General features: G+C 71.6%; 44 protein-coding genes and 4 pseudogenes (1 of these 48 running past the window's edge). 18 read left to right on the top strand and 30 right to left on the bottom strand.

Features of this window, described 5'->3' with window-relative positions; all coding sequences use genetic code 11:
• The coding region (pulA, locus tag ACFYZ3_RS28325; protein WP_388523306.1) for a pullulanase-type alpha-1,6-glucosidase at window positions 1-3,534 on the top strand (3,534 nt) is incomplete at its 5' end.
• A gap of 656 nt (window positions 3,535-4,190) precedes the next feature.
• On the opposite strand, the gene ACFYZ3_RS28330 is transcribed toward pulA, so the two are convergent.
• A complete protein-coding gene (locus tag ACFYZ3_RS28330; protein ID WP_228956016.1) occupies window positions 4,191-4,784 on the bottom strand; it encodes a DUF1349 domain-containing protein in 594 nt (197 codons plus the stop codon).
• Window positions 4,785-5,279: 495 nt separating this feature from the next.
• Between ACFYZ3_RS28330 and ACFYZ3_RS28335 the strand changes: the two genes are divergently transcribed.
• Window positions 5,280-5,372 (top strand): hypothetical protein, encoded by a 93-nt coding sequence (locus ACFYZ3_RS28335; RefSeq protein WP_228956015.1) that lies wholly within the window; start codon window positions 5,280-5,282, stop codon window positions 5,370-5,372.
• A 290-nt stretch (window positions 5,373-5,662) separates the two neighbouring features.
• A complete protein-coding gene (locus ACFYZ3_RS28340) occupies window positions 5,663-7,375 on the top strand; it encodes a SpoIIE family protein phosphatase (protein WP_388523309.1) in 1,713 nt (570 codons plus the stop codon).
• An 85-nt stretch (window positions 7,376-7,460) separates the two neighbouring features.
• On the opposite strand, the gene ACFYZ3_RS28345 is transcribed toward ACFYZ3_RS28340, so the two are convergent.
• From ACFYZ3_RS28345 to ACFYZ3_RS28380, 8 genes are all read right to left on the bottom strand, one after another.
• Window positions 7,461-8,261, bottom strand: a complete 801-nt coding sequence (locus tag ACFYZ3_RS28345) for a class I SAM-dependent methyltransferase (RefSeq protein ID WP_356204581.1) — start codon at window positions 8,259-8,261, stop codon at window positions 7,461-7,463.
• Window positions 8,262-8,317: 56 nt separating this feature from the next.
• Window positions 8,318-9,274 (bottom strand): transporter, encoded by a 957-nt coding sequence (locus ACFYZ3_RS28350; protein ID WP_388523312.1) that lies wholly within the window; start codon window positions 9,272-9,274, stop codon window positions 8,318-8,320.
• Complete coding sequence (locus ACFYZ3_RS28355; protein ID WP_388523315.1) at window positions 9,271-10,155, bottom strand: ATP-binding cassette domain-containing protein; 885 nt, start codon at window positions 10,153-10,155, stop codon at window positions 9,271-9,273. The genes ACFYZ3_RS28350 and ACFYZ3_RS28355 overlap by 4 nt, the downstream gene beginning before the upstream one ends.
• Window positions 10,152-10,592 (bottom strand): GntR family transcriptional regulator, encoded by a 441-nt coding sequence (locus tag ACFYZ3_RS28360; RefSeq protein ID WP_054100195.1) that lies wholly within the window; start codon window positions 10,590-10,592, stop codon window positions 10,152-10,154. Before ACFYZ3_RS28360 ends, ACFYZ3_RS28355 begins: the two co-directional genes overlap by 4 nt.
• A 280-nt stretch (window positions 10,593-10,872) precedes the next feature.
• Window positions 10,873-11,994 (bottom strand): NAD(P)/FAD-dependent oxidoreductase, encoded by a 1,122-nt coding sequence (locus ACFYZ3_RS28365; protein ID WP_164413936.1) that lies wholly within the window; start codon window positions 11,992-11,994, stop codon window positions 10,873-10,875.
• A gap of 556 nt (window positions 11,995-12,550) precedes the next feature.
• Window positions 12,551-13,279 carry a response regulator gene (locus ACFYZ3_RS28370; RefSeq protein ID WP_388523319.1) on the bottom strand — a complete coding sequence of 243 codons (729 nt, stop codon included), beginning with the start codon at window positions 13,277-13,279 and terminating at the stop codon, window positions 12,551-12,553.
• The gene (locus tag ACFYZ3_RS28375) at window positions 13,276-14,523 is read right to left on the bottom strand and encodes a sensor histidine kinase (RefSeq protein WP_388523322.1); all 1,248 of its coding nucleotides are present in this window, start codon (window positions 14,521-14,523) and stop codon (window positions 13,276-13,278) included. Before ACFYZ3_RS28375 ends, ACFYZ3_RS28370 begins: the two co-directional genes overlap by 4 nt.
• A 96-nt stretch (window positions 14,524-14,619) precedes the next feature.
• Complete coding sequence (locus ACFYZ3_RS28380; protein ID WP_388523325.1) at window positions 14,620-16,860, bottom strand: MMPL family transporter; 2,241 nt, start codon at window positions 16,858-16,860, stop codon at window positions 14,620-14,622.
• Between the two features lie 346 nt (window positions 16,861-17,206).
• Between ACFYZ3_RS28380 and ACFYZ3_RS28385 the strand changes: the two are divergent.
• Window positions 17,207-18,058, top strand: a pseudogene (locus tag ACFYZ3_RS28385) (FAD-dependent oxidoreductase); the annotation flags it as partial.
• Here the strand turns inward: ACFYZ3_RS28385 and ACFYZ3_RS28390 are convergent.
• Together ACFYZ3_RS28390 and ACFYZ3_RS28395 are read right to left on the bottom strand one after the other, a co-directional pair.
• Window positions 18,011-20,101, bottom strand: a pseudogene (locus ACFYZ3_RS28390) (discoidin domain-containing protein); the annotation flags it as partial. The pseudogenes ACFYZ3_RS28385 and ACFYZ3_RS28390 overlap by 48 nt on opposite strands.
• 79 nt (window positions 20,102-20,180) lie before the next feature.
• Window positions 20,181-20,361, bottom strand: a pseudogene (locus tag ACFYZ3_RS28395) (RICIN domain-containing protein); the annotation flags it as partial.
• Between the two features lie 193 nt (window positions 20,362-20,554).
• Between ACFYZ3_RS28395 and ACFYZ3_RS28400 the strand changes: the two are divergent.
• Window positions 20,555-22,066, top strand: coding sequence for a carotenoid oxygenase family protein (locus ACFYZ3_RS28400; protein WP_381994337.1), 1,512 nt, complete (start codon window positions 20,555-20,557; stop codon window positions 22,064-22,066).
• 93 nt (window positions 22,067-22,159) lie between these two features.
• Here the strand turns inward: ACFYZ3_RS28400 and ACFYZ3_RS28405 are convergent, their stop codons facing one another.
• Together ACFYZ3_RS28405 and ACFYZ3_RS28410 are read right to left on the bottom strand one after the other, a co-directional pair.
• Window positions 22,160-23,131, bottom strand: coding sequence for a DUF3500 domain-containing protein (locus ACFYZ3_RS28405; RefSeq protein ID WP_381994261.1), 972 nt, complete (start codon window positions 23,129-23,131; stop codon window positions 22,160-22,162).
• A gap of 68 nt (window positions 23,132-23,199) precedes the next feature.
• On the bottom strand, window positions 23,200-23,934 hold the full coding sequence (locus ACFYZ3_RS28410) for a translation initiation factor IF-2 (protein WP_381994263.1): 735 nt from the start codon (window positions 23,932-23,934) through the stop codon (window positions 23,200-23,202).
• Window positions 23,935-24,259: 325 nt separating this feature from the next.
• Between ACFYZ3_RS28410 and ACFYZ3_RS28415 the strand changes: the two genes are divergently transcribed.
• Window positions 24,260-26,629 (top strand): esterase-like activity of phytase family protein, encoded by a 2,370-nt coding sequence (locus tag ACFYZ3_RS28415; RefSeq protein ID WP_388523329.1) that lies wholly within the window; start codon window positions 24,260-24,262, stop codon window positions 26,627-26,629.
• 57 nt (window positions 26,630-26,686) lie between these two features.
• Here the strand turns inward: ACFYZ3_RS28415 and ACFYZ3_RS28420 are convergent, their stop codons facing one another.
• Window positions 26,687-26,974 carry a DUF6355 family natural product biosynthesis protein gene (locus tag ACFYZ3_RS28420; protein WP_003978542.1) on the bottom strand — a complete coding sequence of 96 codons (288 nt, stop codon included), beginning with the start codon at window positions 26,972-26,974 and terminating at the stop codon, window positions 26,687-26,689.
• A 391-nt stretch (window positions 26,975-27,365) separates the two neighbouring features.
• Here ACFYZ3_RS28420 and ACFYZ3_RS28425 point away from each other — a divergent pair, with 391 nt between their 5' ends.
• Window positions 27,366-29,060 carry a TlrC/CarA/OleB/SrmB family ABC-F type ribosomal protection protein gene (locus tag ACFYZ3_RS28425; RefSeq protein WP_388523332.1) on the top strand — a complete coding sequence of 565 codons (1,695 nt, stop codon included), beginning with the start codon at window positions 27,366-27,368 and terminating at the stop codon, window positions 29,058-29,060.
• On the opposite strand, the gene ACFYZ3_RS28430 is transcribed toward ACFYZ3_RS28425, so the two are convergent.
• From ACFYZ3_RS28430 to ACFYZ3_RS28455, 6 genes are all read right to left on the bottom strand, one after another.
• On the bottom strand, window positions 29,049-30,578 hold the full coding sequence (locus ACFYZ3_RS28430) for a carboxylesterase/lipase family protein (protein ID WP_381994268.1): 1,530 nt from the start codon (window positions 30,576-30,578) through the stop codon (window positions 29,049-29,051). The genes ACFYZ3_RS28425 and ACFYZ3_RS28430 overlap by 12 nt on opposite strands.
• Before the next feature lie 118 nt (window positions 30,579-30,696).
• On the bottom strand, window positions 30,697-31,680 hold the full coding sequence (locus tag ACFYZ3_RS28435) for a zinc-binding dehydrogenase (RefSeq protein WP_381994270.1): 984 nt from the start codon (window positions 31,678-31,680) through the stop codon (window positions 30,697-30,699).
• Between the two features lie 302 nt (window positions 31,681-31,982).
• Window positions 31,983-33,851, bottom strand: coding sequence for an ABC transporter ATP-binding protein (locus ACFYZ3_RS28440; protein WP_388523337.1), 1,869 nt, complete (start codon window positions 33,849-33,851; stop codon window positions 31,983-31,985).
• A complete protein-coding gene (locus ACFYZ3_RS28445; protein ID WP_381994274.1) occupies window positions 33,848-34,420 on the bottom strand; it encodes a peroxiredoxin family protein in 573 nt (190 codons plus the stop codon). The genes ACFYZ3_RS28440 and ACFYZ3_RS28445 overlap by 4 nt, the downstream gene beginning before the upstream one ends.
• Window positions 34,417-34,938 (bottom strand): MauE/DoxX family redox-associated membrane protein, encoded by a 522-nt coding sequence (locus tag ACFYZ3_RS28450; RefSeq protein ID WP_388523341.1) that lies wholly within the window; start codon window positions 34,936-34,938, stop codon window positions 34,417-34,419. Before ACFYZ3_RS28450 ends, ACFYZ3_RS28445 begins: the two co-directional genes overlap by 4 nt.
• An 86-nt stretch (window positions 34,939-35,024) precedes the next feature.
• Window positions 35,025-35,201 carry a hypothetical protein gene (locus ACFYZ3_RS28455; protein ID WP_381994277.1) on the bottom strand — a complete coding sequence of 59 codons (177 nt, stop codon included), beginning with the start codon at window positions 35,199-35,201 and terminating at the stop codon, window positions 35,025-35,027.
• Between the two features lie 269 nt (window positions 35,202-35,470).
• Between ACFYZ3_RS28455 and ACFYZ3_RS28460 the strand changes: the two genes are divergently transcribed.
• From ACFYZ3_RS28460 to ACFYZ3_RS28480, 5 genes are all read left to right on the top strand, one after another.
• On the top strand, window positions 35,471-36,406 hold the full coding sequence (locus tag ACFYZ3_RS28460; protein WP_388523344.1) for a helix-turn-helix domain-containing protein: 936 nt from the start codon (window positions 35,471-35,473) through the stop codon (window positions 36,404-36,406).
• Window positions 36,407-36,580: 174 nt separating this feature from the next.
• Window positions 36,581-37,540 (top strand): SDR family NAD(P)-dependent oxidoreductase, encoded by a 960-nt coding sequence (locus tag ACFYZ3_RS28465; RefSeq protein ID WP_381994280.1) that lies wholly within the window; start codon window positions 36,581-36,583, stop codon window positions 37,538-37,540.
• Window positions 37,541-37,631: 91 nt separating this feature from the next.
• A complete protein-coding gene (locus tag ACFYZ3_RS28470; protein ID WP_381994282.1) occupies window positions 37,632-38,894 on the top strand; it encodes an MFS transporter in 1,263 nt (420 codons plus the stop codon).
• Between the two features lie 72 nt (window positions 38,895-38,966).
• Window positions 38,967-40,634, top strand: coding sequence for a PucR family transcriptional regulator (locus ACFYZ3_RS28475; protein WP_388523347.1), 1,668 nt, complete (start codon window positions 38,967-38,969; stop codon window positions 40,632-40,634).
• A 199-nt stretch (window positions 40,635-40,833) separates the two neighbouring features.
• Window positions 40,834-42,192 (top strand): diaminopimelate decarboxylase, encoded by a 1,359-nt coding sequence (locus ACFYZ3_RS28480; RefSeq protein WP_388523350.1) that lies wholly within the window; start codon window positions 40,834-40,836, stop codon window positions 42,190-42,192.
• A 29-nt stretch (window positions 42,193-42,221) separates the two neighbouring features.
• Here the strand turns inward: ACFYZ3_RS28480 and ACFYZ3_RS28485 are convergent, their stop codons facing one another.
• The 4 genes from ACFYZ3_RS28485 to ACFYZ3_RS28500 all read right to left on the bottom strand — a co-directional run bounded on the left by ACFYZ3_RS28485 (window position 42,222) and on the right by ACFYZ3_RS28500 (window position 48,327).
• Window positions 42,222-44,177, bottom strand: a complete 1,956-nt coding sequence (locus ACFYZ3_RS28485) for an alkyl/aryl-sulfatase (protein WP_388523353.1) — start codon at window positions 44,175-44,177, stop codon at window positions 42,222-42,224.
• Complete coding sequence (locus tag ACFYZ3_RS28490; protein ID WP_388523356.1) at window positions 44,174-45,523, bottom strand: MFS transporter; 1,350 nt, start codon at window positions 45,521-45,523, stop codon at window positions 44,174-44,176. Before ACFYZ3_RS28490 ends, ACFYZ3_RS28485 begins: the two co-directional genes overlap by 4 nt.
• Before the next feature lie 62 nt (window positions 45,524-45,585).
• Entirely contained in the window at window positions 45,586-46,755 is a 1,170-nt protein-coding gene (locus tag ACFYZ3_RS28495; RefSeq protein WP_388523359.1) for an acyl-CoA dehydrogenase family protein, read from the bottom strand.
• Window positions 46,756-46,770: 15 nt separating this feature from the next.
• A complete protein-coding gene (locus ACFYZ3_RS28500; RefSeq protein ID WP_388523362.1) occupies window positions 46,771-48,327 on the bottom strand; it encodes a long-chain fatty acid--CoA ligase in 1,557 nt (518 codons plus the stop codon).
• A 113-nt stretch (window positions 48,328-48,440) separates the two neighbouring features.
• Between ACFYZ3_RS28500 and ACFYZ3_RS28505 the strand changes: the two genes are divergently transcribed.
• Together ACFYZ3_RS28505 and ACFYZ3_RS28510 are read left to right on the top strand one after the other, a co-directional pair.
• Window positions 48,441-49,085 (top strand): TetR/AcrR family transcriptional regulator, encoded by a 645-nt coding sequence (locus ACFYZ3_RS28505; protein WP_388523365.1) that lies wholly within the window; start codon window positions 48,441-48,443, stop codon window positions 49,083-49,085.
• A 199-nt stretch (window positions 49,086-49,284) separates the two neighbouring features.
• The gene (locus ACFYZ3_RS28510; RefSeq protein ID WP_388523368.1) at window positions 49,285-50,373 is read left to right on the top strand and encodes a serine hydrolase domain-containing protein; all 1,089 of its coding nucleotides are present in this window, start codon (window positions 49,285-49,287) and stop codon (window positions 50,371-50,373) included.
• On the opposite strand, the gene ACFYZ3_RS28515 is transcribed toward ACFYZ3_RS28510, so the two are convergent.
• Window positions 50,363-51,160 carry an SAM-dependent methyltransferase gene (locus ACFYZ3_RS28515; RefSeq protein WP_388523371.1) on the bottom strand — a complete coding sequence of 266 codons (798 nt, stop codon included), beginning with the start codon at window positions 51,158-51,160 and terminating at the stop codon, window positions 50,363-50,365. The two genes, ACFYZ3_RS28510 and ACFYZ3_RS28515, sit on opposite strands and share 11 nt — an antisense overlap.
• Before the next feature lie 122 nt (window positions 51,161-51,282).
• Here ACFYZ3_RS28515 and ACFYZ3_RS28520 point away from each other — a divergent pair, with 122 nt between their 5' ends.
• Both ACFYZ3_RS28520 and ACFYZ3_RS28525 read left to right on the top strand, forming a co-directional pair.
• Window positions 51,283-51,834 (top strand): hypothetical protein, encoded by a 552-nt coding sequence (locus tag ACFYZ3_RS28520; RefSeq protein ID WP_388523374.1) that lies wholly within the window; start codon window positions 51,283-51,285, stop codon window positions 51,832-51,834.
• Window positions 51,835-51,855: 21 nt separating this feature from the next.
• Window positions 51,856-52,617 carry a hypothetical protein gene (locus ACFYZ3_RS28525; RefSeq protein WP_388523377.1) on the top strand — a complete coding sequence of 254 codons (762 nt, stop codon included), beginning with the start codon at window positions 51,856-51,858 and terminating at the stop codon, window positions 52,615-52,617.
• Window positions 52,618-52,634: 17 nt separating this feature from the next.
• On the opposite strand, the gene ACFYZ3_RS28530 is transcribed toward ACFYZ3_RS28525, so the two are convergent.
• The gene (locus tag ACFYZ3_RS28530) at window positions 52,635-53,798 is read right to left on the bottom strand and encodes a cytochrome P450 (RefSeq protein WP_388523380.1); all 1,164 of its coding nucleotides are present in this window, start codon (window positions 53,796-53,798) and stop codon (window positions 52,635-52,637) included.
• A 62-nt stretch (window positions 53,799-53,860) separates the two neighbouring features.
• Complete coding sequence (locus ACFYZ3_RS28535) at window positions 53,861-53,998, bottom strand: tetratricopeptide repeat protein (protein WP_388523753.1); 138 nt, start codon at window positions 53,996-53,998, stop codon at window positions 53,861-53,863.
• Window positions 53,999-54,123: 125 nt separating this feature from the next.
• Here ACFYZ3_RS28535 and ACFYZ3_RS28540 point away from each other — a divergent pair, with 125 nt between their 5' ends.
• Window positions 54,124-54,558, top strand: a complete 435-nt coding sequence (locus ACFYZ3_RS28540; RefSeq protein WP_388523382.1) for a hypothetical protein — start codon at window positions 54,124-54,126, stop codon at window positions 54,556-54,558.
• A gap of 72 nt (window positions 54,559-54,630) precedes the next feature.
• On the opposite strand, the gene ACFYZ3_RS28545 is transcribed toward ACFYZ3_RS28540, so the two are convergent.
• A complete protein-coding gene (locus ACFYZ3_RS28545; protein ID WP_388523385.1) occupies window positions 54,631-56,034 on the bottom strand; it encodes a hypothetical protein in 1,404 nt (467 codons plus the stop codon).
• Between the two features lie 350 nt (window positions 56,035-56,384).
• Complete coding sequence (locus ACFYZ3_RS28550; RefSeq protein WP_388523388.1) at window positions 56,385-56,687, bottom strand: hypothetical protein; 303 nt, start codon at window positions 56,685-56,687, stop codon at window positions 56,385-56,387.
• A gap of 109 nt (window positions 56,688-56,796) precedes the next feature.
• Here ACFYZ3_RS28550 and ACFYZ3_RS28555 point away from each other — a divergent pair.
• Window positions 56,797-57,579: pseudogene (locus ACFYZ3_RS28555) on the top strand (LysR family transcriptional regulator); the annotation flags it as partial.
• A 65-nt stretch (window positions 57,580-57,644) separates the two neighbouring features.
• On the opposite strand, the gene ACFYZ3_RS28560 reads toward ACFYZ3_RS28555, so the two are convergent.
• Window positions 57,645-57,671 carry the 3' portion of a glycoside hydrolase family 38 C-terminal domain-containing protein gene (locus ACFYZ3_RS28560; RefSeq protein WP_388523391.1) on the bottom strand. Its footprint extends 3,153 nt past the window's final position, so 27 of the gene's 3,180 nt are visible here — the last part of the coding sequence; its start codon lies beyond the right edge, outside the window; the stop codon is at window positions 57,645-57,647.

Raw genomic sequence — 57,671 nt, forward strand, 5'->3', positions numbered from 1 at the left:
CGTGCGCAGAACAAGCTGAAGCGGCCGTCGGTGCGGCCGTCGGTGTCGCTGCAGGCGCCGGAGGCGGGTGCCACGGGCACGGTGACGATCACGGCGGATCCGGGGCGGACGGCGGGTGCGCGGGTCGTCCTGGCCGCCCAGGTGGGCAACGGCAGATGGCAGACTCTCGGTTCCGCCGACCACGCTCCGTACAAGTTCACGCAGAAGATCCCCGACTCGGTGGCAGCCGGGACGTCTCTTCGCTACAAGGCCGTGGTGGTCGACCGTGCCGGCCGCACCGCGAGCACACTCGCCGACACCGTGACGGGGCAGGCACCGACGCCGAAGAAGCCGAGCGCCGTGGACCGCGCACACGCAGTCGTGCACTACAAGCGGGCCAACGGCGACTACGACAACGTCCTGCTCAAGTCCGGGGACACGGAAGCACGCTTCGTCGGCCGGGACGCCTACGGTGCCTTCGCCTGGGTGAGGGTTCCGGAGGGATCGGACTCGGTGACGTACACGATCGAGGACTCCGGCACGGCGGAGGGCGGCGAGCGCACCATCGACCTGGCGCAGACCGGTGAGGTCTGGGTCGAGCAGGGCAAGGAGGGCCAGGCGACCACCAAGCCGGACGGGGTGTACCCGTCCCCGGACAAGACGAAGGCGGTCATCCACGTCCACCGCTCCGACGGTGACTACGACGGATGGGGCCTGCACACCTGGACCGGCTCCGCCAAGGAGACGGACTGGACGAAGCCACTGCAGCCCGTCGGCAAGGATGCATACGGGGTCACCTTCGAGGTGCCGCTGGCCGACGGCGCGACCTCACTGAGCTACATCCTGCACAAGGGCGACGAGAAGGACATGCCCAGCGACCGGTCCCTGGACCTGGCCGTGTACGGCAACGAAGTCTGGCTGAACGCGGGGGAGAGCGGCTACTTGCTGCCCTCGGTCGGTTCGGCCCCGGACCTCGACATCACCAAGGCTCAGGCGCAGTGGATCGACACCGACACCGTTGCCCTGCCGCCCTCCATGAACGTCAAGGCCGCCGCGTCGACCCAGTTGGTGTACTCCCGCGACGGTGGCATCACCGTCGACGACGGCGCGCTCAGCAGCGAGGGGCGCTGGCTGCGGCTGCTGCCCGCGCAGCTCACCGAGTCCCAGAAAGCCGCGTATCCCCACCTGAAGGCGTACACGGCGTTCACGGTCGACCCACGTGACCGGGACCGAGTGCGTGACGCGCTCTTCGGGCAGCTCATCCTGACCCAACGCCTCGCGAACGGTGCTCTGGCCACCGCGACCGGCGTCCAGATCCAGGGTGTCCTCGACGACGTGTACGCGGGGAAGGCGAAACGGACGGTGTTCGGGCCGGTGTTCAAGGGCCGCACCGCGTCCTTGACGGTCTGGGCACCGACGGCTCACAAGGTGTCCCTCGAACTCGACGGCAGAACCATCCCCATGCGCCGTGACGACGCGAGCGGTGCTTGGTCGGTGACCGGCCCCGCAGCCGCCTGGCGAGGCAAGGAGTACCGGTACGCGGTGACTGTGTGGGCACCCAGTGTCCAGAAGGTCGTCACCAACAAGGTCACCGACCCGTACTCCCTCGCCCTGACCACCGACTCCGAGCGCAGCCTCGTCGTCGACCTGGACGACCGCTCCCTCGCCCCGCGAGGCTGGGAGCACTACCGCAAGCCCGAGGCGGTGCCGCTCAGGGACGCGCAGATCCAGGAGCTGCACATCCGCGACTTCTCCGTCGCCGACCCGACGGCGGACGCGGACCACCGGGGCACCTACCTCGCCTTCACCGACGAGAAGAGCGACGGCTCGAAGCACCTGCGCGAACTGGCCGGGGCCGGCACGTCCTACGTGCACCTGCTGCCCGCCTTCGACATCGCCACCATCCCCGAGAAGAAGTCCGATCGGACGACGCCCGACTGCGACCTCGCCTCCTACCCGGCCGACTCCGAGAAGCAGCAGGAGTGCGTGACGAAGGCCGCCGCCAAGGACGCCTTCAACTGGGGCTACGACCCGTACCACTACACGGTCCCCGAGGGCTCCTACGCCACCGACCCGGACGGCACCGGGCGCACCGTCGAGTTCCGCAAGATGGTCAAGGCCCTCAACGACGACGGGCTGCGCGTCGTCATGGACGTCGTCTACAACCACACGGCCGCGAGCGGCCAGGCGAAGACCAGCGTCCTCGACCGGATCGTGCCCGGCTACTACCAGCGGCTGCTCGCCGACGGCTCGGTCGCCAACAGCACCTGCTGCTCCAACACCGCCACCGAGAACGCCATGATGGGCAAGCTCGTCGTCGACTCGGTCGTCACCTGGGCCAAGGAGTACAAGGTCGACGGCTTCCGCTTCGACCTCATGGGCCACCACCCCAAGGCCAACATCCTCGCGGTCAGAAAGGCCCTCGACGAACTGACCCTCAAGAAGGACGGCGTCGACGGCAAGAAGATCATCCTGTACGGCGAGGGCTGGAACTTCGGCGAGGTCGCCGACGACGCCCGCTTCGTCCAGGCCACCCAGAAGAACATGGCCGGCACCGGCATCGCCACCTTCTCCGACCGGGCCCGCGACGCCGTGCGCGGCGGCGGCCCCTTCGACGAGGACCCCGGCGTCCAGGGCTTCGCCTCCGGCCTCTACACCGACCCCAACTCCTCGAAGGCCAACGGCACCGAGGCCGAGCAGAAGGCCCGCCTCCTGCACTACCAGGACCTGATCAAGGTCGGGCTGACCGGCAACCTCGCCGACTACGCCTTCACCGACACCGACGGCAAGGAGGTCAAGGGCTCCGAGGTCGACTACAACGGCGCCCCCGCCGGATACGCGGCGGCACCCGGCGACGCCCTCGCCTACGCCGACGCGCACGACAACGAGTCCCTGTTCGACGCGCTCGCCTTCAAGCTGCCGAAGGACACGTCCGCCGACGACCGGGCCCGCATGCAGGTCCTCGCCATGGCGACCGCCACCCTCTCGCAGGGCCCGGCGCTCTCCCAGGCGGGCAGCGACCTGCTGCGCTCCAAGTCGCTGGACCGCAACTCCTTCGACAGCGGCGACTGGTTCAACGCCCTGCACTGGAACTGCGCCGACGGCAACGGCTTCGGCCGCGGCCTGCCACCGGCCGCCGACAACCAGGACAAGTGGCCCTACGCCAAGCCCCTGCTGGACACCGTGCGGGTCGGCTGCCCGCAGATCGACGGCGCCTCGGCGGCGTACCGGGACCTGCTGAGGATCCGCAGCGGCGAGAAGGACTTCTCCCTCGCCACGGCCGCGCGGGTGCAGTCCCGGCTCTCCTTCCCGCTCTCCGGCAAGGACGAGACACCCGGGGTGATCACCATGCGCCTCGGCGACCTCGTCGTCGTCTTCAACGCCACGCCCGAGAAGCAGGAACAGCGCGTCGGCGCTGCGGCTGGGACCGGCTACCGGCTGCACCCGGTGCAGGCGGCGGGCGCGGACCCGGTGGTGAAGGAGTCGGCCTACGCGGCGAAGACCGGCACCTTCACCGTGCCGGCCCGCACCGTCGCGGTCTTCACCGACAAGTGATGACAGAGGCGTCGCCGGAGACAGAGGGCGACACGTGACACAGGACTCTGCCCTGTTTGTTGCCTGATCCCGGCAACAAACAGGGCATTGTTCCGTGTGCCCTGGAAGCCCGTCCGGCCACGACTTTGATGCCTCGGTGGCGGCGGCAGATGTCCTCACTTGGGTCAGACCTGACGACCGTCGGCACCTGCATCGCGCCGCGAATCAGGAGGGACACCGCCCTCCTCCCGCGGCGCGAGCACGATGTCGAGACGCCATACCGCCCACCCGGCCCGGATCGGTCGGACCCGCATTCTCGTAACGGAGAATCAAGCACGGCCATGTCGTCGTGTCTCTGGTGCCTGCTGGCGACGAGGTGATCGGCCAGTTCCCGCACGGCTCGGATGCCGTCCTCCAGGAAGAGGTGGCCGACTCCACAGGTCCGTCCGTCGGGAGTGTGATGACCGCGGCTGGACTGTGCCGCTCAAAGGACCTTGCCAAGAGTGGGAACGAGGCGAGGCCACTGCTTCGTCACGAACGAGGGCCGCGGGCTGCAGCGAACGGGTGGCGTGGCTGGCCACTTGCCCGGGCATCCCGGCATGCCCTCCGCCAGTGCCTGTCCGCACCCGGGCAACGCCCCGTTCGAGCTCGTGCTCAGGACTGTCCGGTACGTCTCCTCAGACATGCAGTGATGTGTCCGCCGGCCCTTGGACGAAGCGAGTGAAACGCACCTCAAGGCCCTCCCTCTGGGGAGAACAGCAGAAGGGCCCCGCCAGGGCGTCCGCGTCCGGCGCGAGGGGAGCCAGTCTGACCATTTGCCAGGCGCCTTCCTCGCAGCGTGCCCTTATGGTCACCGCGTTGCCGGTGCGGCTTGCTCGAAGGGTGACGCGACGCCCGAGCCAGTCGGGGACGGGAGACAAGGACCAGTCCGACTTCCCGGAAGTGACCACCGCACCCAAGTGCGGAACGCCGTCGGTCAATTCGACGCCCGCTTTGATCCACGTCCCCTCGTCCACCCGTACCATGAGTCCTGCTTGGTCGTAGAGCGTTTCGAACTGGGCGACGACGAAGGTCACTTCCGTGGCTGATGCAGGGGGAAACTCTGCCAGCAGTGCGTGACCATCGTCCTTCACGAAACCGTAGCTGGTGGTACGCCAGAAGTCGCTGTGATCCTTGGTGGTCACAACAAGCTCGCGGCCGTCCCGCTCGGTCCGCAGCGGCGGGTTCAGCCACTCGGCGTCTGCCCAGTCGATCACGCGCTGTCCGTCCATTGGCCGCCTGCCCCGTTTCATTCGGCCCCGGGCGAGACCCAGCACACCCGATGCGTTGAAATTTTCAGCAAGATCATTCAACCCCATTGGTGCCTTGCTGGGCCAGTGCTTCCCTTGCCGGGCTTCTGCCGGCTCGGAGCCGAGCCAGGGCGCGGCCTTTGCCGACGTCGACGCGGCCCGTGCGTTCGTCCAGCAGATCCGGTGCGGAGGGGGAGCCGCTACTTCGTGGCTCCTTGGGGGATTCGGTCTTCGCGTCCGGCCCCGACCGCAACACCATCTTCTCCATCCACAGGTACGGGGTCTGCGACACCGACCGAGGCGCGGGACTACCTCAACGCCTTCGACCCGAATGCGCTGACCGCTTGGAGCAATCGGTTCTTCAACGGAAGCAACGGAATCGCCGCCACGTCCAAGACGGCCACCGTGTACGGAGACGGGGGCAGCGGTGACGATGGCAGCACCGGAGACATCGCGCCCAACGGCTACCCGTACTGCGTGAACGGAAGCGCATCCGACCCCGACGGCGACGGGTGGGGCTGGGAGTACAGCCGGTCCTGCGTCGTCCGGGGCAGCGCTGCGGATCGCTGACCTGCGGAGGCGGTGGATGCCCCGCCCAACGGAAGGCCCACGAGTCGCGCTTCGCCGGGATCGGCGCCGGCACTGTGCGGCAGTCGCCCTCGTCACCGGGGGCCTCGCCGAACTCCGCCCTGGTCCGCTCTCCGGTGGTCGTGCCTCGACCGAGGGACATGCTTTCCCGCGCCGCCCACTGCCAAGCCGTCGGGGCTACCGCCAGCGGATCATGTCGTGTGTCTGCGCTGGCGAGTTGAAAGCACATGAAAGAGTCACTCTTCCATGCTGACCGTGAGGAGGGCAGAGACATGCAGGGAAGGGACCCTTCGGAACCTGCTGGACACGCTCCTGCGGACGGGTCGGGACTTCAGTCCGCCTGGCTGGATTCACTGGCCGCCGCCGCGTACCTGGCGGACGAACACGGCGTCATCACCGCCGTCAACGCAAAGGCGGAACAGCTTCTCGACCGATCCGGCGCCGAGCTTCTCGGACGCGACGCGCATGTAATACTGCACCGAAACGCCCTCGGCCAGCCCGAGCCGAGAAGCGAGTGCCCGATTCGGCAGGCCACCCTGGCGAGCCGTACGGCGCAAGGTGGAGAGCTCTGGTTCGAGCGGGGCGACGGCTCAGTAACGCCTGTGGCGTGGCTGGTGACCGGATACGACGACGGCAGCCGACGGGGCATGCTGGCGCTCTTTCACCCATTGGAGGACACGGAGCCCGGTTCGGTCCAAGAACCTCTGTCCGAGCTGGAGCGCCTGGCGCTGCTGGCCGAGCTTACTACCCAGCTGACCTCGACGATGGACGTTGAAGAGGTCCTGAACCGGCTGGTGCGTCTGCTGGTGCCGCGGCTGGCGGACTGGGTGGTCGTCGACCTGTTCGCCGAGACGGGTGAACTCCGGCGGCGTGCCGTTGTCCATGTCGACGGCAGTGATCTGAAGAACCGGGAAGACCTCATCGGGCCCATGCCTGCAGTTCCTCAAGAGTCCCAGCTCCCACTGTCCCGTGCGCTGAGGGGCGCCGCGTCAGCCCTGGCAGACCCCGGGACCTATCTGGGAGAGCAGGACTCGGAAATCGCGGTTGAACAGCGTCGGCTCTTTGCGGTTACAGGGATCCAGTCCGCCATCATCAGCCCGGTCCGGGGCCTCCGGGACGTGCTGGGTGCCCTGACGCTGGGCCGCTCCGAGGGCTCGCCCCCTTTCACGATCGTCGATCTGCCGCTGCTGGAAGAGATCACGCGGCGGGCAGGACTGGCCTTGGACAACGCTCGTCTCTACCAGAGGCAGCGCAGGGTGTCAGAGACGATGCAACGTCACCTCTTGCCAGGGCTGCCGCGTGTGCCCGAACTGCAGATGACAGCTCGCTACATGCCGGCACCGGACGCTTCCCAGGTCGGCGGAGACTGGTACGACGCGTTCGTCCTGCCCGACGGTGCAACCGCATTGGTCATCGGGGACGTCGTCGGGCACGATCTCGACGCAGCGGCGGACATGGCCCAGTTGCGGAGCATGCTGCGCGCCCACGCCTTCTCCCAGCAGAAGCCCCCCAGCAAGATCGTCGAATGGCTGGACCAAGCGGCCATGTACCTGTCCCGATCCGACATGGCCACCCTCGTCCTGGCTCGGCTCACTCATGTCGCATCCCTCGGCTGGGAGCTGACCTGGAGCAACGCCGGCCACCCGCCACCACTGCTCATCACCCGTGAAGGGGAGACCCGGTACCTCACCGACGGGCACAGCATCCTGCTCGGAACCGGTTTGCTGGAACCACGCCCAGACGCCTCGCTGTTCCTGCCACCCGGCGCCACACTGTTGCTGTACACCGACGGCCTCATCGAAGAGCCCGGCGCATCACTCGACGACGGACTCGACAGGCTGAGCCGACAGGCCGGCATCCTCGCTCATCGCCCCCTGGACACCTTCACCGACGAACTGATTGCCCGTGCGCGCCCCGAGGCCAACGAGGACGACATCGCCCTTCTCGCCCTGCGCATCGCGGACGGGGCCAGTACGCGGACGTAGTCATTGAGAACTGGCCGAGGCCGGAAACGGGGGGTCGACAGCGGATGCGTCAGCGAAAGCCGTGGAAACTGATCAACGAGTTGGACTAGGAGGGCAGTGGCGAGCGGCTCACCCGGATCTTGGACTGGCCGTGCGGCCGTTTCTCCCAGTCCTCCATGAAACGGGCGTGCAGGTTGTGCTGGGCGGCGAGGGTGAGCAGGGTGTCGGTGCGGTAGTAGAAGTCCTCGCGGAGGACCTGGTGCTCGGTGCCCTCCGTCCGGTCGAAGGTGAAGTCGAAGAATCCCGTGTCGGTCAGGATCCGGCCCACGTGTGCGAGGCACTCGTCGATGACGTCCAGGGGCGAGTGCGAGAAGACGCTGTGCGCGTGGATGACGTCGAAGTGGTCGTCGGGCAGGAACTCCAGCCGCAGGTCCGCGGTGAGGGTCAGGTGGGGCGGCTTGGCCTGGAGTCCGCGCTCGGTGAGGGTCTTCTTGGCGGCGATCAGGATGTCCGGCGAGATGTCGATGCCGTAGTAGTGACCGGTGTCGAGGTGGTCGATGAAGCGCCAGCCGCCGCGCAGGTTGCCGCAGCCGATGTCGAGCATGCGGTGTCCGGGACGCAGTCCGTGCTCGATCAGGTAGTCGAACTGCATCTGACCGAGTGCCAGCCAGCGGTCGTGGGTCCGGCTGCCGACCGCGGCCTCCGGGTCGCGCCGGGTGTCGGACGCCATCACCGCCCGGTAGTAGCCGACGTGGTCGGGGTGCTTGATCCGCAGCCACGCGTCCCGGCCGGCCCGCCGCACGTACGGGCCGACGCGCTCGGGGTGGCGCAGCGCGTACCCGACCTTGTGGGTGAGCGCGGCACGGTTGCTGCGCAGCTTCTTCGGGGACTTGGCGTCCTTGGGCATGGGGAGGTTACCTCCGTACGGTGAAGAGGACAGTGAGGGGTGCTGGGGGGGGCGGGTCAGACGCGGCGGCGCAGCAGCAGGGCGGTGGCGAGGACGAGGACGACGGCCAGACCGCCGAGCAGCACCGTGTCGGCCCATTGGAAGGCCCAGTAGTCGCCGGCCGGGTTGGCCTCGTAGTATCGGGAGACATACCCGCGCCCGGCCATGCACTCCCGCAGTTCTCGGCCGGAGGGGGAGGGGCACGCCAGCGCGGAGTCCTGGCGGCCGGAGCCGGTGATCAGGCCGTAGTGCCCGGTGGACCACTTGTCGCCCATCGGTTCCTTGGGCTGCCAGCCGTCGCTGACGTAGCGCTGCGGCGGGACCAGCAGGCGGGCCCGGTGCGTCCACTGCACCAGCACCGCCACCGCACCGGTGACCAGGAGCGTCCAGGCCGCCGCGGACAGCACCCGGCGCGTCAGCAGACCTGCGAGGGTGCCCACGGACAGGCCGAACAGCGCGGCGGCGACCAGGGAGGGGCCCGAGCCGGTCAGGGCGGTGGCCTCGTACCAGAAGACGCCGTAGCTGCGGTTGACGGCGGGCTCCCACCACCAGCGGAACAGCAGCGCGAGCGACCCGGACAGCGCTGCGGTGCCCAGGGCGGCGAGGGCGAAACGGGAAGCGAACCACTGGGCGCGGCCGACGCCCTGGGACAGGATCATCCGGTGGGTGCCCAGCTCCCGGTCCCTGCCCAGCAGCGGCGCCCCCCAGAACATGCCGACCAGGACGGGCAGCGTCATGTTGAGCGCGCCCAGCAGCCTCAGCGGCTCGACATCCAGGAACCGGGGCAGCCCGTCCGGGGAGCGGGTGCAGTACAGCGGCCCGGGGTCGCAGCCGTCGAACAGCCCGCTGCGCAGGTCCTCGACCAGGCCCGCCCGGGAGTACGCGGCGAGCGCGGCGGCGGCCAGGAGGACGAGCGTGCCGCAGCCGATCAGTGTCCGCTGCTGGCGCCAGGCCAGCCACAGGGTCCCCCTCACGCCGCCGCCTCCTTCGAGGCCGCGCCGTCCTGGAGGTGCCCGAGCAGGATCTCCTCCAGGCCGGGCCGCTCGACGTGCCAGCTGCCGCCGACCGGGCCCCGCGGGCGCACCAGGGCAGTCAGCTGACGCCCGTGCGTGCGGCGGTGCACGACGGTGTGCTCCCGCAGCGTCGGCTCCTCGTCGACGTGTCCGGTGAGCAGGGCGTGGCCCTCGCGGAGCGCGTCGGCGTCCTCGCTCAGCTCGACTCGGCCCGCCCGCAGCAGCACCCAGTCGCAGGTCTGCTCCAGGTCGGGCAGGACGTGCGAGGACAGGACGATGCTCAGCTCGCGTTCCGCCGCCTCGGCCATCAGCGTTGCCATGATCTCGGTGCGTACCACCGGGTCGAGATCGGCGAGCGGCTCGTCCAGCAGGAGCAGGTCCGGCCGCTTGCCGAGTGCCAGGGCGAGCGCCACGCGCGTGCGCCGGCCCGGGGACAGCTCGCCCACCTTGGCGGACAGGGCGATGTCGCCCTCGCGCACGACCCGCTCGGCAACCTGCCGGTCCCACGAGGAGTTCAGCTTGCCGCCCATGCGCAGGGTGTCGGCCACCGTGAAGCGGGGGTAGAGCGGCTTGTCCTGGGTCAGCAGGGCGACCCGGGTGCGTGCCCCGGCGCTGTCCGGCGCGGTGCCCAGGACCCGTATTCGTCCGCGCGTGGGGTGCAGCAGCCCGCCGGCCAGGTGCAGCAGGGTGCTCTTGCCGGCGCCGTTGCGGCCGACCAGGGCGGTGATCCGGCCCCGGGGCACCATGAACCCACAGTCCCGCAGCGCCCGGTCACCGCGTGCCCGGTAACGGAAGCCCAGCTCCGTGGCGTGCAGCGCGGCGGGCTCGTCCGGCCCGGTCATGCGTCCTCCTGTTTCCGTCCCCGGTCGCCCGGGTCGTGCTCGTGTTGCTCGTCGTGCTCGTCGAGGGCTGCCGTGACCAGGGCGAGTATGTCGTCCCGCTCCAGTCCGGCTGCCAGGGCCCGGGCGACCCATGCGGCGAGGTCCGTCCGCAGGGGCGAGTCGTCCTCCGCGCCCGGCCGCGCCAGCGACCGGGTAACGAAGGTGCCGAGCCCACGCCGCGAGCGGACCAGGCCTGCCTGCTCCATGTCGCGGTACGCCCGGAACACGGTGTTGGGGTTGATGGCGGTGGCGGCGACGACTTCTTTGGCTGTGGGGAGCTTGTCCCCGACCCGCAGCACACCCATCCGGAGCGCCTGCTCGGTCTGCCGCACGATCTGCACATAGGCCGGGATGCCGCTCTGTCGATCGATCCGGTACTCGACCACGTCACCTTCCATGCTTTCATTAATTCATTAGTAGAAGCATGATCGGATCGTGTCCCGATGTCAAACGGCGCTGCCCCTGGGCTTCTGGTCCAGAGCCTGACTCCGGACTTGCCGCCCTCCGCCCGGTCTGCGACGCGGTGCTTCATGACTACTGGCACCCCGAGCACTCGGGCGTCGCCGTCGCGTCACGCAGGGGGGAACGAACCGGGTGCGGTCGGCCCGGCCCACATGGCGCGAAGACGCAGGACCGAAGAGTCCCGACGGCGTCCGCTCTGACCTGCCTACGAGTTGATCAAGACGGATCGAACAGAGCGACGACGCTGTGCGGTGCCCCCTGGCCAAAGAAGACATCCAGGTTCTGTGAGGAGCGGTGGGCCGCGTCGCTGCTCCGTGGAAACAGCCGCCTTTCGTAGGCGGTGAGCGCGGCCTCGGTGTCGGGCTCCTCGACCAGCTTGCCGGCCAGATCGGCGCCGTCGAACATGGCGAGATTCGCGCCCTCGCCGGCGAAGGGCGACATCAGGTGCGCGGCATCACCGAGGAGCGTCACTCCGGGCACCCTTTCCCATTCGAGCCCCGCTGGAAGGGCATGGATGGGTCGCAGCCACGGTTCGGTCTCGCTCTGAGTAACGAAGGCCGTGAGCATGGGTGACCAGCCGTCGAACTCGTGGGCGACCTGACGGAGGGTGCTGGCCGGGTCGCCGCAGCCCATCGACCTCACCCACTCCTCCGGCTTGTTCAGCGCGGCGTATCCGCGCACGTACCCCTCGGCGTAGCGGTGGACGATGATGCCCTTGCCCGGAGCGACAGCCATCAGTGTGCCGCTGCCGGTCGCGGCCACGCTCGTCCGAAGGTTGTGACCGTCCGGGGCGAGGGCGATCTCGACGAAACAGGTTCCGGTGTAGGCAGGCGTGGCCGGAGTGAGCAGCGGTCGCACCTTCGACCAGGCGCCGTCCGCACCGATGACGACATCGGCGTACGCGGTGGAACCTTCGGCAAAGGTGAGGCCGTAGTCGCCCGCCGTACGGGGCTGGACTGAGACGAGCTTGTGACCCCACCTGATCGTCCCGGGCTCCAGCGAGTCGATGAGCAGGCGTCGCAGTTCGCCCCGATCCACCTCTGGGCGGGTCGACCGGGGGTCCGTCGGCTTGTCGAACAGGATCCTGCCGTGGCGGTCGACCACCCGTTTGGCGTCCTCGCCCGGGCGGACCATGGCGAGGAACCCGTCGTACAGACCGGCCGCGCGAAGCGCGACCTGCCCGGACTCCTCATGGATGTCGAGCAGGCCCCCTTGTGCACGGGTCGTTGCCGAAGTCTCGCTCTCGTAGATCGTCACGGTGATGCCGTGAGCCTGAAGCACCCGGGCGAGCGTCAGCCCGCCCAGTCCCGCTCCGGCGACGGCGATGGTCTTCTGCATGGTGCGCTCCTGTGTAGCGCCGACACACGTCGGCGATGGCCAGCGCCAGGAGCGGACAGGATCGCCCGGTCCCGGTAGGAGACGCTCACCGATCAGAGCCATCTGTTCGATGTACGAGCGACGGCCGACGGGCGGAACCGCGGCACATCGTTTTTCGCGACCTCGCAAGAATACCCGGCGCCCACCTGACAGCGGCTGACACGGCGACGCGTCGCGCCCCGCGCGTCCACGTCCGAAAACCGGGGGGCGGAATGCGTCGTCCCGGTCCATACGGGCGCTTGGACAGCTTTCCTGTCGCCGCGCGCGGTTGCCGGCCGGGGCACTGCGACGGCAGGTGGAGCCGGAGAGGGATGTCGTGCCGACTCGGGGGTGCGTCGAGCTGCTCCGCTCCTGACGCAGATTCTGCTGGTGCCGCCGCGCGTACAAGATCGTGTGGACGGCCATGGGCTCACCGTGATGCTCCTGACCATTGCCGAACGCTCGGGTCTGGGGACGGCCGTTCAGCGGTGAGTCGAGGGCAGGAGGGACTCCGCAGTCGTCTGGTGCCGACGTTCCGTCAGGCCGGAAACCCATGAGGCGTATTGGAGCTCCCGTGCCTCGGCGGGGCCCCGTTGTCCCCTCCCGCCTGAACCAGGCCCGTCTGGTATGCGATGACGACGAGCTGTGCCCGGTCGCGGGCGTTGAGTTTCGTCATCGCGCGGTGGATGTGCGTCCGTACCGTCAGCGGGCTGACCACCAGCAGCTCGGCGATCTCCGCGTTGGACTTGCCTTCGGCCGCCAGCGCCATCACTTCCCGTTCCCTTCCGGTGAGGTCGGCGAGCCGTTCCGGGGGCGCCAGGTAGGTGCCGGGGGCCGGGGAGGTGAGGAAGCGGGTGATCAGGGTGCGGGTGGCGCCGGGGGAGAGCAGCGCCTCTCCGGAGGCCACCGTGCGGATGCCGGCCAGCAGGGCGTCCGCGGTGACGTCCTTGCCGAGGAAGCCGCTGGCCCCGGCCCGCAGCGCCTGAGCGACGTAGTCCTCGGTCTCGAAGGTGGTCAGGATCAGCACCCTGGTGGTCGCCAGTTCCGGATCGGCGCAGATCCCCGCGGTGCCGGACAGGCCGTCCGTCCCGGGCATGCGGATGTCCATGAGCACGACGTGCGGGTGGTGGGTTCGGGCCAGCTCCAGCGCTTCCGCCCCGTTGGACGCCTCTCCGACGACCTCCAGGTCCGGGCAGGAGTCGATCAGGATGCGGAACGTGGCCCGCAGCAGGGCCTGGTCGTCCGCGAGCAGCACCTTCACGGTCATGGAGACTCTCCTTCGACGGCGGCGGACGGCTGCAGCGGCAGCGCGGTGGTGACCTCGAAGCCGCCCTCGGGGCGGGGGCCCGCGCACAGGTCGCCGCCGATGGACTGGGCGCGCTCCCGCATGCCCCGCAACCCGAAACCGCCGGACGTCCCGCTGTCGGCGGTGGCGCCGGCTGTGGCCGGGCCGTCATTGCTGACGGTGATGAGCAGCCGGGAGTCGGCGTAGGTGAAGCCGACACGGGTGGCGCGTTCGGGGGCGTGCTTGGCGACGTTGGTGAGGGCTTCCTGCACGATCCGGTACGCGGTCAGGTCCACGCCCGGCGTCAGCGGGCGGCGCACGCCCTGCTGGTGGACGACGACTTTCAGGCCCGCCGAGCGGTAGGAGTCGATCAGCTCGGGAAGGCGGGCGAGCCCCGGCGCCGGTTCCAGGCGCTCGCCCTTGGGCCGGTCGTCCTGGCGCAGCAGGCCCAGGGTGGCCTTGAGCTCGCGCAGCGCCGCGGAGGTGGTGCCGGTGAGGTCGTCGAGGATCTTCCGGCTCTGTTCGGGGTTGCTGCGCGAGAGGTGGGCGGCGGTGCCGGCCTGGGCGTTGGCGAGGGCCAGGTGGTGGGCCACGACGTCGTGCAACTCGCGGGCGATGCGCATGCGTTCTTCGGTGACCCGCAGTCGGGCCTCCTCCTCCCGGGTGCGTTCGGCGTGCTCGGCGCGGGACTTGACCGCTTCCAGATAGTCGCCGCGCAGCCGGGTCAGGCTGCCGCCGACGAGCGGCAGGGCCATCCAGAACACCGGGCCGATCACGGTCAGGACGGGGGAGAGGTCGCGCATGCCGTCGGAGAACAGGTTCACGGTCAGCAGGGCCACCGTGGCGACGAGCGCGTACAGGCGGACGGTCCGGCGGTCGCACAGGACGGCCAGCCAGTACATCGCGGCGAGCAGCGGGGCCAGCAGCATCGGGGTGAGCAGGTAGCCGCGCGCGATCGCGGCGATGGTGACCCCGGCGACCACGACCACGACCGTGCGGGTGTGCGTGCGGTACTTCAGCAGGACGAAGCAGGACAGGCCGAGCAGGACCTCCAGCGACTTCCCCGTGTCCGGGCGGTTGTCGCCGGGGAGGCTGAGCTGCGTGCCGAAGAAGGCGCAGCCGATGAGGGCCAGCACCATCATCACGTCCACGAAGCGGGGAAAGCGCGGGAAGCGCGACGCGTACTGTTCCACGCGCTCGGTGTAGCGCTCCAGGCTGCTGTTCATGGTGGGCTCTCTCGGTGAGGGGCTGGCATCCATGGTGGACGATGCGAAGCCGCCCGGATCGCTGGGACGACGCCGGGCGGCTCCTGCGCACCCGGGTCAGGTGCGGGCGAGGTCCTTTTCGGCCGGTTCCGCCTCGGGACCGGCCGGGCGGGTCAGGGCCTCGCCCTCCACGTCGACCCGGGGCAGGATCCGGTCCAGCCACTTCGGCAGCCACCAGGCCCGCTCGCCGAGCAGGGCGAGGACGGCAGGGACGATCGCCATCCGGACCACGAAGGCGTCGAGCAGGACGGCCGAGGCGAGACCGAAGCCGATCATCTTGATCATGGCGTCGCTGTCCCCGATGAACCCGGAGAACACCGCGATCATGATCAGCGCGGCGGCCACGACGACCCGGGCGCTGTGCTGGAACCCGGAGGTCACGGCCTGGGCGGGCCGCTCGCCGTGGACGTACGCCTCGCGCATCCGCGAGACCAGGAAGACCTCGTAGTCCATGGCGAGGCCGAAGACGATGCCGACCAGGAAGATCGGCATCAGGCTCATGATGGGACCGGTGGTCTCCACGCCCAGCAGATCGGCGCCGTGGCCCTGCTGGAAGACCACGACCACCGCGCCGAGCGAGGCGAGCACCGAGAGCAGGAAGCCGGCGGCCGCCTTCAGCGGGACCAGGATCGAGCGGAAGACCACCAGCAGCAGGATCACGGCGAGCCCGACCACCACGAGCAGGTACGGCACCAACGCGGACTGCACCTTCTCGGAGACGTCGATGTTCATCGCGGTAGTGCCGGTGACCTCGAAGCTCGCCCCGGCCTCGGACTCGATGCCGGGCCGGTCGTCTCGGATCGTGTTGACCAGGTCCTTGGTCTCCTGGCCGGTCGGCGCGGTGGCGGGGACGACGGAGAAGACGGCCGTGTCGCCGGACTCGTTGAACTGCGCCGGGGACACCGACACCACACCCTCGGTGCCGCCGACCCGCCCGGAGACGGTCTCGGCCGCGGCCTTCGGGTCGTCGGCGTCCCTGGCGTCCACGACCACGGTCAACGGTCCGTTGAAGCCGGGCCCGAAGCCCTCGGCGAGCGCGTCGTAGGCCCGCCGCTGGGTGGTCTCCGTGGACATGGCCTCGTCGCCGGGCATACCGAGCTGAAGGTCGGTCATCGGCAACGCCAGGGCGCCGAGGCCCGCGACGGCCGCGAGCAGCACGGGCAGCGGGCGGCGCAGCACGAAGCTCGCCCAGCGGGTGCCGCCGTTGACCTTGCGCGTCTCCGGCGGCGCACCGCCCGCTCGGCGGGCCTTGCGGTCCTTGCGGTCCTTGCGGTCCTTGCGGTCCTTGCGGTCCAGGATGGCGTTGGGCCAGAAGCCGAGGAAGGCCGGGACCAGGGTCAGCGCGATGAGGACGCCGACGACGACCGCGCCCGCCGCGCCCAGGCCCATCTCCGTCAGCATCGGGATGCCGACGACGGAGAGACCGGCGAGCGCGATGACGACGGTGAGCCCGGCGAAGACCACGGCGGAGCCCGCGGTGCCGGTGGCGAGGGCGACGGCCTCCTGGGCGGTGCGCCCCTTGGCGCGCTCCTCGCGGTAGCGGGAGACGATGAACAGGGCGTAGTCGATGCCGACGGCCAGCCCCAGCATGATGGCCACGGTGCTGGTGGTGTCGGCCAGGCCCAGCGGACCGGCCAGGGCCGTGATGGCGAACAGGCTGATGCCGACGCCGATGAGCGCGGTGAGCAGCGGGAGTCCGGCGGCGGCCAGTGAGCCGAAGGTGATCAGCAGGACGACGGCGGCGACGGAGATGCCGATCGCCTCGGCGGTGCCGCTGGGTCCGCCCATGTCCTCCATCGCGTCGCCGCCTGCCTCGACGGTGAGCCCCAAGTCACGGGCGTGCTCGAGCGACTCGTCCAGGTGGCTGCGGCTGGCGTCGGTGAGGCCGGCGGCGTCGACCTTGTAGGTCACGGTCGTGTACGCGGTGGAGCCGTCCTCACTGACCGCGCCGGACTCGTACGGATCGACGGTGCTCGCGACCTGCGTGCCGTCCCCGAGTTCGGCTATCGCGGCCTCGACGGCCTCCTTGTTCTCGGTGGCGGTGACCTTCTCGCCGTTCGGCGCGACGAAGACGACGCGGGCGGTGGCACCGTCGGCGGCGGCGCCGGGGAACCGCTCCTCCATCAGGTCGAAGGCTTCCTGCGACTCGATCCCCGGCATGGAGAAGGGTTCCTCCTCCGCCTCCGGCGCGGTCATGCCGGCAAGTCCTACGGCGGCCAGCACGGCGGCCCAGACAAGGGCGACGGTCCAGCGTCGCCTGAAGGCCAACCGGCCCATTCGATACAGAAAAGCAGCCACGGGGAGGTCTCCACATCGGGTCTCGAAGGTGCCTCCAGACTCCTGAAGAAGGGGGTGTCCTGTCGTCGTCCCGCTGCCGACACCGCGCGGTACTGAATCCGCAGTACTACGCCCTCCGGGGGTCCCACCCGGGGACGAGACCAGGTCGGCCAGTTGGGCCTTCGAGTCCCGCAGAGGCAGTATCGGTCCTGCACCGGTGAAGGTCACGTGAGGCGAAGCGATCGAGGGCCGCACCGCGCATGTCAGCCGGTCGGCTTCGAAAGCAGGGAGCCAGGGCTGCGCCTCGGCCGAGTCCGCTAGCGTGCCGAACCGGAGGGTCCGGTCGTCCGGCAGAGAGGAACCATCGATGAACCAGCAGGGTGAGCGCTTCGACGTCGTCGTACTCGGGGCGGGACCCGGCGGCTACGTCGCCGCCGTCCGGGCCGCGCAGCTCGGCAAGAGCGTCGCGGTGGTCGAGGAGAAGTACTGGGGAGGCGTCTGCCTGAACGTGGGCTGCATCCCCACCAAGGCCCTGTTGCGCAACGCCGAGCTCGCGCACATCTTCACCCGGGAGGCGAAGACCTTCGGCATCAGGGTCGAGGGCACCGTCTCCTTCGACTACGGGGAGGCCTTCCGGCGCAGCCGCAAGGTCGCGGACGGCCGGGTCAAGGGCGTCCACTACCTGATGAAGAAGAACAAGATCACCGAGATCGACGGCCGCGGCACCTTCCTCGACCCGCACACGCTCCAGGTGGCCGCACCCGACGGCACCGTCCGCACCGTCGGCTTCGACCACTGCGTCATCGCCACCGGCGCGACCCCCAAGCTGCTGCCCGGCACCCGCCGCAGCTCCAGGGTGGTGACGTACGAGGAGTAGATCCTCTCCGACGACCTGCCGCAGTCCGTCGTGATCGCCGGCGCCGGCGCCATCGGCATCGAGTTCGCCTACGTGCTGAACAACTACGGCGTGAAGGTCACCGTCGTCGAGTTCCTGGACCGCGTCGCCCCGCTGGAGGACGCCGAGGTCTCCGCCGAACTGGCCAGGCAGTACCGCAGGGCGGGCATCGACGTCGAGCCAGCCACCGCCGCTGCGCAGCGAGGGGGCCGGGCCGGCCGCCAGGTCGGTCCACCGCTCGCCGTCCGGCGAACCCTGTATCCGGTAGGAGCGGCCGGCGGCCGCCTCCCAGCGCAGCGTGACCCGGTCCAGCGCGCGCTCGGCGCCGAGATCGACGGCCCACCAGCTGTCCGCCCGCTTGCGGTCCTCGCGCGAGACCGCCCAGCGGCTTGCGCCGTTGCCGTCCACGGCCAGCTCCGGCCCCATGCCGGCCGACTGGGAGGAGGCCGTCGCCGTGCCGCCGCGGGCGAGGTCGGGACCCTCGGCGCCGTCCCGCGCCTCGACCGCGTACAGCGAGTACCCGTACGTCGGGTCGGGCCGGACGCCCAGCATGCGCAGGTGCCGCACCGTCGCGCGGGGGAAGGTCAGTTCGTCGACGCGCCCCGCGGCCGAGGGCGTCGCGTCCTGCGCGCGAACCGTGGCCGAGCCCTCCGCGAACCGGTAGGTGCGGCTGCCGTCGAGGCCCGCCACCCCGGGCATGGTCAGGTTGTGCACCTCGAGTCGCGACGCGGCCGCGTCCGGCCCCTCACAGGCGTAGACGACGGCGCCCGTGGGGAGTGTGGCATACCCGGCGAAGCCCTCGCCGAGGCGCAGCAGCGTGGCGCTGCCGTCGAAGCCGTCCCGCAGCGCCGTGTGCACGCGCACCGTCCTGCCGGTGACCTCCGCGGCGGTCGAGGGCAGGAACATCGGGGTGGCGCCGCCGAGCCGGAACAGCCAGTCGTCGTGCGCCGGCTGCCAGGCGAACTTCACGAACCCGGGCTTCGTCACCGCACCCGCCCAGGCCGCGGGCGTCTGGTGGGACAGCAGGCCGGGTCCGGTCCCGAAGTCGGTGACCCCCGACGCGTAGGCGAACAACTCCTCGCGCGACAGGGGACGTACCCGCGGCCCCGTCTGCGGCCACACGTGCAGCAGGTAGCTGATGGCCAGTTCGGCGCGCGCCTCCGGCTCGTACTTCGGTTCGCCCGAGAACTTCGCCAGCCGGTACTCGGGCGGGTACGCCTGGTACGCCGCCAGGCGCGCGGCCAGCTCCGTCTCCGCGCGGGCCGCCGCGCTGTCTCCCGCGACCCGGGACAGGAAGGCCAGCGGTATGACGTCCCTGCCGTACAGGTGCTCGCGGTCGTCCACCATCGGCATCAGCGGCTCGCCCGCGTCCGACATGACGCCCAGCAGGGTCCGCCACAGCGGCTCCGCGTTGGGCTGTCTGGTGAGCACCTCGGGCAGCGGCTGCCCCGCGGCGAGGAAGTGCGCCGCGTTGCGGCCCGAGGTGCGCCACATCTCCTCCTGGTAATGCGGGCCGAAGGAGCCGTGGTTCTCGACGATGAAGGTGTCGTACGTGTTGTGCGCGGTGTTGCGCGAGACCGGCACGCCGTCCACCCGCGCGGGGTTGGCCAGGTCGGCGGGCGGCAGGCCGCCCTCGTTGCGCGACCAGGTGCCGTAGTCGGCCGCCCACTCGGAGCGGCGCCGGTCGTCCGGCGCCCAGGCCAGTGCCGGAGCGAGGGTCTGCGCGTAGAGCCCCATCTCCTCCAGCTTGGTGTCGCCGACGTATCCGCCCGCGAGCCCGTTCGGGGTCCAGGAGCCGGAGTACGGGTCGTCGCCCGTTCCCAACGAGTGCGTGTACGCCGCCTGTTCGCGGGTGATGGTGTCTACGGCGGAGCGGGTATCGGCGTCGAGTTCGTCCCACAGCAGGTGCGCGGCGAGGACGAAGTACGACTGGAAGGTGGTGTCGAAGAACAGGGTGCGTCCCCACTGGGTGCCGCCGGTCAGCCGGTTGGAGGCGGCGTAGTGGCGCAGGGTCGCCAGGGTGCGGCGCCTGAGGGTCTCCCGGTCGATGCCGGCCGCTTCCTCGTCGAAGGTCCCGTGCGTCAGCAGTACGGCATGTCCGAGGACGACGGCGAACCCGAAGTCGCGGTCGCTGTACGCCCCCTTGGCCTCGTCCCACCGCGTCTCGGACCAGCGGGTGTGCCGCAGCAGCACGCGGTGGTACGTGGCGGCGACGTCGTCCGGCGGGTCGACGCTCCGGGCGGCAGCGGAAGCGGCCGCGGCGGCCGAAGGGGACCCCAGCGCCGGCTGGAGGGCGGCCGCGGCGCCGGTCGCGCCGAGGAGTTGCAGGAGGAGCCTGCGGCCTACAGGGAGGGAAACGGGGCCCATGATGGTCCTCTTCGCCAGACGACAACGTTGTCAACGAAGGTCATCCTTGAACGACCCCGAGGCGCCTGTCAATGGCCGTTCAGCGCAGGATCCGCCAGCGGTTGTCGGCCGTACCGTCGTCCGCGTCCTGCACGACGAAGGCGCCGACTCCGGGGGAGTCGCTCTGGACGGCGAGCAGTGTCCCGCTGGGGGCGTTGCGGATGGTTGCAGGTTCCGTCGCCCTGGTCGAGGAGCGTCCGACGGTGGTCCGCGGTGCCGGACGGAGCCGAGGCCGCTGGGTGACGACACCGAGGGCCGGGTTGTCGTTGGTGGGCCGCCTCGGGGAGTGGTGCCAGCACCCCCCGAGATTCGGAGTCTGGGCCAACTGCCTCACGGGAGAGGGCGGGACAGAGTTGATCCGTCACCACGAATCCGGCCGAAGCAGCCGGACGGACAACGGAGCGAGGGATCATGATGGCCAGTCACACGCGGCGGAGACTCCTCAAGGGCGCCGCGGTCGCGGCAGCGGGCAGTGTGGTGGGCAGCGGCCCGGGGCCCGGCTTCCTCTCGGCTTCGGCCGAGGCGGCCACCGCGGCCCCGCAGCGCGGTGAGAGCGGGGCGACCCCCTTCCTGGAAGGGGCCTTCGCGCCGGTCACCGAGGAGCTGACCGCCTTCGACCTCCACGTCGTCGGCCGCGTCCCGCGGGACCTGGACGGCCGCTACCTGCGCAACGGCCCGAACGCGCTGGGCATCGAGGACGTCCGGGCCCACCACTGGATGATCGGCGACGGGATGGTGCACGGGGTCCGGCTGCGCGGCGGACGCGCGGAGTGGTACCGCAACCGTTGGGTGCGGGCCTCGCCGGTGACGGCGAAGCTGGGGGAGACCTATCCGGGCCAGGCACCGCCGGACGACTTCGCGTGCAACACGCACGTGATCCCGTACCAGGGCCGCATCCTCGCGATGCAGGAGAGCGGGCCGCTCCCGTACGAGCTGGACGGCGAACTCAACACCGTGCGCCCCCACGACTTCCGTGGCACCCTCCAGGGAGCCTTCGCCGCGCACACCAAGTACGACGCGGCCGCCGACGAGCTGCACGCGATCGCGTACTACCCCACCTGGGACCACGTGCGTCACCTCGTGATCGACCGGACCGGCAGGGCGAGGCCGGCCACCCGGATCCCCGTCGCGGACGCGCCGATGATGCACGACTTCGCGCTCACCGAGAAGTACGTGGTGATCGTGGACGTCCCGATCACCTTCGACGGTGCCGCCGCGGAGGCCGGCGCGATCGTGCCGTACGTGTGGAACGACAGGCATCCCATGCGCGTCGGGCTGCTGCCGCGTACCGGCGGCACCACGCGCTGGTTCGAGATCGACCCCGTGTACTACTCGCACACCCTCAACGCCTACGACCAGGGTGACACGGTCGTGCTGGAGTACATCGGCTTCCCCGCGCCGTTCTACGCCGCCGGGCGCGGCACGGGCGGCCCCTCCGCCACCGGGGCCCCGACGCTCGACCGGTGGACGATCGACCTGCGGGCGGACCGGGTCCGCAGCGCTCGGCTGGACGACCGGCCGCAGGAGTTCCCGCGCATCAACGAATCCCTGGTCTCACGGCGGCACCGCTACGCCTACACCGCGAGCGCGGCCGAGATGTGGCGTGCGTACGAGGCCGTCGACGGGACGTGCCCGGACGAGAAGTTGACCAACCACCTGGTGAAGCACGACATGCTGCGCGGCAGCAGGCAGCTCCACCGCTTCCCCCGGGGCGCGGCGGTCAGCGAACCGGTGTTCGTGCCGCGGCGCGGGGCGCGGGACGAGGACGACGGCTACGTCCTGTCGTACGTGAACGACCCCGACCGCGGCGCGACCGACCTGGTGATCCTCTCGGCCCAGGACTTCGGCGGTCATCCGCTGGCCCGAGTCCAGCTGCCCGGCCGGGTGCCGCTGGGATTCCACGGCAGCTGGATCGCGGACGCCTGAGCCCGGGCTGGGGGGTGTCGTTGGGATCAGGCCGGCTCGGGGCGACGGTGCCTTGCTGCCACCCCGCGACCGCCGCAAGATCCAAACGGCACCCTAGGGGAAGTGCTGCTCCGCGTAGTGCCCGCGGAGCAGGTCGGTTCCCCAGTCGTGGCGGACGTGCCGCCAGACCGAGTGGGCGTGGTTGCCGTCGTCCTGCGTGTTGTCGTACTCGATCAGGAAATCCGGGGCGCGGACGCAGTAGTAGTGCCGGTCCCCCGGGGCGAGGCCGCCGGCCCAGGCGAAGGACAGGGAACCCAGCCCACGGTCCACGGCGTCGGACCAGCACGCGCGCGCGTACGCCTCGGGCGCACGGTCGAGATAGCGGCGCACCAGACGCTCCAGAAGGCGCTGTTGCCCCGGCGACAGGCGGCCGTACGGCAGGCCCTTGGGAAGGAGACCCGGATCGGCGAACGGATCGGCCCGGGTGAGGATGTCGTCCGGTGGCGTGGCGGAGAAGAGTGCCGACGCCCGCGCGGTGCCGCGCAGGCTCGTGATCAGCTCTCTGGCCAGGTCCTCCTCCGGACCCAGGGGCCGGAGGCCGGCCCGGGGGCCGCTTGCGGTGCGCGCCGGTTCCGCGCCGACGAAGTGCGGGGTCACCCGGATCCCGGCCCCCGTGACCACTACGTGGACGGCCAGGTGGTGGCCGTTCAGCCGCCAGCCCCATGGTTCGTCGCCGTCCGGGTCGCCGAGCAGCCGCACCCAGTAGCGGTCCGGGCCCGAGTGCCCGCCCCGGGCGCGACGGTGCCGTTCCACCTCGATCGCCGCGCGCACCAGCTCCGCACCCGCCGCGCTGTGCGCGGTGGTCAGGAGCGCGTCGACCGCCTCGCGCTGCCGGCCGTCGAGCCCTTCGGTGGATAGTCCGGGGCGCGGGCCCGGCAGATACGTCCACGCGCGCAGCTCGGGCGCGTCCAACCGGTTGGGCCCGGCACGCAGCTCACGTACCTGCTCCGGCTCCAGGACAGCGAGCAGGGCGCGGGCCGCCTCCCGCATCCCGGAGACGACGTCCTGCGAAGGGTTCCCGCCCACGCTGCTCCTTCCGCCGACGGCCACCGTGCCGGCGACGGAGTCCATTGTGCGCGGTGGGCGGAGCGCTGTCAGTGCGGGGCCGGTGCCGGGTCCAGGGCGTTGGCGACGGTACAGCCGCCCTCTCCGGGCATCCGCTGGATGCGGGGCGGCACCCAGACGTCGGCCGCGCCGGGGACGACGCGGGCGAGCAGACAGTCCTGCGGATCGAAGTGGTTGCCCCGCACCGAGAGGAGGACGCCGACCCGGCCGCCGTCCGCCTTCACTTCGGTCCGGATCCGCGGATCGAGGTCGAGCGCGGCGAGCGTACGGCGAATCTCGGTCTCGTTCACCCGGCCGCCCGTCGGGACCCGGGGGAGCCTCTCCCGAAGCTCCTCGGCGGGCAGCCGGGGCGGTTCGGGCGGCGGGGGGAAGGTCAGCGCGGGGCCTTTTGGGCAGTCCACGTCGTGAGGGTCCTCGCGCCACCGCGAGCTGGGGGACACCCGTACCGTGAAGCAACTGCGCACGGTGATCTCCTCGAGATCGACCCACGAGTTGTACGCCGAGCCGGACGTGCGGACGACCACGTCGATGCCGTCCCCCTCGTGTGTGGAGGCACCCGTCACCCGCATCACCTCCACCCCGTCCAGCTGCGAGGCGGCCCGCCCGACCTCCTCCGCCGTGCGGGGACGCGGGCCGTACAGCCGCTCGCCCACCGTCCTGGCGGCCTCCCGCGCGGCATCGGCCGCCCCGCTCCGGGAGGACTGGGCCGGTCCGCAGCCGGAGGCGAGCAGCAGCAGCGGGGCGAGCAGCAGTATTCGGCGCACGCGTGCGTCCTTCCTTGGCCGCACGCCTACCGCGTCGACGAGCGGGACCGGGTGACCGCGGCACTCGTCCGCTCCGTCGTGACGAGCACCCCGCTGTCCGAAGAGAGGCGCTCCGTACCGCGTACGGTAGCGGCCGGCCGCCCACCACGAAGCCGTCGGCGGCAAGTTGGTCCCGGCCGGGGCGGCGCGGCCCCGGGCGCGTCGCGCACCGTACGAGCCGGAGACGAGGCCTCCCGGACTTCGCCCGCCGTTCACCCGCCGTCCCCGTGGCCCTCGTCCCCGGCTGAAAACGTTCGGCGACGGAGTGGACCGGACCGGAGGAAAGATGTCCCCCAGGAGCAAGAGAACCCGCGCCGCGCTGGCCGCCCTCGTCGTGGCCGCCGGCAGCCTGGCGACCGCGGGAGCCGCGCAGGCGGAGCAGCCGCACCGTGGGCGGCAGCATCGCGGGCAGCAGGCCCAGCAGCACCAGCAGGGGCGACCGAGCCTGTTCGAACGCACCGCCACCTATCCGGTCTTCCACAACCGTCCGGCCGGCGAGGACGCGGCGGCCGGGACCGTCGCGGAGATCTCCTCGGTCAGCGAGGACGGCCGCACCCTCGTGCACACCGACGCGGTGGCCCGGCGGATCGGCTTCCTGGACATTTCCGACCCAAGTCACCCGCGCGGCCTCGGCACCCTGTCGCTGGCCCGGCTCGGCGACGCCGAGGACGAGCCGACCTCGGTGACCGTGGTCGGCCGGTACGTGCTGGTGGTCGTCAACACCAGCGCGAGCCACGCACGGCCCTCCGGACGGCTCGACGTCGTTTCTCTGAGCGACCGCGAGCGGGTGGCGAGCTTCGACCTCGGCGGGCAGCCCGACTCCGTAGCGGTCAGCAAGGACAAGCGGTACGCCGCCGTCGCGGTCGAGAACGAACGCGACGAGGAGGCGACACCGCCCGGCCGCGACGAGGGCGACCTGCCGCAGGCACCGGCCGGCTTCGTGCAGATCGTCGACCTGGGCCGGGGCGTCGCCCCCGCCCACTGGCGGACCCGGGCGGTTCCGCTGACCCGGGCCGACGGCCGGGCGCTGCCCGTGCTGGCCGAGGCCGGAATCGCCGAACCGACGGACCCTGAGCCGGAGTACGTCTCCGTCAACAGCCGCAACCAGCTCGCGGTGACGCTCCAGGAGAACAACGGTGTCGTCCTGATCGACCTGCCGACCGGCCGGATCGCCAAGGCGTTCAGCGCCGGCACGGCCTCGGTGCGCGGCATCGACACCGAATCCGACGGCAGGATCGACCAGACCGGGTCCATCGAGGACCTCCCGCGCGAGCCCGACGCCGTCGGCTGGATCGACGACCGCTATCTCGCCACCGCCAACGAGGGCGACTGGCGCGGCGGTACCCGCGGCTGGTCCGTGTTCGACAGCCGCACCGGCAAGCCGGTCTGGGACGCGGGCAACGGCTTCGAGCGGCTCGCCGTACGCCACGGCCTGCACGACGAGGGCCGTTCGGGGAAGAAGGGCGCCGAGCCGGAAGGCATCGCGATCGCCGAGTACGACGGCGTGCCCTACGCCTTCGTCGGCTCGGAGCGCGACAACTTCGTCGCGGTCTACGACGTCAGCCGCCCCACCCGGCCCGTCTTCCGCCAGTTGCTGCCCGTCACCAACGGCCCCGAGGGCCTGCTGCCGATCCCGTCGCGCGGACTGCTCGCCGTCTCCAGCGAGGAGGACGACGCCGAGGCGGGCGTGCGCGCGTCCGTGAGCCTGTTCCGGCTGGGGCGGGGCACCGGGCACGCCCCCTCGTTCCCGGGCATCGTCTCGGCCGACGACGACCGCGGCGCCCCGATCGGCTGGGGAGCGCTCGGCGCCCTGTCCGCTGCACCGGGCACACCGCACCGGCTCTACACGGTCACCGACGCCGCGTACTCCACCACCCGCGTCCTCACCGTCGACACGGCCCGCCGCCCCGCCGTCATCACCGGGGAACTGACCGTCAAGGACGCCGAGGGGCGGCCCGTGGGTTATGACGCCGAGGGCATCCACGCCCGGGCGCAGGGCGGCTACTGGCTCGCCGTCGAGGGCGGGACGGGCGCGGGCAACAAGCTCGTCCGGCTCGACGCGCGGGGCGTGACCCGGCAGGTGGTCCCGCTGCCGGCCGAGGTCGCCGCGGGCCTCGGCAAGCAGGGCTTCGAGGGAGTCACCGCCACCACCGACCGGCGCGGGCACGAGGTCGTGTGGGCCGCGCTCCAGCGCGAGGCCGCGGGCGACCCGGCGGGCGTCGTACGGCTGGGACGCTACGACGTGACGGCCGGCACCTGGAGCTGGTACGGCTACCGGCTCGAAGCCACCGGCACGGCCGGTGACTGGATGGGGCTGTCCGAGATCACCGCGGTCGGAGACCGGCTCGCGGTGATCGAGCGCGACAAACTCAGCGGCCCTGCCGCCAAGGTCAAGCGGATCTACACGGTGGATCTGCCGAAGTCGGCGGCGCCTAAGGGAGCCCTGCGGGTCCTGCCGAAGAGGCTCGCGCACGACGTGCTGCCGGACCTGCGGGCCACGAACGGCTGGACGCAGGAGAAGCTCGAAGGTCTGACGGTGGGCGGTGACGGCCACGTCTACACCGTCACCGACAACGACGGGCTGGACGACGCCACAGGGGAGACCGTTTTCCTCGACCTCGGCACGGCCCGACAGGTCATCGGTCGCCGGGGCTGACGTACCAGACGTCAGCCCCGGCCGGGGACGCGGAAGTCTCGAGCCGAGCGACTGGGCCTAGCAGGTGCGGCCGGTGTACCAGGCGCCGTCGATGTCGGAGCTGGAGCCGATCCAGGTCACGCCGGGCACCACACACCGCTCGCTGTTGGGCCCCCAGTCGTCGATCTCGATGACGATGTGCGAGCCGTCCGAGGTGCAGTGGTTGTAGTAGGCGTCGGAGGCGGTCTCGTAGAAGCCGCAGGGATTCGCTGCGGCCGGACCGGCGCTCAGGGTGATGGCGCCGGCGGAGGCGAGTGCCAGGGCGAGGGAGGCGAGGGCGCTGGTCACGATACGACGAAGGGGCAAGGAAAGCTCCAAACGGTAGGGGACCGCCAGGCGGGACTGCCGCTGTCTGCCGATCCGTTGTCGATGCGACGCCCAGACTCACAGCATCGGGGCCGCCGTTCTGATCAATGGCGGCACCGTTCACCCGGCGTAACGATTCACTGCTGCGCCGATCAGTTGATCTTCACCGGTTCACGGTGCGCCGCGCTCGGGGCCGCGCCGGCGGACAAGGCGAGACGTATCGTCTTGCCAACATGTGCGCTGTGGCGTACCGTCCTTCGCATGGGTTCCCTGTGAGATCACCGGCGCCGACGGCGTAGAGCACCGCTCCGCCGTCGCCGCGCCTCGCCGTGCCGTCCATCCACCCCGATCCGGCCCGGGCTGATCCCGTGCGGCCAGGAGGGACCCGACCTTGCACACCTCACAACTCACCCTGTCCCATGTCACCAAGCGCTACCCCGGCCGCACCGTTCTCGACCAGGTCTCCCTCACGCTGACACCGGGCGAGAAGGCCGGACTGATCGGTGACAACGGCGCCGGCAAGTCCACCCTCCTCAGGATCGCCGCAGGCCAGGAGCGCCCGGACAGCGGCGAAGCGACCGTGACCGCCGCCGGCGGCATCGGCTATCTTCCGCAGTCCGTCCCCCTGCCCCCGACCGCCACCGTCCAGGACGCCGTCGACCTGTCCCTCGCGGACCTGCGCGCCCTGGAGGCCGAGCTGCGCCGGGCCGAGCGGGCGCTCGGTACCGGCGAGGATCCGGAGGCACTCGCCGCGTACACCGTGCTCGTCGAACGCTATGAGGCCCGAGGCGGCCACGACGCCGACCGCCGGGTGGACATCGCGCTGCACCACCTCGGCCTGCCGGCGCTCCGCCGCGAGCGCCGGCTCGGCACCCTCTCCGGAGGCGAGCGCTCCCGTCTCGCCCTGGCCGGCGTCCTCGCGGGCCGCCCGGAGGTCCTCCTGCTGGACGAGCCGACCAACGACCTGGACGATCAGGCCGTGGAATGGCTGGAGACACAGCTGCGGGCACACCGCGGCACGGTGCTCGCCGTCACCCACGACCGCGTCTTCCTGGAGCGTCTCACCAGCACGATTCTGGAGGCAGATGGGGGAAGGGTCACCCGCTACGGCGACGGCTACAACGGCTACCGTACGGCGAAGGCCGCGGAGCGCCGCCGCCGGCTCCAGGAACACGAGGAGTGGCGGTCGGAGCTGGCTCGCAACGAGCGGCTGGCCACTGGTCACGCCGCCCGCCTCGGTGCCATTCCGCGCAAGGCGTCCCTGGCCAACTTCGGCCACGGTGGCTTCCGGGCCCGCGGCCGTGCCCACGGCGCCATGTCCCGCATCCGCAACGCCCGCGAGCGGGTCGCGCGCCTGGCCGAGAACCCGGTGGCGCCACCTCCGGAGGCGCTGGCCTTCACCGCGCGCGTGGGACTGCCAGCGGAGGAATGCGGAGGCACTGGGACCGCTGCCGCGACGCTCCCCGCCGTACAACTGTCGGACGTGCGCGTCGGTGACCGCCTGCACCTGGGCTCCCTCAGCCTCGGCCGTCACGGCCGACTCCTCGTCACCGGCCCCAACGGCGCCGGCAAGACGACCCTGTTGAAGGTGCTCGCCGGTGAACTGCGGCCGGAAGAGGGCACGCTACGGGTGCCCGGCCGGGTCGGGCACCTGCGCCAGGAGGAGACGCCGTGGCCGCCGGAGCTGAGGGTCGCCGAGGCGTTCGGGCTGGGCCGAGTGGGTGCCGCCGACGAGCACGCCGACACCCTGCTCGCCCTCGGCCTCTTTCGCCCGGCGGAACTGCGCCTGCGCATGGGCGAGCTGTCGTACGGCCAGCGCCGCCGCGTGGAGCTGGCCCGCCTGGTCTCGGAGCCCGCGGACCTCCTCCTGCTCGACGAGCCGACGAACCACCTGTCACCGGCGCTGGTCGAGGAACTGGAAGAGGCACTGACCGGGTTCCCGGGGGCGATCGTGCTGGTCACCCACGATCGCGCGCTGCGCGGACGGTTCCAGGGCAGGCATCTGGCACTCCCGGAGCCGCCGGGAGCCCGGCCGGGTCGGCCCGCGGTCGCGGCGCACCCACCGCGCCCCGGTTCAGGGGCGTAGGACCGGAAAGCCGGCCCCGGCCCACAGAGCTCGGACGGCGGCGGCCCGGTCGCCGGTGTCGGCGGCCTGATGGTCGGCAGTCCACACCCTGACCTCGGTGGTGGAGTCACGGACAGGCGCCCAGCCCGGGTCTCCGGTGGCGGCGAAGTCCGCCCAGGCGCGCACCATCCGGCGTGCCAGTCCGTGGTCGTCGGCGGTGGGTGTGCCGCCGATGAGGAAGGCCAGACGCTCGTCGTCCAGGTTGCCGAAGGCGAAGGGAACGTCCGCACAGTGCCAGGCCCGTACCACCGCACCCGGATCGGCGCGGCGCCGGTCGAAGCGGGACAGGAACGTCCGGCCGCCCGCCCGGGCGTGGAGTCCGGCGAGTCGGTTGGCGTACTCACCGAACAGCAGGTCGCCGAAGACGGCGAGGTAGACGTCCAGCACCGGGGCCTGGGGCAGCATGGCGCGGTAGCCGGCCACCAGGCCGTCGGGGAGGCCGAAGTCCGCCGCGAAGCGAGCGAGTTGCTCGCCGGTGGTGACCTTCGCGCTGCTGCCGACGGCGTCGAGCAGCCAGTACTCCTCCGTGGTGTGGCACACCAGCAGCTCCACGTCCCTGGCCGCACCGGCCGCCATCCCCGTGAGGGGGTCGGTGGGCAGGACGTCGCCGTCGAGGACGGGGGCGTACAGCGAGGGGTCGTAGTGGCGGGACCCGGAGGCGGGGTCGTGCCGGTAGTGGTCGACCACCTGGTCGGTGGCGGCGACCAGGGCCTGCGGAGTCGCCCGGACCAGGCCCTCCGACGTGGCCGGGCAGCCCGCCGCGGCGGCGACCTCGCGCGTGGTCGCGGCCGCGATGTCGCGCGTGTAGCAGGGGCTGGCGGGGCTGTGCGCGATGGCCCGGTGGAACAGGCCGCGGGCGCGGTCCATCACCATGAGGCAGGCGACCGAGGCGGCGCCGGAGGACTGGCCGGCGACGGTGACGTTGTCGGGATCGCCACCGAAGGCGGCGATGTTCTCGCGCACCCACCGCAGGGCGGCGACCTGGTCGAGCAGCCCCCGGTTGTCGGGGTGGGCGATCGGCCCGTCCGCCGGGACGTGGCCGAAGCCCTCGAACCCGATTCGGTAGTTGAGAGTCACCACGACCAGCCCGGCACGGGCCAGTACCGTGCCGTCGAAGTCGGGCTGGGCCGAGGAGCCGAACGTGTAGGCACCGCCGTGGATCCAGACGAGCACCGGCAGGGGGCCACCGTCCGGGGCCGGCGTCCAGAGGTTGACGGTGAGGATGTCCTCGTCACCGGGAGACCACACGGGCGCCCCGGGCAACCGCGCGGACTGCGGGGCGACCGGACCGAATCTCCTGCCCTCCCGCACCCCGGTCCAGGCCGGTGCCGGTGCCGGCTCCCGGAACCGGTGGACACCGAACGGCGCGGCGGCATACGGAACACCGAGGACGGCGACGACGTCGCCGGAGGCCCGAAACCCCCGGACCGAACCGTGCCGGGTCTTGAACACGTCCACTGGGAACGCCTCTCGCTGCATGCCGATGGGACGGGGCGCCTCAGCATGGCAGCGCCCCGCCGGTCGGGGCCAACACCAAGATCGCCAGGATTGACGCTCCAACGTTGTCAATCCCTTGGTGCCGCCCGTGCGCACCGGACTACTCGCCGCCCTGCTCGCCGCCCATCACGAGCAGTGACTTGCCCACCGTCGTACGCGCGGCCAGAGCGCGGTGAGCGTCCGCGGCCCGCGCCAGCGGGTAGGTGGCGCCGACGGCAGGGCGCAGGCGTCCCTCGGCGGCGCTGTCCAGGGCCAGGCCCAGCAGTTCCCGGACGGTCCCCTGGTCCGGAGGGCCGTCCATGAGCGGCATGAGCAGCCGGATGCCTCGGCGCGCGGCGGATTCCCGGTCCGGGGCGGCGAATCCGTCGGCGGTCCCGTAGGTGACGAAGCGCCCGCCGTCCGCGAGCGCGTCTACGCTGGTCGCCCCGAGCGCCCCGCCCGCGCCGTCGTAGACGAGCCCGGCGCCGCCGCCGGTCGCCTCGCGCACCCGCTCGACCCAGTCCGCCCGCGTGTAGTCGACGACGACCTCGGCGCCCAGATCCCGGGCCAGAGCCAGCTTGGCGTCGCTGGACGCGGCGGCCACCACCCGGGCCCCGGCATCGACCGCCAACTGCACCAGCAGTGTGCCCGCCCCGCCGGCCGCGGCCGAGACCAGTACCCATTCCCCCTTCTGCGGCGCCCCCAGCCGGTGGAAGCCGAGAGCGGTCACGCCGTCGTGCACCAGTGCGGCCGCCGTCACGGCGGGCAGCCCGTCGGGGACCGGCATGATCTCCTCCTCACCCGCGACGACCCGTTCGGCGTATCCGGTCCCGGTTCGTACGGCCACGTTCCGGCCGATCCAGCCCGGGTCCACCCCGTCACCGACTGCCAGCACCTCGCCCGCTCCGCCACCACCCGGCACGTACGGCAGGGTTCGCGGGAAGAGGTCCTGACCCCAGCCGTCGCGCAGCAGCGTGTCCAGGAAGATGACGTCGGCCGCGACCATGCCGACGACGACCTGGCCGGGGCCGGGCACGGGATCGGGCAGCTCGATCAGGGTCAGCACGTCCGGGGCACCGAACGAGGCCACGTGGATCGCGCGCATGAGCAGCACCTTTCGCCGGAGGCAACGTCCCGTTCAGCCTCCAACCTCAAGTCCGGTCGAGGTCAAGGATCGTCCTCGGCGACGACGTGAGCGGCTCGAGGGGATACTTCACGGTTGGCGTCACGGCGACGAGCGGTGCGGCTCCGGTGCTCGCCGGAGCAGGTGCCGGATGGAGGGACGTATGGACAACAGGCGACTGCACGGGTGCCTCGGGGCAGTGGTCGGGCTGGCGCTCGGTGGTGGCCGGACTTCGCCCCGGCGCCGGGATTCTGAGGCGACGGCCGCCGCATCACGGCTCGGGGTCAGCTGGGCCGGGCTTCACGGAAGTCCAGGGCGTCCGACTGCAGGGCGACGAGTGCGGAGTACGTCCCGCCCTTGGCGAGGAGCTCCCCGTGCGTGCCGGTCTCTGCCGTGCGGCCCTCCTCGAGGACGGCGATGACATCGGCGTTCCTGACGGAGTCCAGCCGGTGGGAGATCAGGAGGGTGGTGCGGCCCTGGCGCAGTGAGCGCAGCAGGGACCGCAGCCGGTGGTCGGCGGCGGGATCGAGCCGGGAGCTGGGCTCGTCCAGCAGGAGCAGGTCGGCGTCGTCCTGGAGGATCGCCCGCGCCAGCGCGAGGCGCTGCCACTGGCCGCCGGACAGGGTATGGCCGCCGCGGCTGTCGGCCCGGGGGTCGTCCTGGCGGAACACGAGACTCAGCAGCGTGTCGTAGCCGCCGGACAGCCGGGTGATCTCCTCGTGGATGCCCGCGCGGCGGGCCGCGCGCTCGATCCCCGCCGTGTCGCCCAGCGCCTCCAGCCGGCCGATGCCTATGTTCTCCCCGGCGGTCAGGTCGTACTCCATGAAGTCCTGGAACACGGCGCTCAGCCTGGCCCGGTACACCTCGGGCGCGAAGTCCCGGATGTCGACACCGTCCCACAGGATGCGGCCCTTGCAGGGGTCGTAGAAGCGGCAGAGGAGCTTGACCAGCGTGGACTTGCCCGCGCCGTTGACCCCGACGAGCGCGGTGGTGCGGCCCACCGGGATGTGCAGGGTCACGCCGCGCAGGATCCAGTCCTGAGCGTCGTGGTGGCGGAACCAGACGTCCTCGAGGCTGGTGCCTTCCCGCAATGGGCGCACGGGGGCGGGTACCTCGCACCGGGGCAGGTCGTCGGGGGTGTCGCGCAGGTCCAGGTACGCCTCGAAGCGCAGAAGTGCGCCGTAGCATCGCGTGGTGTCGTTGACCAGACCCGACAGTGCCCCCTGGGCAGCGGTGATCGCCGCCAGCAGCAGCGTGAGGTCGCCCACGCTGAGCCTGCCGTGCCACACGTCCACCGCGGCCCAGGCCAGGCCCGCCGTTGTGATGACGGCGGCGATCGACTCGGCGGCCAGTTCGTATCGCAGGACCCTGCCGTCCAGTCGCCGGGCCACGGCGTTGGCGCCGGCCATCTCCTGGGCGGCGCGACCGGCCACGAAGGCGCCGGCTCGGAACAGCCGGATCTCCTTGGCCGCACGATGCCCGGTCAACAGCTCGGAGTAGAAGGCCTCCTTGCGGTGGGCCGGGCTGAGCAGCCACATGTTGCGCACCTGCTGGCGGTGGATCCGCGTCTCCATGACAACGGCGGGCAGCGCGCCGAGGAGCACCAGGACGGCGAGCGCGGGCCGCAGGGCCAGGAGCGATGCGGCGAACCCGGCGGAGATGACCAGCGACCTGATCGCGTTCGTCCCCGACTCGACGATCTCCAGGGAGGCCGATCCCGCCGAGTCGCGCGCCATGCGAATCCGGTCGGCCATGCGCGGGGACTCGAAGTGGGCGAGGCCGGAGAAGGAGTTCATCACCTCGGCGACCCGTCGGTGCGCCGCGAGCCGGGTGCTGCGCTGCAACTCCTTGACACAGTAGGCCGAGAAGCCGGGCAGCACGGCAAGTGCCGTCCCGGTGGCGGCCATCACCGCCCCCCAGGTGAGCAGGTACCCGGCCGGCCGCCGGTCGATCAGTCCGTCCACCAGGAATTTGGTGGCCCAGGCGCTGGTCAGCGGAACAGCGGCGAGCAACAGGCTGACGCCGATGTAGCCGACGAACGAACCGGATGCGGAGGCGACGACGAGCCCGGCCGCGCTCCGTACGCCGCGGCGGATCCGAGCGGGCCGACGCCCGGCCCGCGCGGTGCGGGCGGGATCGCCGGGCACGGTCACACCAGCTCCAAGAGACGGAAGTGACGTGTGGTGGGAGCCTCGGCGACGACGACGTGCCCTCGACCCTCACGGCGGACCCGGTAGAACAGCGGGTAGGCGCTGACGCCGAACGCGGTGATGATGCTGCCGTCGCCCTCCTCGTGCACGACGACGGCGGTCCGGCTCAGCCGTTCCGTCTCGGCGTCCAGCTCATGGCGGGCCGCCGGACGGTCCAGCTCGTGGGGCTCGTGCCGGACGACGGCGATCGCCGGGATGCCGCTGTCCGCCAGCCGGCCGGCCAGGGCGGCGTAGTCGTCCACCGCCGCCTGGCAGGGCGGGCAGCCGATCATGAAGAACCCCACGACGTACTCGTCCATCGCCGCCGCACCGACCGGCCGGCCCTCGAACGACGTGGCCTCGAACGGGGGCAGCTCATGTCCGACGGGAAGGGAGAACGTGTCGGGGCGGTCCAGCTCCGCCGGCGGGTCCGCGGGGTCCCGCCGGACGGCGCGGGCGAGCCGGATGGTCAGGACGAGGTTGGCGCACACCGCGACGGCCAGGGCGCCGCAGACGACGTAAAGGGTGGTCATCGCTTCCTCGGGGTCAGGGCCGCGGCCACGGCTTCGTGCAGGACGACGGCGATGCCGATACCGGCGCCGGTCGCCGTGAGCAGGACGCGCTCGGCGGGGTCCGGCAGCGTGGCACCGGTCGACGCCAGGGCGAGGAGCAGGGCGAGCGCCGACAAGGTGGTGTTGCGCCACAGGTGACGGCCGCCCAGTGTCTCGCGGGCTGTCCCGAAGCAGGCGCAGCGCAGGCCGAGTTGCCGACGCGTGCTCACCAGGACACCTGCGGCGAGTACGGCCAGCAGCAGCGCGGCAAGGCCGAGCTCCGCCGACGCCGGGCCAAGGAGCAGCACGGTCGCGACGGTCGCCTCGGAGACGATCAGGCACGTGGCAGAGAACCGGCTGAACCGTGTACCGGTCGGGCCGAGCGCGGCGAGAGAGGCGGACAGGTCGGCGAAGGCGGGGGCCCGCAGCTTGCTGCCCGTCGCCACGGCGAACAGAGCTGTGAACGCACCGCGCCCCACCTCGATGAGGGCTTCCAGCACGTGGGTACCTTCTGGAGGGAAGGGGGCCGCCCGCCCACCGGAGACCGGGACGGGCGGGCAGCCCCGTTCGGGAACGGACCCGCGGATCAGCAGCCGCAGCGGATGAACTTGCGATCGCCGGAGACCTCGACCGGGTACCCGTCGTAGCAGGCGTAGGTGCGCCGCTGGGTGTACTTGCGCCGGGTCGCCTCACAACTGCCCGCGGACGCGGTGATGCAGGCGTACTCGTACCACGTTTGACCGGGAGAACAGGACGCAGCCATTGCGTTGACCTTCCTGGGAGACGGATGCGGACCCGGACGCGGCGGTCGTACCGCCGCTGGTCCGCGGTGACCCCGGACTCGAACACGGCGAGCCGGGCACCACAGAGATTGCTGACGGCCGGCGGGCCGGAGCAACGGCAACCGGCTGTCCCGGACAGTTGCGGGCTGTCCGGGCTGGTCAGGGCCTTGTCCGGATCACGTCCCGGACAGCGGGGCATGGCGGGATTGCGCTGTTGCCCCTTTGACATGGCCGCAGCAAGATGAGGTTCATGGGGAATCTGGGGGGCGAGTTGTCGCCGCATGCGGCCCGAGACGCCGCCGGCCTTGTCGAGTCGATGCGGCGGCTCAAGGAGCGCTCGGGACTGACCTATCGCGCATTGGAGGAGCGGGCCGCCCGGAACGGCGACGTGCTGGCGCGCAGCACGCTGTCCGACGTCCTGCGACGCACGAGCCTGCCGCACCCCGACGTGCTGGCCGCGTTCGTCCGCGCCTGCGGGGACGGACAGCGGGTCGGCGTCTGGCTGGACGCCAGGGACCGGATCGCCGCGGGTGTCGCCGCCGTGCCGGCCGTGGTCCCCGGGTCGAGGCCCGATGACGCGACGGATCGATCAGGGGCCGAAGAGACCGCGGCCCGGCCACGACGCCGGGGCAGAGGTCGCGTGCTCACCCTCGTGGCCTCGCTCATGGTTCCGCCGCTCGCCCTGGGCGCCTGGGGACTGCTGCCCGACAGCTCCGGTGCGCCGGCCGCTTCCCGGGCCCCCTCCGAGGGCTGGGTCACCATCCGTCCCGCCCGAACGCCCGACCTGTGTCTGACCGACGGACGCGACCGTGAGGGCGCCTACGCCAGCGCCGTAGCCGCCCAGCTCCCCTGCGCCCGGGCCACCGTCCCGCGTACCTACCTCGAGCCGGCCGGTGACGGTCTCTACCGCATCCAGTGGCACCACCCCGAGGAGGGAAAGGGGTGCCTGACGGTCATGAGCACCGGCCCGGTGAAGGGCATGCTCGAGCCCCGGGACGACTGTTCCGAGGCCACCCGGTTCCGCCTGGCAGCCGCCGCTGACGACGGCGAGGGCTTCCGACTGCGCCCGGCCGACGGCAGCGGGTGCATCGGCATCGCCGACGACGACACCACCGTGGGAGCCGAAGCGATCGAGGAACGCTGTACCGATGCGGCCGACCAGCGCTTCCTCGTCCGGACGGGCTGAACGCGGGAGGGTGGACCCCTCGCCCCGGCGTGGGCGGGGGCGTGGGCGCCGGGTGTGTCGGTCGTCTGTCGGCGGTGCGTGTGTTCTGTCGGCGTTCTGTCGGCCGGGGGAGCGACCTTGGGCGAGTCGGTGCTCCTCACGAGCACACCGCCCGAGCACAAGGAGTCTGTCATCGTGTCCTCCGCACCCCAGAGCCGCCCGTGGGACGTACACCGGCTGCCGTCCGCCGAGGGACGGAACTTCCTCGTCACCGGGGGGAACGCCGGGATCGGCTACTTCACCGCGGAGCAGCTCGCCGCCACCGGCGCCCTCGTCGTCATCGGCAGCAGGAACCCCGCGAAGGCCGACGCTGCCCTTGCCTCGATCCGCTCCCGCGTCCCGGGCGCTCGGGTGCGGCATCTGCACCTGGACCTCGCCGACCTGTCCACCCTGAAATCCGCGGTGGACGGCCTGGCGCTGGACGTCGGTCGTCTCGACGCGGTGGTCCACAACGCCGGGGTCGCGCTCGACGACCCGCCCCGTCGGGAGACCGAGGACGGCCACGAGCTGATGTTCGGCACCAACCACCTCGGCCACTTCGCGCTCACGCGGTGGCTGGCCCCCCTGCTGTCCGCGGCGCCGACGGGCCGCGTCGTGACGGTGGGAAGCTTCGCGGCGCGATCCGAGCGGCTGGACCTCGACGACCTCCAGTCCGCCCGGGACTACCGGCCCAAGCGCACCTACGGCCGGTCGAAGCTCGCGCAGATGTGCTTCGGCTTCGAACTCGACCGCCGGCTGCGTGCCGTCGGCAGCACGGTGCTCAGCGCGGTGGCCCACCCCGGTGGCGCTCTGGACTCCCTCACCCCGCCCCGCCCGCCGGTCAGTGGGTCGAGCCCCGGCGAGCGACTGCGCGGTCTGCCCGCGGCGCTCATGGTGCAGGGCAAGGACGCCGGGGCATGGCCGGTCGTCCGCGCCGTCCTCGACCCCGGCGTACAGGGAGGGCAGCTGTGGGGGCCGAGGGTCTTCGGTCTGCGGGGCCGACCGCGACGAGAGCCGGTCCCGGCACACATGGCCGACCCGGCGGTCGCCGCTCACCTGTGGGCCGCCAGCGCGGAACTGACCGGTACCACCGATCCGCATCTCGGCTTCCGGTAGGCGGACCCGCTTGCGCGAAGAAGCCGACACGCGGGGCGACCCGGTCCGGACACTGGAAAGACCGCTCGGAGATCAAGGACAATCGAGAACCATGTCTGAACGAGCGACGGAATCCGTCCTGCGGTCCCCGGGCATACCCCACCTGCTGACGGTGGGAGCCTTCTGCTTCGCGGGACTGGCCCTGCTGCTCCCCGTCTCACCGGCGTGGGCCGTCGCCGGAGGCGCCGACGAGTTCGGCGCCGGACTCGTCACCGCCGTCCTGATGGCCGCCACCGTCCTGGCCCAGCTGTGTGTCAGGACGGCGCTGCGCGCCATCGGCTGGCCCCGCACGCTGGCCCTCGGCGCTCTGCTGCTCGGCCTGCCCGCCCTCCTGCAGAGCCTCAGCGACCACCTGGTGCCCATCCTGGTGACGACGGCCCTGCGCGGAGCGGGCTTCGGCATCGTCACCGTCTGCGGTGCCACCGCCGCGGCCGCCCTGGCCCCGCGCGGCCGCCAAGGGGCTGCCATCGGCCTCTACGGCCTCGCCGTCGCGCTGCCCCAGGTCGTCCTCACCCCGGCGGCACCCTGGCTGATGGGCACGTTCGACCTTCCCGCGATCGTCGCCTGCGGTGTTCTCCCCGTCCTCGCGCTGCCCTGGACCCGGGCCCTGGGCCGCGCGGTCGAGGCCCGCACGGACGGCCCGCCCACCCAGGACGGCCGTACCGGGCCCGCCGCTCCCGCCGCCGCGGTGCTCCGGCGCATCCTGCTCCCGCTCACCGTCCTGCTCCTGGTCACGGCGGCGGGCGGAGCGGTGCTCACCTTCGCCCCGCAGTTCACGAGCACCCCCGCGCTCGCCGCCGCGGGTCTGCTCGCCCTCACCGCCACGGCCGCCTTGGCCCGCTGGGGCTGCGGAGAACTGGCCGACAGGATCGCCCGGCGCCCGATCACCGCCCTCCTCGCCTCGACCGCGTGCGCGGGACTGGCACTGATCGCCCTGGGCGTCGGCTCGGACGGCGAAACCGTCCTCCCCCTGCTCGCCGGACTGCTCCTGCTGGGAACCGCGTACGGAGGACTCCAGAGCCTCACGCTGGTGCAGGCCTTCGACCTGGCCGGCGCGGAGGACCGGCACGTGGCCTCCGTCGCCTGGAACATCGGCTACGACGCCGGTACCGGGCTCGGTTCCCTCGCGCTGGGCATGGCGGCGCAGGCGGCCACGTTCTCGGCCGGTTTCGCCGTCATGTCCGTGGTGATGGCAGCCGTGGTCCTGGCGGTGGTCCTCACCCCCGGCCGGCCGGGCGGGCGTACTACGGGAGACCGGCCGCGCACCAGCGGCAGGACCCGTCGCTCACCCACCCGGCCCCGAAAGCTGCCGTAGCGACCTGCCCCTTCGCCGTGAGGGAGAGCCACCGGCGAGCCGGCGAGCCGCTCGGCCGACCAAGATGGAGCCATGGCAGCAAGGGAACCGGACCGCCGCGACGGCAGGCCGTCGCTCGAGCAGATCCTCCGTCTGATCGCCCCCGGAATGCTGGACGTCGTCGTGGCGCCGCGCGGATCCGGTGTGCCGGTGGCCGACGTGGTGCTGCACGACCCGGGTGAGGAGCGGGACGACGGCACCTGGGCGGCGTCCGGACTGATCCTGCTCGCGGTCGGGGTGGACGTCGCCGCGCCGGAGGCGATCGACGTGCTGCGTGGCGCGGAGCAGGCCGGAGCCGCGGCCGTGGTGCTGCGGCGGGGGGCCCGCGGGCCCCGGGCGGCGCTGCTGGAGGAGGCCGCCTCGGGGCGCACCGCGCTGCTCACCCGGCGGCCGGGGCAGGGGTGGACGGAGGTGCTCGGTCAACTGCGCACCGCTCTGGTCCACAGCGCCCCGACCGCGGGGACCGGGGTGGAAGGGCTGCGGCTCGGCGACCTCCCGGAGCTCGCCAACACGGTGGCGACCCTGGTCGGGGGCGCGATCACGATCGAGGACCCGCAGTCGCGGGTGCTCGCCTACTCGCGGATGGATCACGAGCCCGACCCGATGCGCAGGCTGACGATCCTCGGGCAGGAGGTGCCGCGCTGGCGGGTGGACGAACTGCGTGAGAGCGGCTTCTTCCAGGCCCTGTGGAACACCGACGGCGTCGTACGTCTGCCCGCCGACGACCGGTACGCGGAACGGCTGGCCGTCGCGGTGCGCCACGGGTCGGAGATCCTCGGCTCCCTCTGGGCCGCCGCCGACGGCCGGCCGCTGGCCGAGGACGCGGCGGCGGCGCTGCACACGGCGGCGCGGGCCGCCGTGCCGCACCTCGCCCACCACCAGACGTGGGGCCGGGCCGCGGCCCGGGCGCGGGAGGGCGCGGTGCACGCACTTCTCGACGGCAGCGGCCCGGCGGCCCGCGTCGCGCACGACGCCGGGCTCGCCCCGGACCGGCCGTACACGGTCCTGGTCGCGGAGGCGTACGACAGCCGGGATTCGACACTCGTGCCCGCCCCGGCTGCGGGAGGCGCCGCCGAGCAGCGGATGCTCGACGTGCTCGCGCTGCGGGCCGAGGCGTACCGGCCGGGCTGCGTGACCGCGCGGTCGGGGCGGCGGCTGTACGTCCTGCTTCCGGCGGAGGACGGCGAGACCGACCCGGCGCGTGCGCTGGCGGCCACGGCGCGGTCGGTGTCGCGCGGTGTGCTGTTCGTCGGCGTCGGCCCGGTCGCGGCGGACCTGCCGGGGCTGCCCGCGTCGCGCGAGGCCGCGGAGCTGGTGGTGCGGGTGCTGCGGGAGCGGGCCGCGCGCCGGCCGGCCGGGGACGTGGTCTTTGCGGTGGCCGCGTTCGGCGAACTCGTTCCCGAGGTGTCGGCGCTGCGTGTGCTCGACCTGATCGCGCCGTTGTGGGAGAGCCTGTCGGGCCCCGTGCACGCGATGGTCGAACACGACCGGGCGCACGGCTCGGAGTACGGCGCGTCCGTCGGCGCCTACCTCGACGCCTTCGGTGACACGGTCACGGCCGCTCAGCGCCTCAACGTGCATCCGAACACCCTGCGGTACCGGCTGCGGCGGGCTCGGGAGCTGTTCGGCGTCGACCTGGCCGACCCCACCCTGCGACTTCTGGCGGACGTCGGACTGCGGCTGGCGCGGCGCACGGAATGAGGTCCCCGGTTCCGCGTGAGCGGTGGTGGCCGTCCGAGCAGCTTGATCATTGAGTTGTCCTGTCGCACAGGGAACTGCCCCGACCATGGTTGCCGGGTACGAAGACGCACCGGGCTCGGCGGAGCGAGGCTGTACAAGACAGAACGGCCGGCCGCTCCACGAGCGCCGCGCACGACCGACACCCCTGGAGTGTGGTGCAGTGACTTCCGGTTCCCTCCACCAACGCGGCAGCGCCCGTGAAGCCGCGCTCGCACGGGCCGTCGAGGGCGGCCTGCTGGGCCCGCGAGCACCCCTGGTCGGTCTCCTCGACATCGACGGCGTGCTCGCCGCCGTCGACGCGCTGAACGACGCGTTCGAGGGACCCGCCCCGGTGCAGCACACGTTCGCGGCAAAGGCGTGCGGGCTGGTCCCGGTGCTGCGGCTGCTCGCGGAGGCCGGCATGGGCTGCGAAGTGGCCTCGCCCGGGGAGCTGGAGCAGGCGCTGGCGGCCGGATTCACCTACGACCGGCTGGTGTTCGACAGCCCCGCCAAGACCGTCGAGGAGCTGGAGTTCGCCCTGGCCCACGGCATCGCGATCAACCTGGACAACTTCCAGGAGATGGCCCGCGTCGACGGCCTGCTGGCCGGCCGGGAGGCCTCCGGGCCCATCGGACTGCGGGTGAACCCGCAGATCGGTGCGGGAGCCATCGGAGCGATGAGCACCGCCACCGCGACCTCCAAGTTCGGCGTCGCGCTGCGCGACGAGGGCGCCGTCGACGCGGTGATCGAGGCCTTCGCGCGCCGGCCCTGGCTCAACCGGCTGCACGCCCACGTCGGCTCCCAGGGCTGCCCGCTGCCGCTCATCGCCCAAGGGGTGCGGGCGGCGTACGAACTGGCCGAGCGCATCAACAAGGAGCTGGGACGCGCCCAGATCACCGGGCTCGACATCGGCGGCGGCCTGCCCGTCAACTTCGACGGCGAGGACGACCGTCCGACGTACGCGGACCACGTCGCCGAGCTACGCTCCGCCGCACCCGGGCTGTTCGACGGCCGCTACGCCCTGATCACCGAGTTCGGCCGTTCCCTGCTCGCCAAGAGCGGCACCATCGGCACGGTCGTCGAGTACACCAAGTCGGCCGGCGGTCGCAGGATCGCGGTCACGCACGCCGGTGCGCAGGTGGCCACCCGCACGGTCTTCATGCCGGACGCCTGGCCGCTGCGCGTCGGGGTGTTCGACGCCGACGGCCGGCCCAAGCAGGGCCCGGCCGAGGTCGTCGACATCGCGGGACCGTGCTGTTTCGCCGGTGACCTGACCGCGACCGGGCGTGAGCTGCCGGCCGTCGAACCGGGCGACGTGGTGGCCCTGTACGACACCGGGGCCTACTACTTCTCCTCGCACTTCTCCTACAATTCCCTGCCACGTCCCGCTGTCTACGGGTACCGGACGGATTCCCGCGGGCAGATCGCCTTCGCCCTCGTGCGCGAGGCCCAGAGCGTGCGCGCCGTCGTCGAGGAGAGCGGACTCGCCCAGGCGGACGCCCTGGTGACACTGGGCTCGGGCAAGACCGCGGAACGGTAGCCCACCGGCGGGCGCCCGGACGTCACACCTCAGGGAGTGACCACGGGGAAGCGGTGGTCCGGAGTGTCCAGGACCGACAGAAGCCGCGCCAACTGAGCGTCGTCGCCCGTCATGGTGATGCCGTCGGTGCCCCGGCCGGCGAGCACCGCGAGAAGCTGCGTCTTGGTCATCGTCATGGTCAGCCCCGCGTGGGGGTCGGGGCTCGCGTCGCTGGTCCAGGTGAGGACACCGTTGGCGAGCCGAAGGTGCCAGTAGGTGTCGCCGATGTGCCAGTCGACCGCCAGCCGCAGCGACCACGCGTCGGGCCCGTTGACGCGTACGGCCAGGCCGTCGACGAGCTGTCCGACCGTCAGTGCCCGGTGCAGGTCCGGTCCCGAGGTCGGCTTGGGAGCCGGCTCGGCTCCGTGCACGAGCTCTTGGGCACCGGTGAGGAAGAAGTTGCGCCACACCGCGTTCTCCGCGGCCCGGCCCAGGCGGATGTAGAGCGTGGCGAGTTGCTGCTTCGCCCTGGAATCGGCCGGGTCGTTGAAGACGGCATGGTTGAGGAGCGTCACGGCGAAGCGCAGGTCGCCCCGCTCGCTGTAGTGCCGGGCGCGTGCCCGCACGGCGGCCTGTCCGCCGAGCGACTCGACCCACCGCCGTGCCTCCTCGGCCGGCGGGTGTTCCCACAGGTGCGCGGGGTTGGCGTCGAACCAGCCCATGTAACGCTGGTAGACGGCCTTGACGTTGTGGCTGAGGGAGCCGTAGTAGCCGCGGTTGGCCCACACCTGTTCCAGCTGCGGCGGTAGGCGCAGGGCTTCCGCGATCTCGGTGCCGTTGAGGCCCTTGTTGATCAGGCGGACGGTCTGGTCGTGCAGATAGCCGTAGAGGTCCCGCTGCCCGGTGAGCAGGGCGACGATGTGGTCGTTGCCCCAGGTGGGCCAGTGGTGGGAGGCGAACGCCACGTCGGCCGCGCCCGTGCAGAGGCCGATCGACTCCGTCAGATATCCCGCCCAGGCGTGCGCGTCGCGGACCTGGGCGCCGCGCAGCGTCAGGATGTTGTGCATCGTGTGGGTGGCGTTCTCGGCCATGCACACGGCTCGCAGGTCGGGAAGGAGGAAGTTCATCTCCTCCTGGCACTCGGTACCCGGAGTCATCTGGAAGCGGAACCTCACCCCGTCGAGGGTGACCTCCTCCCCGGTGGCCTCGATGTACCGGGTGGGTGGTATCAGACCGATGGTGCCGGTGGAGACCGCCAGCCCGAGTCCGCAGCCGACCTGGCCGGCGGCGTCCGTGGGCAGGTTGGTGCCGTACATGTAGCCCGCGCGGCGGGACATGGCGGGACCGGCGTAGACGTTCTCGCTGACCGCGTGCTCCATGAAGCCCCGCGGCGCGAGTACGGGGGTGCCCTCGGTGCCTTCGGTGCCCTCGGGCAGGATGCCCCGGCAGCCGCCGAAGTGGTCGACGTGGGGGTGGGTGTAGATCATCGCCTTGACCGGGCGGTTCCCGCGATGCGCACGGTAGAGCCGGAGCGCCGCGGCCGCGGTCTCCGCGGAGGTCAGAGGGTCTATGACGATGATGCCGGTGTCGCCCTCGACGACGGTCATGTTGGCCAGGTCCAGGCCGCGGACCTGGTAGATCCGGTGCGTGACCTCGTAGAGCCCTTGGCGGGACAGGAGCCTGGCCTGGCGCCAGAGGCTCGGATCGACCGTCGTGGGCGCGGTCTCGGCGGCGTCCGTGAGGAAGCGGTGGGCGTCGGGGTCCCAGGCGGTGCCGCCGGAGGGCGTGGTGACGGGTCCGCCGGTGTACGCGGCGACGAAGCCACGGTCGGCGTCGGCGAAGTCGGTTCGGTCGTCGTAGGGGAGATCGCCGGTGCGGGTGGGAGTCGGTGTCCCGGAGGGCCCCGGGCCGGGCGACGCCTCGGACGCCGGTGCGTTCAGGGGCACGGTCGCCGCGGCGGCGCCCGCGGCAGCGGCGACGAAGCCGCGCCGGTTCATCGGATTCATGCGGGTACACCCTTCTCGGGGTCGGTCGCGGGGTGGAGCAGTCCGAGCCGTCGCGCGTCGTGTTCCGGCCGGATGGTGGTGATGGCCGTGGCGCCCGCCGACAGCATCACCGCGGCCGCGATGAGGAACGCGGTCGTATAGCCGGAAGACGCCGTGTCCGCCGTGTCGATGAGGTGACCGGTGACGAAGGGGGCGATCAGTCCGGGGAGGGTGCCCGTCGCGGCGACGATGCCGAAGACGGCACCGCGCTGGGCACCGGGGACGACCTCGGCGGCGGTCACGTAGTGCAAGGGGATCGCGACGGCGACCGTGCCGAAGGCCAGTCCGATCAGGAGCAGGCGGACGACGGCGCCGTCGGTGAAGGGAAAGGCGGCCATGGCACAGCCGGCGACACATACCGACGCTCCCTGTACGGCACCGCTGGACCAGCGGCTGGACACCCCGCGCGCCTTGAGGGCGTCCACGAGCGGCGAGACGGTCAGCAGCAGCACGAGGCTGAGGGCGGAGATGGCGCTGATGGCGGTCGCCACCACGTGGGGACTCATGTCGAGCTGGGTCCTGAGGTAGGCCGGCAGCCAGGCATGGGCCAGAGCGAGCGCCCAGGCGGCCCCGAAGGCGCTGGCGATGCTGCCCAGCACGGTTCCGGTGCGCAACAGCCTGCGGTAGGGCAGGTGTTTCACGGGCCGTGGGGCGTCGGCCCGAGGCGGGCGTGACTCGTCGAACGGTCCGTCATGGCCGGTCCGCCGCCACACCAGCGCCCACAGCAGGCTGACCACCGCGAGGACGGCGTACGCCGATCGCCATCCGAAATCCGTGATCAGCCAGGTGAGTACCGGCGCTGAGACCAGTGTGCCGATCGCGGCGCCACCGATCTGCAGGGCCGAGGGCAGTCCGCGCCGCTCGGGCGGGAACCACTTGTACAGCGCGTGCATGGACATCGAGGCCGCCGGGCCTTCCGCGACACCCAGCAGGACGCGGCCCGCGATCAGGGTCGGGACCGCCGCCACGGCCAGCACGGGCAACTGGGCGACCGCCCACAGCAGCGCCATGACGAAAAGCATGGTCCTGCTGGAGATGCGCGAGGAGAAGAATCCGACGACGAGTCCGGAGAGACTGAAGAACAGGTAGAAGGAGCTCGAGATCAGCCCGTAGGTGCTGTTGCTGATGTTCAGCTCGTCCATGATCGGGACAGCGGCGAGACCGAGGACCGACTTGTCGGCGAAGTTGATGACCATGAAGGTGACGATCATGGCCGTCACCAGCCAGGCCCGGCGGCGGTCGTACGGAGGGACGGCGGGCCGGCGGGCGGAGCGGTCGGCGGGGGGCGCGGAGGATCGGACTGCCATGGGTGACTCCTGCGGATGCGGGGCGGGCACCGGCGGGCGCGGACCGCCGGTGCCCGCCGGGGTCAGACGAGTGCCTTGACGATGGCGTTCTTGTGGATCTCGGTCGTGCCGGTGACGATCCGGAACATGCGCAGGGACCGGAAGATCTGCTCCACCTCGTGACCGCGTGTCAGGCCGTCCTTGCCGTGGATCTGCACGGCCTGGTCGGCCGTGCGGAAGCAGGCCTCGGCGGTGAACAGCTTGCACATGTTCGCCTCCACCGCGATGTTCTCGCCGCGGTCGGCCTTCGCGGCGGTGGCGAGCACCATCGACCGGGCCGCGTAGAGGTCCGTGGCCATGTCGGCGAGCTTGTGCTGGATGGCCTGGAGCGCGAGCAGCGGCTGTCCGAACGCGACGCGGGTCTTCGCGTGGTCGACGGACAGGTCCCAGGCCCGTCGCGCGGCACCGATCAGGGACGGACAGTGGAGCAGCCGGTTGAGGGTGATGCGGCCGATCCCGATGCGCAGTCCCTGGCCGGTCTCCCCGAGCAGGTTCGCGACGGGGACGCGGCAGTCCTCGAAGACGAGGTCGCCTTCCATCTGCTGGCCCGACATGGGCACGGCGCCGTCCAGGACACGGCAGCCGGGGGTGTCCAGATCGACGAGGAAGGCGCTGTACGTCTCCTCACTGTCCGCCATCCGGGCGACGACGACCGCGAAGTCGGCGAACGGGGCGGCGGAGCTGAACACCTTGTGCCCGTTCAGCACATAGCTGTCGCCGTCCCGCGTCGCGGTCGTCCGCATGCGGCGTACGTCCGAACCCGCGTCCTGTTCCGTGAGGGAGAAGCAGCAGGCGCGCTCGCCCCGGACCACCGGGAGGAGGTAGCGCTCCCGCTGCTCGTCGGTGGCGTACTTCACGATCGCACCGACGCGCAGCGGCCCGCCCATGTCGCCCAGGACCGAGTGGGACAACGCCGCCCCGGAGGCGGTGAGTTCCTCCTTCAGGGCACACAGTTCGGTGAAGCTCAGCCCCTGGCCGCCGAGTTCCGGCGGCAGACTGATGCCGTAGAAGCCGAGCTCGGCGCTGCGCTTCCAGACGCCTTCCAGGGTGGTCCGGTCCAGCTTGCTCTCGGGGGTGATGCCGTGTGCCCGCTCGTACGGGAGGAGTTCGTCGGTCAGGTAGGCGCGCAGCCGGCCGACCAGGTCCTCCAGGCGGGGGTTGTCGTCGTAGCGGGGAGTGAGGCTGAAGGGCATGGAGTGGTTCCCTGTTCAGTGGACGCGGCGCTCGGCGCCGGACCAGTAGGTGTCGCGTATGGCGCGGCGGTCGATCTTGCCGTTGGGGTTGTGGGGCAGCGCGGCGACTACGTCGACGGAGCGGGGCTTCTTCATGCGCGCCAGGTGCTCGGCGCAGAAGGCGATCAGTTCCTCCGCGTCGAGCGTGACCCCCGCCCGCGGGACGACGACGGCCTTGACCGCTTCGCCCCACTGCTCGTCGGGTACGCCTACGACCGCCGCCTCGAAGACGCCGGGATGCTGGTGGAGGACGGATTCGACCTCGACGGCGTAGATGTTGAAACCGCCGGAGATGATCATGTCCTTCTTGCGGTCGACGATGAAGACGTATCCGTCGCGGCGCCGCCGCGCCAGGTCGCCGGTGAGGAACCAGCCGTCGCGGAAGCTTCGCGCGGTCAGTTCCGGCTCGTTGTGGTAACCGGGGACGACGTCGGGACCGCGGACGGCGATCTCGCCGATCTCGCCGTCCGCCACCGGGTCGCCGCTGTCGTCGACGATCCGCACCTCGGCCTCGGCGAGCGGGCGGCCGCAGGACAGCAGCAGTTCCTCGTCGTCGCCCTCGACGGCGCGGCGGTGGTCCTCCGTGGAGAGGAAGAGCACCCCGGAGGTCGTCTCGCCGCATCCGTAGCCCTGGCTGAGCACGGGGCCGAAGAGATCCCAGGCCGCCCGCACCCGGGCGGGTGACATGGGTGCCGCGCCGTAGAGCAGATGGCGGAGGCTGGAGAGGTCGTGGTCGCGGGCGTTGTCCAGCGCGAGGACCGTGTTGACCATCGTCGGGACGAGGAACGCGTGCGTGGCACGCTCTCGTTCCACGGTGGCGAGGAACTCCGCGGCGTCCCAGCGCGGCAGCACGACGGCGCACCCGCCGGCGAAGAAGATGCCCATCAGCGGCATGCCGGAGGCGTGGGTGACGGGACCGGCCAGGATCTGCCGGTCGCCCGTGCCGACCCGAGTGGCCTGGTTCATCACCGACTTGCGCAGCAGGGCCAGCCGATTGCCGTACGTCTGCACGGCCGCCTTGAGCTTGCCGGTGGAGCCCGAGGTGAAGTGCAGGACGGCGATGTCGTCCTCGGCGCACTCCACGTCCACGGCCTCGCGGGAGGTGGACGCGAGGAGTTCCGCGTAGCCGGGACCGAGGTCGGCGGGACCGTCGTAGCCGATGACGGCCTTCACGGCCGACCCGGGCACCGCCCGTCGTGCCGCGTCCAGGTGGGCGGCGTCGGTGAGCAGGACGCGGGCGTCCGACTCCCGCAGCAGATGGGCGACTTCCCCGTCGCCGAGGCGGGCGTTGACCGGCGCCCGGGTCAGTCCCGCCTTGTAGAGGGCCACCTCCGTGACGACCAGCTCCGCGCGGTTGGCCGCGAGCGTCGCCACGCGCTCACCCCGGCCCAGGCCCATCCCGGTGAGCGCGGCCGCCAGCCGGTCGCTGTGGTCGTCGAGTTCCGCATACGTCAACCGGACGTGGCCGCAGACCACCGCCTCCGCGCCCGGGTGGTGCTCGGCTGTCCGGCGCACGTAACGCCCGAGATTCATCGCGCCTCCAGAGTTTCAGTACATTGTGTTCAGTATCAATCGGGTTGTCGGGCAAGGTACGGGCAGCGCTAGGGTCAGGTCAACGGTCCTGACGAGAAGGAATCGAAGTGGACATGAAGCCCGAAGACCGCCGCGTCCGGCGGACGCGCGCCGCGCTCCGCAAGGCCTTGGTCGAACTGGTGCTGGACAAGGGGTTCCAGGCCGTCACCGTCGAGGAGATCACCGAGCGGGCCGACATCGGCCGGGCCACCTTCTACGCGCACTACCGGGACAAGGAGGATCTCCTGGTCGGCATCGTGCGCGACCTCGCGCAGGACCGCGAGCGTCTGCTGCCGGCCGTGCGCCAGGCGCACGCCCAGGGTTTCACCGGACTGCCGGTCAAGTACATCTTCGAACACGCCGCCCAGGAACGGGGCGTCTACCAGGTGATTCTACGGGGGGAGGGCGACGGGCGGGCGCTGCGGGAGTTCACCGAACTCATCCGCTCACACGCCGAGATGGCCTTCCGCGACCGGGCGCGGCAACTCGGCGTGGAGCCGAGGATCCCGCTCGGCATCGTCGCCCGCGCGTGGACCGGCGAGCTCATCTCGGTGCTGGGCTGGTGGGTCGAGAACGACACGGGTTACACCGCCGAGCAGATCACCGCCCACCTGCGGGACCTCTCCGTCTACGGCAGGGTCTGGGCCACCGGGCTGACCCCGGTGGACGCGCCCGGAGCCGTCGACCTCCCCGGAGGGCAGGGCGCCGGACCCCGGTAGTCACGCCGGGACGGCCGACCCTGCCGACCTCTTCCCTCGTTTCCGAACAGTGTGTACGGTATCGATCTCGTGATGAGCTGATTCCGAACGAGCGGAGCGACGCGTGACGGGCACGGACTCACTGGCCGACCTCGTCTGGGCACGAGGATTCACGGACTCGGCCTGGGCACGACGACACACGACGGCAGGCCGGGAGATCATGCCCAGTCGTCGCGTCTGGCGGGGCCGGGGCGGCCCCGGTGACCTGCCGGCGTCGCCGCCGGGCGCCCTCGACGACCTCGGCGTCACGGGCTCGTACGGACGTACCCTCACCCTCGCGGAACTGCTCGCCGAGGCCGAGACGGACGCCCTGCTCGTCCTGCACCGGGGCAGGCTCGTCCACGAGGAGTACCGGCACGGCTACCAGGCCCACGTCCCGCACTTCAACGCCTCGGCCGCCAAGTCCTACCTCGGTCTCCTGGCCGCGGCCCTCGCCCACGAAGGACACCTCGACCGGGGCGCCCGGGTCGCCCGGTACGTGCCCGAACTCTCCGGCACCGCCTTCGGCGAAGCCCAGGTCGACCACCTGATGCACATGGGCACGCGGATGAGCTACGCCGGCCGCCCGTACGACAAGGCCCTGGAGGCGCAGCGCTACTTCGCCGTGCTCGCTCCACGGCTGCGGCCCTACGGCTACTCGGGGCCCGCGACCATCCGCGAGCATCTCGCCACCGCCAGGGCCACGGGCGAGCCCGGCACGGAGTTCCGCTACGAGAACGGCAACGTCGAGGCGCTCGCCGAGGTCCTGCGACGGATCACCGGACTCAGCACCTCGGCACTGATGTCCGAGATGATCTGGTCCCGGATCGGGGCGGAGGAGGACGCCTACTATCTCGTCGACGCGGACGGCGCCGAGGCAGCCTGCGGCGGCTTCAGCGCCACCGCGCGCGACGTGGCCCGCCTGGGCGAACTCGTCCGCCGCGGCGGGGCCGTCGGCGACCGCCAGATCCTGCCGGAAGCGGTGACCGCCCTGGCCGGGAGCGTCCCCGATGGCTACCCGCGGCGCGTTCGCTTCCCCGCGGCGCCGCCCGACTCGCCGGCCACCCTCTCGTACCACGACCTGTGGTGGATCCTGAACGACCCCTACGGATCCTTCATGGCCAGCGGCATCCACGGTCAGCGCCTGTTCGTCTCACCCGCACTGGACCTGGTCGTCGTCCACTACGCCTCCCAAGTGGTCTCCCCGGCGGTCCCTCAGGTCCCCCTCGTGCAGGCGTTCCTCTCGATCGGCAGGCACCTCAACGCGTGAGGCGGGCCACGGCCCCGTAGATGCCGACCCCGGCCGTTTGCGCCGTCGGCGGTGTGTCCGGCCGCCACAGCGGGACTGGGACCAGGCCGGGCCCGACCAGGTCGAAGCCGTCGAAGAACCGCTCGATCTCGGCGTGGGAGCGCAGGTTGAGAGGGGCGGCGGCCCGGTCGTAGACGGCCTGCGCCGTGCTGCGGTCGGCGAAGTCGCCCGTGGCGTGCGAGAGCACCAGGAAGCTGCCGGCCGGCAGTGCCTCGCGCAGGGTGGCGACGACCCGCTCGGGCTCCTGCGCCTGCGTGAGGAAGTGGAGGACCGAGACGAGAAGCAGTGCCACCGGCTCGTCGAAGTCGATGACGCCGCGGACGCCGGGGTGGTCCAGGACGGCCCGCGGATCGCGAAGGTCGGCGCGTGCGACGCCGATCGCGTCGGAACTGCGGAGCAGGGCGTCCGCGTGCGCCGTCACGATCGGGTCGTTGTCGACGTACGCGACGCGCACGTCCGCCGCCATCCCGAGGGCGATCTCGTGCACGTTGGGTGAATGGGGCAGCCCGGCGCCGATGTCGAGGATCTGCCGGAGGCCGCCACCGACGACGTGGCGGACCGCGCGCTCCAGGAAGGCGCGGTTGGCCCGGGCACCGATGCGTTCCTCGGGGGCGGCGGCGACGAGTTCGTCACCGGCCTCCTGGTCCACCTTGTAGTTGTCCTTGCCGCCGAGCAGGTAATCGTAGATCCTCGCGGAGTGCGGCCTGCCGGTGTCGATCTCCGGGGCACGTAAGCCGTGCTGCCTCAAGTGGCGCTCCTCTCAGCACGGAATCCGGCCGACAACACGATCCTGCCCTTGCGTCCGACGGTGTGTCAACTAAAGTACACAGAAGCAGGATCGGCGATGGCGGAAGAGACCACTACGTGGGTGTGAGCGGTGACGAGGAAGAGCCCTTGGGGGGCGCCGCCGCGGTACCGGGCCCGCAACCGAACTCCCTTGCTCAGAAGCTGAAGTGGCTGATGGCCGGCCGAAAGGACGCCAGGGGCAGGGCGTATGTCTCCCGCACCCTGTCGCAGGCCGTCGACGAGCTGCCCGATCCGCCCACATCGACGTCGTTCGCACTCATCGCGAAACTCGCCAACGGTCAGCAGGACAACCCGACCATCAAGACCGTCCTCGCCCTGTGCCGGGCACTCGGCGACGTGCCGCCGGCCTATCTGCTGCCGCATGCCGGCTACGACGACCTCGAGGCGCTCGAAGCCTTCGAGGACCCGCTGGCCCGCCGTGTGCTCGCCCTGCTGAGGGACCTGCCGGAGAGCGAGGTGCGCGATGTCGTCGCGTATGTGGAGGGGCGGCGGGAAGACCTCGGCCTGCCTTCCGTCGCGGACGGCCCGGGCGTGGAGAAGCCGACGAAGGCCCGACGGCGACGGACTGGAACCGAAGCCGCCCAATACGCGGCCGATGCACTGGAAGGTCTCTGAGATGCGCTGGAAGGTCTCCCCTTGGACGGCATAATCTTCGGCTCCTGCACCGTGGCAGGGGTGATCGCCACCGTGCTCTGCACCCGGAGAGCCTTGCACAACCCGCGCGTGTTCACCTGGTTGATCGCCGTGGCGTTCGGCGTGTGCACGGTGGGGGTCTTCTTCGCGGTACCCGCGGTCGCCCGGGTGGCCGAGGAGGTCACCGGCCTGGACAACGCGGGCAAGCTGGTGGCGCACATCTGCGCCATCCTCTGGTGCGCGTCGCTGCAGATCACCATGGTGGACCTGGCCTACCGGCCGGAGTACCTGCGAACCGCCATGTACCAGCGGCTGTTCGCCGCCGCCGTGGAGCTGGCCGTCATGATCCCGCTCTTCGTCGCGACGAACGGCGACGACGTCGAGTTCACCACCGCCTACGTCGACCACCCGTCCGTGGCGGCCTACCTGCTCATCTACCTCTCCTACGTCCTGGTCACCTGCGGCGAGCTCGCCTTCATGTGCGGCCGGACCGCCCGGCGCAGCCGGACCGCTCGCCCCTGGACCGGCGTCGGCTTCGCCCTGTGTTCCGTCGCGGCCGTCCTGGGCGTCGGGTACACGATGTCCAAGGGGTCGTACATCGTCTTCCACACACTCGACCACCCGTGGTCCCTGGACGTCGAGGAGGCGCTGAGCCCGGCACTGAGCGGGCTCGCCGTCCTGTTCCTCTTCGCCGGCCTGACCATGCCGATGATCGGCGGGATGCGCCGGCGGCTGCGGCAACGCGGGGGCGGCGCGGTGGGCTGAGCCGGAAGCCGAGTCCGTCAGTAGCTGACCGGCAGGGCAGTCAGGCTGCGAGAGCGCATTGAGGGCCGCCACCGGGGCTCGGCGTCGGCAGGCCGGAGCCCGGGAAGGCGCACGAGCAGAGTCCCCAGGGCGATCTCCGCCTCCGCCCTGGCCAGTGCGGCCCCCAGGCAGTAGTGAATGCCGAGGCCCAGGGCGAGATGCCCGGTCGGCTCCCGCCCCAGGTCGAGCCGGTCCGGGTGGTCGAAGCGCTCCGGATCACGGTTCGCGGCGGCCAGGGACAGCAGGACCGTCTGTCCGGCCGGCACCGTGACGCCACCGAGCACCAGGTCCTCGGTGGTGAAGCGCCTGATGGCGAGGAGCGCGGGCCCTTCGAACCGCGCGAGTTCCTCGACGGCGTCCGGCAGCCGGGTGGGGTCCTCGCGCAGCAGCGCCATCTCCTCGGGGTGCTGCAGCAGGCTGTGCATGCCGTTGCCGATCAGATGCACGGTGTTCTCGAAGCCCGCGACGAGGACGAGGAAGGCGAGCGACATCAACTCGTCCTCGCTCAGCGCGTCCCCCGCCTCCCGCACGCGGATCAGGTCGGAGAGCAGATCGTCCGCCGGCCGTCGGCGCTTGTCCGCCAGGAGCCCGGTGAAGAAGCCGAGCATCGCGGTGACGGCGTCCCGGGTCGCTGCCGGACGGGCGGGGTCGGGAGCGACGAGTGCGTGGGTCCACCCGCGGAAGTCGACGCGGTGCTCGTCCGGTACACCGAGCAGGTCGCAGATCACGGTGATCGACAGGGGAGCGGCGTAGGAGGCGATCAGGTCGGTGTGACCGTGCTCGCCCAGCGCGTCGACGAGTTGGCCGGCCTTCTTCTGGATGGGCCCGCGCAACTGCTGGATCCTGCCCGGCGTGAAGGCGCGGCCGACCAGACGGCGGACACGGGTGTGGTCGGGCGGGTCCATGGTGAGGAGGTTGGCGTCGAGCGCGGGCGGCAGGGCGAAGCCCGTGTACCCGTCCGTGGAGTTCCGCTTGTCCAGCGAGAACCGGGGATCCGACAACGCCTGGCGCACGTCGTCGTAGCGCGTGACCAACCAGGCCGTGGTCCCGTCCGGGCCGGCGACCGGATGCACGGGTGACGTACCGCGCAGGTGCCGGTATGCCCGGTGGGGGTCCCTGACGAGGTCGTCCACAGTGTCCATGGGATCCACCCTAGAGCCTTCCCTCACGCCAACTTCTCGGCCCCACTCACGGGTTGCGAGGGTCAGCCGCTCAGCAGCCCGTCCAGTTCCGCCCGCGTCCCGCGCGTGTCCCGGTGCTCCTCGCCCAGGACCCGCGCGCGGTCGGCGACGACCTCACGGAGGAGGGCCACCGCGCGCTCCACCTCCCCGAGCCGGGCCAGGGTCCGGGCCCGGCCGAACGCCGGTGGCCCGCGCGCGCAGGGCCACCGGCGCGTCCGCGCCGAGGCGTTCCCCGAGGCGCTCGGCTCAGCCCGCCCGGCGGGTCCGGTTCACCGTAGCCTCCGGTGTGGCGCGCAGCTCGGTTCCCGGTGCCCGGGCACGCGCCGTCGCCCCCTGCGATCGCGGTCACCGGCGAGGGGTCGCCCGGGACATCATCGCCAACATCCGCCGGCACGCCTCCGATCCGGGAGACAGCGACGAGGCCGCCGACGCCCTGGCGGAACTGAGCGTCGAAGTCGGCCCCGAGCAGGAGCCGTTGGAGCCACCGCGCATGTTCATCCCGACGACGGGGCGGCTCGGCCCGATCGCCCGCTCCGGGTTCGCCGCGCTCACCAGCACCGGCGCCTTCCACCTCGGGCATGTGGCCGCCTACCTGCACGACGAGCGAGTACGGGAAGGCGCGATCGAGGCCACATCGTCGCCACGCCGAGGCTGCGCAAGCTCTTCCCCGAGGGCGACGCGGTGCGCGAACGCACCCGGCGGGTCAGCAACCGCGACGTAGACCCGCACGCGGCGACGGAGTACCTCAGCCGCTGGGAAACGGTGGAGCCGCGCGCCGAGCTGCTCCGAGCCGTCACCGCCCGGGTCGCCGGGACCGTCCGGGCCGGGAACGCCGGGAACGCCGTGAGCGCCGGGTCGGCCGCTCGGAGGTGGCGTCTTCCGGGGCGGGCAGGCGCAGCGATATCCGGCGTCGCGCGAGCAGACCGACGGCGATCAGCAGCAGGAAGGGCAGCCAGGCAAGCGCGTACGCGACACCGTAATGGTGGAGGTCCAGGATCGACCGGTTCGGGTCCACGTCGCTGCTGTTGACGCCGAAGTACGCGAGGAGCAGCGCGGGCGGGAGCGCGATGAGCGAGCCGACGGCGATCACCGCCGCCAGCACCCTGTCCCGGTCCTCGGCGTACTGCTGGGACGCCGTCTCGAGGCCGACGCGGCGCGTCGCGAGGACGGCGTTCACGCGCTCGACGATGCGGGAGGTGTTGGCCAGCGCGTCCGCCAGTGACGAGACGTCGCGCAGTGACGCATGGAAGCTCTCGACCAGCAGCTCCGGTATGAGGATCGTGTCGGCGTACACCTCGACGCTGAAGCTCAGGTCGAGCTGGAGATCGTTGAGCCGGTGCGAGAGCTGCGCGACCAGGGCACGGGCGTCGTCCGTCGTCTCGACTGCCGCTGCCCGGTCCAGTTCCAGTGCCTCGAACGCCTGACGTCGGATGCGGTGCACGGCCGCGACCGCGGTGAGGATGCCCGCGGCGGCCAGCCCGAACGCGTTCTCCACCGGCGGCGCGTAGCCGACGATCAACGACACGCCTCTGCCGTGCGCGACCATGGTCTGGCCGGCGTTGTTCAGCGTCGTGGGGCGCCGGATGCCCAGTGTGGCGCCGGTGCCGCTGTCCAGCGTGCCGCGCAGCACGATGGTCACCACGTCCTGGCCGACCGCGTCGCCGGGCACGTGCTCGGCCAACAGCCCTCGTGCGAGGGCCGCTCCGGGAAAGACGCTCTGGTGGACGTTCCGGCCGAACTCCAGCGGTGGCTGGTCCGAGGGCCGGTCCGTGCTGCCGTACGCCCGCAGGCGCTCGTCGAGCCATGCGGTCAGCGGCACACCGCCGACGCGGGTGGCCGAGCGGTCCTGCCAGGTGGCGTAGAGGGTTTCGGCGATCGCGTCCGAGTCGCCCGCGTCGTCCGGGACTTCGACGTCCACGAAGAGCAGCGGGTCCTGGCGAGGGGTGACAGCCAGGGTGATGTCCGCGCCGTCGACCCGGGCCGCGTGGGGCGGCAGCGTGATCTCCGGGACGCGCTCGTGCAGCACCAGCCGGGGCAGCAGCAGTCCGGCGGCTTCTACGTGGGCGGTGAACCGGCCGAGGCCGAACGCCTCGGACAGCGGACGGAGCCTGTCGTCGGGCACCTGCACCTGTGGCGTGAGGTTGTACATCAACAGCAGGCGGGTACGAATCCTGACCCCCGCGTCGGACCGTGGCACAAGGCCTCCCTACGGCTGACACCCGTGTGGGGCAGCAGCCTAGGGGGCCGCGGATCATTTGGGTGCTGCTTCGCGGAAGGGGCGTCGTCCCTCAGCGGCAGGGCTCCTCCACGTCCAGGTGCTTTCAGGTAGCGGTCCCGTTCCCGGGCAGGCAGGGGCCGGCTCACCAGGCCGCACGGCAGGTCGTGCCACGCCTGGTCGCAGGCCCCGTCGTCCCGGGCGATCCCACCCGCCCGCGCCACCGGAGCCATGATCCTCGTCGTCCCGCACATCATCCGCCGCAACGGCTTCACGTCCTTCGCCGTACCCCTCGCCCACCGATCCGGGCGCTGCCGAGGGCCCGGGGCAGCTCACTCCAGCGGCTCGTGGTTGACCCAGATCGCCTTGTAGGGATGGCGGCCCTGCCAGCGCTTGATGAGGTCGACGGCCCCGGGCAGGGCGAAGATCGCGTCGAGGGCGTCGAGGTCGGCCAGGCCCAGTCGCACGATGGCGCTGGCGACGGCCACCGGGGCGTGGTCGTCGCCCGGGACGCGGATGTGATGCCGGGTGGCGACCGACTCGACCAGACCGGATCCGCTCACGAGCTCCTGGAATTCCTCGAGGTACCGGTCCAGCTCACTCGCGGGAATCGGATTGTCGAACGCTACGATCATCGTGTGGTGAATCATGCCCCCAGCGAACAGGCAGTCTTCCCGCATGTCCAAGATCTGTCCGTTCTCGTCCCATGCCTGCCGGGAATGGATCAGGGAGTAGCCTTGCGGTATGGCCGAACTGGAGACCCGCGAGCTGGAGTACTTCGTCGCCGTGGCCGAGGAACTGCACTTCGGCCGTGCCGCGGCCGGTCTGGCGATCGCGCAGCCGGCCCTGTCCAAAGCGATCCGGCGCCTGGAGTCCCGGCTCGGAGTGAGGCTGCTGGAGCGCTCCAGCAGGCACGTCGCCCTCACCGCCGCGGGCGAAGTGCTCCTGCACCATGGCCGGCACGCACTCAACGCTGTCGGCGCGGCTGCCGAGAAGACCCGCAGGGCCGGTGACCGGCAAGCCCACCTGCGCCTGGTGATCAAACCCGGCGGTGACGGAAACCTGCTGTCCGGCATCCTGGCCGGCTACGCCGGCCGGCCCGACGCCCGCCAGGTGGACATCCTCTTCGGCGGAGCCACCGACCGCGCGGATCACGTCCGCGACGGCCGCGCCGATGTCGCCCTGTTGTACGCGCCGTTCGACGACATGACCGGCCTGGACCACGAAACCCTCGCAGTCGAAGGGCGCGTCGCGATCCTGCCTCCGGGCCACCGGCTCGCCGCTCGCCCGGAGGTCACTCTCGCCGACCTCGCCCAGGAGACACTGCCACGCTGGAAAGGTGTGCGCTGGACCGGAGCGCCCGAGGCCGGGCCGGGTCCCGAGGTCACGGACGCGGCCGAAGTCCTGCAGATGATCAGGCTGGGGCGCACCGTCGCGATCCTTCCCCGGTCACTGGCCCTGCCCCCGCACCCCGACCTCGTCTACCGTCCCGTGACCGACGCCCCCGACAGCGAACTCGTCCTCGCGTGGGCGCAGGACGACCGCCGCCGACTGGTTGCCTCCTTCGTCGCCGCCGCAGTGGATGCTGCGGGTCAGGCGTCGCCCGAGACCGACGGGCT

Source organism: Streptomyces sp. NPDC001599 (assembly GCF_042893535.1).
Taxonomy (GTDB): domain Bacteria; phylum Actinomycetota; class Actinomycetes; order Streptomycetales; family Streptomycetaceae; genus Streptomyces.

What these genes read in the sequence shown, in the direction of transcription:
- ACFYZ3_RS28470 (WP_381994282.1), top strand. Translation starts at nt 37,632, where the DNA reads ATGTCTGAACGAGCGACGGAATCCGTCCTGCGGTCCCCGGGCATACCC.
- ACFYZ3_RS28460 (WP_388523344.1), top strand. Translation starts at nt 35,471, where the DNA reads ATGGGGAATCTGGGGGGCGAGTTGTCGCCGCATGCGGCCCGAGACGCC.
- ACFYZ3_RS28330 (WP_228956016.1), bottom strand. Translation starts at nt 4,784, where the DNA reads ATGGACGGACAGCGCGTGATCGACTGGGCAGACGCCGAGTGGCTGAAC.
- ACFYZ3_RS28455 (WP_381994277.1), bottom strand. Translation starts at nt 35,201, where the DNA reads ATGGCTGCGTCCTGTTCTCCCGGTCAAACGTGGTACGAGTACGCCTGC.
- ACFYZ3_RS28365 (WP_164413936.1), bottom strand. Translation starts at nt 11,994, where the DNA reads ATGCAGAAGACCATCGCCGTCGCCGGAGCGGGACTGGGCGGGCTGACG.
- ACFYZ3_RS28400 (WP_381994337.1), top strand. Translation starts at nt 20,555, where the DNA reads ATGGCCAGTCACACGCGGCGGAGACTCCTCAAGGGCGCCGCGGTCGCG.
- ACFYZ3_RS28345 (WP_356204581.1), bottom strand. Translation starts at nt 8,261, where the DNA reads ATGCCCAAGGACGCCAAGTCCCCGAAGAAGCTGCGCAGCAACCGTGCC.
- ACFYZ3_RS28475 (WP_388523347.1), top strand. Translation starts at nt 38,967, where the DNA reads ATGGCAGCAAGGGAACCGGACCGCCGCGACGGCAGGCCGTCGCTCGAG.
- ACFYZ3_RS28500 (WP_388523362.1), bottom strand. Translation starts at nt 48,327, where the DNA reads ATGAATCTCGGGCGTTACGTGCGCCGGACAGCCGAGCACCACCCGGGC.
- ACFYZ3_RS28375 (WP_388523322.1), bottom strand. Translation starts at nt 14,523, where the DNA reads ATGAACAGCAGCCTGGAGCGCTACACCGAGCGCGTGGAACAGTACGCG.
- ACFYZ3_RS28360 (WP_054100195.1), bottom strand. Translation starts at nt 10,592, where the DNA reads ATGGAAGGTGACGTGGTCGAGTACCGGATCGATCGACAGAGCGGCATC.
- ACFYZ3_RS28485 (WP_388523353.1), bottom strand. Translation starts at nt 44,177, where the DNA reads ATGAATCCGATGAACCGGCGCGGCTTCGTCGCCGCTGCCGCGGGCGCC.
- ACFYZ3_RS28340 (WP_388523309.1), top strand. Translation starts at nt 5,663, where the DNA reads ATGCAGGGAAGGGACCCTTCGGAACCTGCTGGACACGCTCCTGCGGAC.
- ACFYZ3_RS28505 (WP_388523365.1), top strand. Translation starts at nt 48,441, where the DNA reads ATGAAGCCCGAAGACCGCCGCGTCCGGCGGACGCGCGCCGCGCTCCGC.
- ACFYZ3_RS28435 (WP_381994270.1), bottom strand. Translation starts at nt 31,680, where the DNA reads ATGCGCGCGATCCACGTGGCCTCGTTCGGTGCCCCGGACGTGCTGACC.
- ACFYZ3_RS28495 (WP_388523359.1), bottom strand. Translation starts at nt 46,755, where the DNA reads ATGCCCTTCAGCCTCACTCCCCGCTACGACGACAACCCCCGCCTGGAG.
- ACFYZ3_RS28510 (WP_388523368.1), top strand. Translation starts at nt 49,285, where the DNA reads ATGCCCAGTCGTCGCGTCTGGCGGGGCCGGGGCGGCCCCGGTGACCTG.
- ACFYZ3_RS28355 (WP_388523315.1), bottom strand. Translation starts at nt 10,155, where the DNA reads ATGACCGGGCCGGACGAGCCCGCCGCGCTGCACGCCACGGAGCTGGGC.
- ACFYZ3_RS28550 (WP_388523388.1), bottom strand. Translation starts at nt 56,687, where the DNA reads ATGATCGTAGCGTTCGACAATCCGATTCCCGCGAGTGAGCTGGACCGG.
- ACFYZ3_RS28370 (WP_388523319.1), bottom strand. Translation starts at nt 13,279, where the DNA reads ATGACCGTGAAGGTGCTGCTCGCGGACGACCAGGCCCTGCTGCGGGCC.
- ACFYZ3_RS28445 (WP_381994274.1), bottom strand. Translation starts at nt 34,420, where the DNA reads ATGACCACCCTTTACGTCGTCTGCGGCGCCCTGGCCGTCGCGGTGTGC.
- ACFYZ3_RS28490 (WP_388523356.1), bottom strand. Translation starts at nt 45,523, where the DNA reads ATGGCAGTCCGATCCTCCGCGCCCCCCGCCGACCGCTCCGCCCGCCGG.
- ACFYZ3_RS28430 (WP_381994268.1), bottom strand. Translation starts at nt 30,578, where the DNA reads ATGCAGCGAGAGGCGTTCCCAGTGGACGTGTTCAAGACCCGGCACGGT.
- ACFYZ3_RS28415 (WP_388523329.1), top strand. Translation starts at nt 24,260, where the DNA reads ATGTCCCCCAGGAGCAAGAGAACCCGCGCCGCGCTGGCCGCCCTCGTC.
- ACFYZ3_RS28530 (WP_388523380.1), bottom strand. Translation starts at nt 53,798, where the DNA reads ATGGACACTGTGGACGACCTCGTCAGGGACCCCCACCGGGCATACCGG.